58 protein-coding genes, 1 tRNA gene, 1 other RNA gene and 1 riboswitch (2 of these 61 only partly in view) are annotated in these 57,671 nt (G+C 43.7%); of the genes, 12 read left to right on the forward strand and 48 right to left on the reverse strand.

All coding sequences use genetic code 11. The features are described 5' to 3' along the window. The 15 genes from ACFODW_RS02180 to copZ form a co-directional block, all read right to left on the reverse strand. On the reverse strand, positions 1–982 hold the 5' portion of the coding sequence (locus ACFODW_RS02180; RefSeq protein ID WP_390302271.1) for a cysteine desulfurase. 242 nt of this gene lie to the left of the window's left edge; 982 of the gene's 1,224 nt are visible here — the first part of the coding sequence; its start codon is at positions 980–982; the stop codon falls past the left edge of the window. Then, on the reverse strand, positions 982–2,292 hold the full coding sequence (sufD, locus tag ACFODW_RS02185; protein WP_390302277.1) for a Fe-S cluster assembly protein SufD: 1,311 nt from the start codon (positions 2,290–2,292) through the stop codon (positions 982–984). Before sufD ends, ACFODW_RS02180 begins: the two co-directional genes overlap by 1 nt. A 17-nt stretch (positions 2,293–2,309) precedes the next feature. Further along, a complete protein-coding gene (gene sufC, locus ACFODW_RS02190; RefSeq protein ID WP_390302280.1) occupies positions 2,310–3,095 on the reverse strand; it encodes a Fe-S cluster assembly ATPase SufC in 786 nt (261 codons plus the stop codon). A gap of 211 nt (positions 3,096–3,306) precedes the next feature. Then, positions 3,307–3,471, reverse strand: a complete 165-nt coding sequence (locus ACFODW_RS02195; RefSeq protein WP_390302283.1) for a hypothetical protein — start codon at positions 3,469–3,471, stop codon at positions 3,307–3,309. 216 nt (positions 3,472–3,687) lie between these two features. After that, positions 3,688–4,533 (reverse strand): MetQ/NlpA family ABC transporter substrate-binding protein, encoded by an 846-nt coding sequence (locus ACFODW_RS02200; RefSeq protein ID WP_390302286.1) that lies wholly within the window; start codon positions 4,531–4,533, stop codon positions 3,688–3,690. A 59-nt stretch (positions 4,534–4,592) separates the two neighbouring features. Continuing rightward, positions 4,593–5,261, reverse strand: coding sequence for a methionine ABC transporter permease (locus ACFODW_RS02205; protein ID WP_390302290.1), 669 nt, complete (start codon positions 5,259–5,261; stop codon positions 4,593–4,595). Continuing rightward, positions 5,251–6,282 carry a methionine ABC transporter ATP-binding protein gene (locus tag ACFODW_RS02210; protein WP_390302293.1) on the reverse strand — a complete coding sequence of 344 codons (1,032 nt, stop codon included), beginning with the start codon at positions 6,280–6,282 and terminating at the stop codon, positions 5,251–5,253. Before ACFODW_RS02210 ends, ACFODW_RS02205 begins: the two co-directional genes overlap by 11 nt. A 119-nt stretch (positions 6,283–6,401) precedes the next feature. Continuing rightward, a riboswitch (SAM riboswitch) is annotated at positions 6,402–6,513 on the reverse strand. A gap of 69 nt (positions 6,514–6,582) precedes the next feature. Next, the gene (locus ACFODW_RS02215; RefSeq protein ID WP_390302296.1) at positions 6,583–6,897 is read right to left on the reverse strand and encodes a thioredoxin family protein; all 315 of its coding nucleotides are present in this window, start codon (positions 6,895–6,897) and stop codon (positions 6,583–6,585) included. A gap of 10 nt (positions 6,898–6,907) precedes the next feature. Then, positions 6,908–7,264 (reverse strand): toprim domain-containing protein, encoded by a 357-nt coding sequence (locus ACFODW_RS02220; protein ID WP_390302299.1) that lies wholly within the window; start codon positions 7,262–7,264, stop codon positions 6,908–6,910. 112 nt (positions 7,265–7,376) lie between these two features. Beyond that, a complete protein-coding gene (gcvH, locus tag ACFODW_RS02225) occupies positions 7,377–7,760 on the reverse strand; it encodes a glycine cleavage system protein GcvH (RefSeq protein ID WP_390302302.1) in 384 nt (127 codons plus the stop codon). A 67-nt stretch (positions 7,761–7,827) separates the two neighbouring features. Continuing rightward, positions 7,828–8,190 carry an arsenate reductase family protein gene (locus tag ACFODW_RS02230; protein WP_390302304.1) on the reverse strand — a complete coding sequence of 121 codons (363 nt, stop codon included), beginning with the start codon at positions 8,188–8,190 and terminating at the stop codon, positions 7,828–7,830. 106 nt (positions 8,191–8,296) lie between these two features. Then, positions 8,297–10,081 (reverse strand): acyl-CoA dehydrogenase family protein, encoded by a 1,785-nt coding sequence (locus ACFODW_RS02235; RefSeq protein WP_390302307.1) that lies wholly within the window; start codon positions 10,079–10,081, stop codon positions 8,297–8,299. A gap of 32 nt (positions 10,082–10,113) precedes the next feature. Then, on the reverse strand, positions 10,114–11,289 hold the full coding sequence (locus ACFODW_RS02240) for an acetyl-CoA C-acetyltransferase (protein WP_390302310.1): 1,176 nt from the start codon (positions 11,287–11,289) through the stop codon (positions 10,114–10,116). Between the two features lie 19 nt (positions 11,290–11,308). Next, entirely contained in the window at positions 11,309–13,708 is a 2,400-nt protein-coding gene (locus ACFODW_RS02245) for a 3-hydroxyacyl-CoA dehydrogenase/enoyl-CoA hydratase family protein (RefSeq protein ID WP_390302313.1), read from the reverse strand. Positions 13,709–13,880: 172 nt separating this feature from the next. Continuing rightward, entirely contained in the window at positions 13,881–14,087 is a 207-nt protein-coding gene (gene copZ / locus ACFODW_RS02250) for a copper chaperone CopZ (RefSeq protein ID WP_390302316.1), read from the reverse strand. A gap of 383 nt (positions 14,088–14,470) precedes the next feature. Here copZ and ACFODW_RS02255 point away from each other — a divergent pair, with 383 nt between their 5' ends. The 3 genes from ACFODW_RS02255 to ACFODW_RS02265 all read left to right on the forward strand — a co-directional run bounded on the left by ACFODW_RS02255 (position 14,471) and on the right by ACFODW_RS02265 (position 16,591). Continuing rightward, positions 14,471–15,226, forward strand: a complete 756-nt coding sequence (locus tag ACFODW_RS02255) for a metal ABC transporter ATP-binding protein (protein ID WP_390302319.1) — start codon at positions 14,471–14,473, stop codon at positions 15,224–15,226. 16 nt (positions 15,227–15,242) lie between these two features. Then, positions 15,243–16,085, forward strand: coding sequence for a metal ABC transporter permease (locus ACFODW_RS02260; protein WP_390302322.1), 843 nt, complete (start codon positions 15,243–15,245; stop codon positions 16,083–16,085). Positions 16,086–16,174: 89 nt separating this feature from the next. Then, positions 16,175–16,591 carry a Fur family transcriptional regulator gene (locus ACFODW_RS02265; RefSeq protein WP_390302325.1) on the forward strand — a complete coding sequence of 139 codons (417 nt, stop codon included), beginning with the start codon at positions 16,175–16,177 and terminating at the stop codon, positions 16,589–16,591. A 116-nt stretch (positions 16,592–16,707) separates the two neighbouring features. Here the strand turns inward: ACFODW_RS02265 and ACFODW_RS02270 are convergent, their stop codons facing one another. The 5 genes from ACFODW_RS02270 to ACFODW_RS02290 form a co-directional block, all read right to left on the reverse strand. Beyond that, entirely contained in the window at positions 16,708–17,511 is an 804-nt protein-coding gene (locus ACFODW_RS02270) for a VLRF1 family aeRF1-type release factor (protein WP_390302328.1), read from the reverse strand. Between the two features lie 146 nt (positions 17,512–17,657). Next, positions 17,658–19,154 carry a BCCT family transporter gene (locus ACFODW_RS02275; protein ID WP_390302331.1) on the reverse strand — a complete coding sequence of 499 codons (1,497 nt, stop codon included), beginning with the start codon at positions 19,152–19,154 and terminating at the stop codon, positions 17,658–17,660. Between the two features lie 283 nt (positions 19,155–19,437). Next, on the reverse strand, positions 19,438–20,715 hold the full coding sequence (aceA, locus tag ACFODW_RS02280; protein ID WP_390302334.1) for an isocitrate lyase: 1,278 nt from the start codon (positions 20,713–20,715) through the stop codon (positions 19,438–19,440). Then, positions 20,715–22,313, reverse strand: coding sequence for a malate synthase A (aceB, locus tag ACFODW_RS02285; RefSeq protein ID WP_390302337.1), 1,599 nt, complete (start codon positions 22,311–22,313; stop codon positions 20,715–20,717). The genes aceA and aceB overlap by 1 nt, the downstream gene beginning before the upstream one ends. A 73-nt stretch (positions 22,314–22,386) precedes the next feature. Then, a complete protein-coding gene (locus tag ACFODW_RS02290; RefSeq protein WP_390302340.1) occupies positions 22,387–22,494 on the reverse strand; it encodes a YhfH family protein in 108 nt (35 codons plus the stop codon). Between the two features lie 153 nt (positions 22,495–22,647). Here ACFODW_RS02290 and ACFODW_RS02295 point away from each other — a divergent pair, with 153 nt between their 5' ends. Further along, entirely contained in the window at positions 22,648–23,706 is a 1,059-nt protein-coding gene (locus ACFODW_RS02295) for an aromatic acid exporter family protein (RefSeq protein ID WP_390302343.1), read from the forward strand. Positions 23,707–23,755: 49 nt separating this feature from the next. Here ACFODW_RS02295 and ACFODW_RS02300 read toward each other — a convergent pair whose 3' ends face one another. The 3 genes from ACFODW_RS02300 to ACFODW_RS02310 form a co-directional block, all read right to left on the reverse strand. Further along, entirely contained in the window at positions 23,756–24,745 is a 990-nt protein-coding gene (locus tag ACFODW_RS02300) for an LLM class flavin-dependent oxidoreductase (protein WP_390302346.1), read from the reverse strand. A gap of 92 nt (positions 24,746–24,837) precedes the next feature. After that, positions 24,838–25,893, reverse strand: coding sequence for a M42 family metallopeptidase (locus ACFODW_RS02305; protein WP_390302349.1), 1,056 nt, complete (start codon positions 25,891–25,893; stop codon positions 24,838–24,840). 36 nt (positions 25,894–25,929) lie between these two features. Then, entirely contained in the window at positions 25,930–26,508 is a 579-nt protein-coding gene (locus tag ACFODW_RS02310; protein ID WP_390302352.1) for a DUF1836 domain-containing protein, read from the reverse strand. Positions 26,509–26,639: 131 nt separating this feature from the next. Here ACFODW_RS02310 and trhA point away from each other — a divergent pair, with 131 nt between their 5' ends. Next, positions 26,640–27,287: a PAQR family membrane homeostasis protein TrhA gene (gene trhA, locus ACFODW_RS02315; protein ID WP_390302354.1), complete on the forward strand. Its 648-nt coding sequence runs from the start codon at positions 26,640–26,642 to the stop codon at positions 27,285–27,287. A 39-nt stretch (positions 27,288–27,326) separates the two neighbouring features. Here trhA and ACFODW_RS02320 read toward each other — a convergent pair whose 3' ends face one another. The 7 genes from ACFODW_RS02320 to secG all read right to left on the reverse strand — a co-directional run bounded on the left by ACFODW_RS02320 (position 27,327) and on the right by secG (position 34,071). Next, positions 27,327–28,265, reverse strand: a complete 939-nt coding sequence (locus ACFODW_RS02320; protein ID WP_390302356.1) for a ketopantoate reductase family protein — start codon at positions 28,263–28,265, stop codon at positions 27,327–27,329. A gap of 413 nt (positions 28,266–28,678) precedes the next feature. Further along, positions 28,679–29,045: a transfer-messenger RNA gene (ssrA, locus tag ACFODW_RS02325) on the reverse strand. Positions 29,046–29,161: 116 nt separating this feature from the next. Then, on the reverse strand, positions 29,162–29,626 hold the full coding sequence (gene smpB, locus ACFODW_RS02330; RefSeq protein ID WP_390302358.1) for an SsrA-binding protein SmpB: 465 nt from the start codon (positions 29,624–29,626) through the stop codon (positions 29,162–29,164). Positions 29,627–29,704: 78 nt separating this feature from the next. Then, positions 29,705–30,508 carry a zinc transporter ZupT gene (zupT, locus tag ACFODW_RS02335; protein WP_390302361.1) on the reverse strand — a complete coding sequence of 268 codons (804 nt, stop codon included), beginning with the start codon at positions 30,506–30,508 and terminating at the stop codon, positions 29,705–29,707. A gap of 223 nt (positions 30,509–30,731) precedes the next feature. Further along, positions 30,732–32,930, reverse strand: coding sequence for a ribonuclease R (rnr, locus tag ACFODW_RS02340; RefSeq protein ID WP_390302364.1), 2,199 nt, complete (start codon positions 32,928–32,930; stop codon positions 30,732–30,734). A gap of 45 nt (positions 32,931–32,975) precedes the next feature. Then, positions 32,976–33,725 (reverse strand): alpha/beta hydrolase, encoded by a 750-nt coding sequence (locus ACFODW_RS02345; protein ID WP_390302367.1) that lies wholly within the window; start codon positions 33,723–33,725, stop codon positions 32,976–32,978. 115 nt (positions 33,726–33,840) lie between these two features. Further along, the gene (gene secG, locus ACFODW_RS02350; RefSeq protein WP_390302371.1) at positions 33,841–34,071 is read right to left on the reverse strand and encodes a preprotein translocase subunit SecG; all 231 of its coding nucleotides are present in this window, start codon (positions 34,069–34,071) and stop codon (positions 33,841–33,843) included. A gap of 196 nt (positions 34,072–34,267) precedes the next feature. Here secG and ACFODW_RS02355 point away from each other — a divergent pair, with 196 nt between their 5' ends. Then, positions 34,268–35,203 (forward strand): alpha/beta hydrolase, encoded by a 936-nt coding sequence (locus tag ACFODW_RS02355; RefSeq protein ID WP_390302374.1) that lies wholly within the window; start codon positions 34,268–34,270, stop codon positions 35,201–35,203. Between the two features lie 90 nt (positions 35,204–35,293). After that, complete coding sequence (ptsP, locus tag ACFODW_RS02360; RefSeq protein ID WP_390302377.1) at positions 35,294–37,006, forward strand: phosphoenolpyruvate--protein phosphotransferase; 1,713 nt, start codon at positions 35,294–35,296, stop codon at positions 37,004–37,006. Between the two features lie 89 nt (positions 37,007–37,095). Here the strand turns inward: ptsP and ACFODW_RS02365 are convergent, their stop codons facing one another. From ACFODW_RS02365 to rpoN, 10 genes are all read right to left on the reverse strand, one after another. Further along, positions 37,096–37,644, reverse strand: coding sequence for a nitroreductase family protein (locus ACFODW_RS02365; protein ID WP_390302380.1), 549 nt, complete (start codon positions 37,642–37,644; stop codon positions 37,096–37,098). A gap of 51 nt (positions 37,645–37,695) precedes the next feature. Beyond that, positions 37,696–38,664: a nucleoside hydrolase gene (locus tag ACFODW_RS02370; protein ID WP_390302384.1), complete on the reverse strand. Its 969-nt coding sequence runs from the start codon at positions 38,662–38,664 to the stop codon at positions 37,696–37,698. A gap of 235 nt (positions 38,665–38,899) precedes the next feature. Beyond that, positions 38,900–40,186 carry a phosphopyruvate hydratase gene (gene eno / locus ACFODW_RS02375; RefSeq protein ID WP_390302387.1) on the reverse strand — a complete coding sequence of 429 codons (1,287 nt, stop codon included), beginning with the start codon at positions 40,184–40,186 and terminating at the stop codon, positions 38,900–38,902. 14 nt (positions 40,187–40,200) lie between these two features. Next, positions 40,201–41,751 carry a 2,3-bisphosphoglycerate-independent phosphoglycerate mutase gene (gpmI, locus tag ACFODW_RS02380; protein ID WP_390302390.1) on the reverse strand — a complete coding sequence of 517 codons (1,551 nt, stop codon included), beginning with the start codon at positions 41,749–41,751 and terminating at the stop codon, positions 40,201–40,203. Then, positions 41,748–42,506, reverse strand: a complete 759-nt coding sequence (tpiA, locus tag ACFODW_RS02385) for a triose-phosphate isomerase (RefSeq protein WP_390302393.1) — start codon at positions 42,504–42,506, stop codon at positions 41,748–41,750. The genes gpmI and tpiA overlap by 4 nt, the downstream gene beginning before the upstream one ends. A gap of 31 nt (positions 42,507–42,537) precedes the next feature. Next, positions 42,538–43,719 carry a phosphoglycerate kinase gene (locus ACFODW_RS02390; RefSeq protein WP_390302396.1) on the reverse strand — a complete coding sequence of 394 codons (1,182 nt, stop codon included), beginning with the start codon at positions 43,717–43,719 and terminating at the stop codon, positions 42,538–42,540. Positions 43,720–43,849: 130 nt separating this feature from the next. Continuing rightward, complete coding sequence (gene gap / locus ACFODW_RS02395; RefSeq protein WP_390302400.1) at positions 43,850–44,857, reverse strand: type I glyceraldehyde-3-phosphate dehydrogenase; 1,008 nt, start codon at positions 44,855–44,857, stop codon at positions 43,850–43,852. Positions 44,858–44,898: 41 nt separating this feature from the next. Continuing rightward, entirely contained in the window at positions 44,899–45,933 is a 1,035-nt protein-coding gene (locus tag ACFODW_RS02400) for a sugar-binding transcriptional regulator (RefSeq protein ID WP_390302403.1), read from the reverse strand. A 115-nt stretch (positions 45,934–46,048) separates the two neighbouring features. Continuing rightward, entirely contained in the window at positions 46,049–46,300 is a 252-nt protein-coding gene (locus tag ACFODW_RS02405; protein ID WP_390302406.1) for a glutaredoxin family protein, read from the reverse strand. Beyond that, positions 46,297–47,595, reverse strand: a complete 1,299-nt coding sequence (rpoN, locus tag ACFODW_RS02410; RefSeq protein ID WP_390302409.1) for an RNA polymerase factor sigma-54 — start codon at positions 47,593–47,595, stop codon at positions 46,297–46,299. The genes ACFODW_RS02405 and rpoN overlap by 4 nt, the downstream gene beginning before the upstream one ends. 160 nt (positions 47,596–47,755) lie before the next feature. Between rpoN and ACFODW_RS02415 the strand changes: the two genes are divergently transcribed. After that, positions 47,756–48,148 (forward strand): ribonuclease HI family protein, encoded by a 393-nt coding sequence (locus tag ACFODW_RS02415; protein WP_390302412.1) that lies wholly within the window; start codon positions 47,756–47,758, stop codon positions 48,146–48,148. 61 nt (positions 48,149–48,209) lie between these two features. On the opposite strand, the gene ACFODW_RS02420 is transcribed toward ACFODW_RS02415, so the two are convergent. The 3 genes from ACFODW_RS02420 to ACFODW_RS02430 all read right to left on the reverse strand — a co-directional run bounded on the left by ACFODW_RS02420 (position 48,210) and on the right by ACFODW_RS02430 (position 51,273). Next, positions 48,210–49,742, reverse strand: a complete 1,533-nt coding sequence (locus ACFODW_RS02420) for a solute symporter family protein (RefSeq protein WP_390302415.1) — start codon at positions 49,740–49,742, stop codon at positions 48,210–48,212. Further along, complete coding sequence (locus ACFODW_RS02425) at positions 49,739–50,095, reverse strand: DUF485 domain-containing protein (protein WP_390302418.1); 357 nt, start codon at positions 50,093–50,095, stop codon at positions 49,739–49,741. The genes ACFODW_RS02420 and ACFODW_RS02425 overlap by 4 nt, the downstream gene beginning before the upstream one ends. A gap of 251 nt (positions 50,096–50,346) precedes the next feature. Beyond that, positions 50,347–51,273 carry a fumarylacetoacetate hydrolase family protein gene (locus tag ACFODW_RS02430; RefSeq protein WP_390302421.1) on the reverse strand — a complete coding sequence of 309 codons (927 nt, stop codon included), beginning with the start codon at positions 51,271–51,273 and terminating at the stop codon, positions 50,347–50,349. A 145-nt stretch (positions 51,274–51,418) separates the two neighbouring features. On the opposite strand from ACFODW_RS02430, the gene ACFODW_RS02435 reads away from it, so the two are divergent. After that, entirely contained in the window at positions 51,419–51,769 is a 351-nt protein-coding gene (locus ACFODW_RS02435) for a general stress protein (protein WP_390302424.1), read from the forward strand. 461 nt (positions 51,770–52,230) lie between these two features. After that, positions 52,231–52,977, forward strand: coding sequence for a FixH family protein (locus ACFODW_RS02440; protein ID WP_390302427.1), 747 nt, complete (start codon positions 52,231–52,233; stop codon positions 52,975–52,977). Between the two features lie 285 nt (positions 52,978–53,262). On the opposite strand, the gene aroD is transcribed toward ACFODW_RS02440, so the two are convergent. Further along, positions 53,263–54,027, reverse strand: a complete 765-nt coding sequence (gene aroD, locus ACFODW_RS02445) for a type I 3-dehydroquinate dehydratase (RefSeq protein ID WP_390302430.1) — start codon at positions 54,025–54,027, stop codon at positions 53,263–53,265. A gap of 124 nt (positions 54,028–54,151) precedes the next feature. On the opposite strand from aroD, the gene ACFODW_RS02450 reads away from it, so the two are divergent. Continuing rightward, positions 54,152–54,691, forward strand: a complete 540-nt coding sequence (locus ACFODW_RS02450; RefSeq protein ID WP_390302433.1) for a shikimate kinase — start codon at positions 54,152–54,154, stop codon at positions 54,689–54,691. A gap of 59 nt (positions 54,692–54,750) precedes the next feature. Here ACFODW_RS02450 and ACFODW_RS02455 read toward each other — a convergent pair whose 3' ends face one another. Together ACFODW_RS02455 and ACFODW_RS02460 are read right to left on the reverse strand one after the other, a co-directional pair. Continuing rightward, positions 54,751–55,548: an ABC transporter ATP-binding protein gene (locus ACFODW_RS02455; RefSeq protein WP_390302437.1), complete on the reverse strand. Its 798-nt coding sequence runs from the start codon at positions 55,546–55,548 to the stop codon at positions 54,751–54,753. 89 nt (positions 55,549–55,637) lie between these two features. After that, positions 55,638–55,713: transfer RNA gene (locus ACFODW_RS02460), tRNA-Arg, on the reverse strand. 215 nt (positions 55,714–55,928) lie between these two features. On the opposite strand from ACFODW_RS02460, the gene clpP reads away from it, so the two are divergent. Continuing rightward, the gene (gene clpP, locus ACFODW_RS02465; protein WP_390273741.1) at positions 55,929–56,516 is read left to right on the forward strand and encodes an ATP-dependent Clp endopeptidase proteolytic subunit ClpP; all 588 of its coding nucleotides are present in this window, start codon (positions 55,929–55,931) and stop codon (positions 56,514–56,516) included. 84 nt (positions 56,517–56,600) lie between these two features. On the opposite strand, the gene ACFODW_RS02470 is transcribed toward clpP, so the two are convergent. Both ACFODW_RS02470 and whiA read right to left on the reverse strand, forming a co-directional pair. Beyond that, on the reverse strand, positions 56,601–56,852 hold the full coding sequence (locus tag ACFODW_RS02470) for an HPr family phosphocarrier protein (protein WP_390302440.1): 252 nt from the start codon (positions 56,850–56,852) through the stop codon (positions 56,601–56,603). A 156-nt stretch (positions 56,853–57,008) separates the two neighbouring features. Continuing rightward, positions 57,009–57,671, reverse strand: partial view of a DNA-binding protein WhiA gene (gene whiA / locus ACFODW_RS02475; RefSeq protein WP_390302444.1) — the 3' portion only. Its footprint extends 288 nt past the window's final position; 663 of the gene's 951 nt are visible here — the last part of the coding sequence; its start codon lies beyond the right edge, outside the window — the gene reads right to left on this strand; it ends in the stop codon at positions 57,009–57,011.

A 57,671-nucleotide genomic window follows, 5' to 3' on the forward strand; every position in this document is an offset into this window, starting at 1 on the left:
GCCTTTCTGGCCCGTATACCTCCATGCCGTCAATGGTGCGCATTTGCTCCATAGCATAATCGGCAAGTTTCTGTTCATGGTCTGTAATGGCGTCCATACCGACGTCATTTAGAAAATCAATTGCAGCTGCCAAGCCTACAGCACCGGCTATAATCGGAGTACCTCCTTCAAATTTCCAAGGAAGCTCCTTCCAAGTGGAATCATAGAGGTTTACAAAGTCGATCATTTCCCCGCCGAATTCAACAGGCTCCATATCTTCAAGCAGCCGGCGTTTTCCATAAAGCACGCCAATACCGGTTGGCCCGCACATTTTGTGGCCGGAGAAACAATAGAAATCACAGTCAATATCTTGGACATCCACTTCTATATGAGGTGCCCCCTGTGCTCCGTCAACAAGCAGAACCGCTCCATTATCATGTGCAATGGAAGCTATCTCATTAATCGGATTGACTGTACCAAGTACATTGGAGACATGCGTGATCGCCACTACCTTCGTCTTGCTTGTAATTGTGTCTCGTACATCTTCCAATGCAATCGTCCCATCATCTTGTAAGGGAATATATTTTAATGCAGCCCCAGTAGCTTTAGCCGCCTGCTGCCAAGGTATGATATTGCTGTGATGCTCCATCGGGGTGATGACAATCTCATCACCAGCTGTTAAATTGGCCCTTGCATAACTGTAAGCTACCGTATTGATTGCTGTCGTTGTTCCACGGGTAAATATCACTTCCGCGGTACTTTCCGCATTGATAAATTTCCGCACTTTCTCCCGTGCACCCTCATATTTCTCTGTTGCTCTAGTACCCAGTGTATGAACGCCGCGGTGCACATTCGAATTATCCTGCCTATAATACTCATTGACAGCTTCGATTACAGACCTCGGTTTTTGAGAAGTTGCAGAAGAATCAAGATATACTAGCGGGTTTCCATTCACTTCCTGGTCAAGAATCGGGAACTGTTCACGGATCGCCTTAATATCCATCAGTAAACTTTCCTTTCAATAACCTGTGTCAGCTGATTTTTTACAGATTCAACTGGAAGCTGTGTAACTACCGGAGCCAAGAAACCGTGGATAACCAAGCGCTCTGCTTCCTCTTTGGTGATTCCGCGGCTCATCAAGTAATACATCTGGATTGGATCCACACGGCCGACGGATGCGGCATGCCCCGCAGTAACATCGTCCTCATCAATGAGGAGAATAGGATTGGCATCTCCACGCGCCCTTTCACTTAACATCAGTACCCGGGATTCCTGTTCAGAATTACCTCTTGTACCGCCATGTTCAATTTTACCGATAGCATTGAAAATAGTAGAAGCTCTATCCCTCATGACTCCGCGTTGTAAAATATAACCATTGGTATCCTTGCCTTGCTGCACGATGCTGGATGTGAAATTCTGGGTCTGTTTTCCGCGGCCGACAGATACTGCTTTAGCTTCAGAAGAGGAATTGTCACCAACTAGATATGTGATGTTCTCAGAGACCGTGTTTCCATCATTCATCTGTCCTAAAGCCCAGTCGATAACGGCATCGCGGTATGCAACTCCCCTGCGGTTCACATAGGTGGTAGTTCCGGCTGCTAAATTGTCAACTGCCCCAAAAGCCACACGGGCATTATCGTTTGCAATCACTTCGGTCACGATGTTAGCAACCGTTTCCTGTTCGGAATTCTGGGATAAATAATTTTCCACATACGTTACGGAACTGCTCTCTTCCGCAACAACCAGTACATGGTTAAACAGGGAAGTTTGCGGGTCTTCCTGCCAGAATACAGCCTGGATCGGTTCCTCTATCTGAACATTTTTAGGTACATAGAGGAAAATGCCCCCGTTCATTAAGGCTGTATGCAAAGCTGTCAGTTTATGTTGGTCGACAGCTACGGCATCTTTCATATAATATTTCTCCACCAGGTCGCTGTGTTCTTTCATAGCAGTGAATATATCTGTGAAAATTACGCCTTTTTCCTTCAACTCTTCACTGAGGGAGGCATAGGCTATAGAATGGTTACGCTGTACTAGGAGATTCTCAGGCACCTGATCCTCATCAAAGTATACCTGCAGCTCTTCCGGAAGTTCATTGAGGGATGTGACGGCCTCCCCTTCTAGATATCCATGATTAAAATTGGAGAAATTCCATTTGCTGATATTCGTCTTATCAGGTTTGGGCATTTCCAATGAATCAGCCTGGTCAAGAGCTTCAAAGCGCAATTCCTTCATCCATTCCGGCTCATTTCTTTCCTGTGAAAACTGGTTTATATAATCTTTATCAAATGGCAGCTTTGTTTCTACAGTCATATTAACCCTCCTAACAATTACGCGTTCTGCTCAACTGTTTCGTCTTCAATGCCCAGTTCTTCTTTAACCCAGTCATATCCTTCTTCTTCTAGGCGTTTTGCAAGTTCTGGTCCGCCTGATTTAACAACACGTCCCTGCATCATGATATGGACATAATCTGGAGTAATATAGTTTAACAAGCGCTGATAGTGGGTAATAATCAGCGTACCGAAGTTTTCATTGCGCATTTTGTTGATTCCTTTGGAGACTACTTTCAGGGCATCGATATCTAGACCTGAATCAATTTCATCAAGGATCGCAATTTCTGGTTTCAACAGCATCAGCTGAAGAATCTCGTTACGCTTTTTCTCCCCGCCGGAGAACCCTTCATTGAGATAGCGCTGTGCCATATTCTTATCTATTTCCAGGTAGTCCAATGTTGCGTCCATTTCCTTGATGAATTTCATCAATGGGATTTCATCGCCCTCTTCACGGCGCGCATTAATAGAAGAGCGCAGGAAGTCAGAGGTGGTTACCCCGCTGATTTCACTTGGGTACTGCATACCGAGGAAAAGCCCTGCACGTGCACGCTCATCTACTTCCATTTCCAGCACATCTTCACCGTCCAGTGTAACGGACCCTTCGGTAATTTCATACTTCGGATGCCCCATGATCGCTGAAGCCAAAGTGGATTTCCCCGTTCCGTTCGGCCCCATTACTGCATGGAACTCCCCGCCTTTTATCGTAAGGTCTACACCTTTTAATATTTCTTTATCCTCAATAGAAACATGAAGATTCTTGATTTCCAAAACTGATCCAGCCATATTGATACCTCCAAAAACTAATATTATTTCAAATGAATGTAGCATCCATTCTCAATCTATTCTCATTCCAATCTTAAAGCATTTCGAATGTATTATCAACTTTTTAGGATAAGATTGTTCCACGCTCTGTTTCATGCTGTGCCGGTTCTCGAGGCCATTCTAAAAGCCGGCTCCCTTTATGGGATACCGGCTTTTCATTTCCATGGCAATTTTATAGGTTATGAGCAAACTCAGCAGTTATTTGCTTGGATTTTTGATATTCTTTTTCTCTTCTTCTTTCCACTTCCAGCCGTTTGTCCAACTTCCTCTCGTACTCTGCAAAGCAAATGCGATTGGACTGTTCCATGCCTTTTTCCATTTCCGAGGTGTAGTTCAAACTTATTCCGCTGTTAATAGGGAATCATCCTTTCGGTTTATTTAACAATTATTATGTTAACACAAGGACAATTCCCCCTACAAAGCCGCTTTAAACCCCTATAGCCCGCTGGAGTTTTAAATACATTCCATAGTACCGGTTCAGATGAAACAGACAGCCACATTTTAGAAATAGCTATTGAATGCTAGCAAATCCTTGGAACTTGCAGAAAAATTACTATTCTCCATCCACTGGAACAACGGCACCTTCATACTCTTCCAGGATGAAATTCTGAATCTCTTCCGAGCGCAAAACCTCAACTAGCTTATTCAACGATTCATTATCCGCATCTTCCGAACGAACTGCCACCACATTCACATATTCGGAATCTTTCCCTTCAATGAACAGGGCATCTTCCAATGGATTCAAATCCGCGCCAATTGCATAGTTAGTATTAATGACTACCAACGCATTCTCCTCGTTATGATACAGCTCGGGAAGAAACTCGGCAGCATAGTCCGGGGAAAACTCGAGATTCATAGGGTTCTCCTCAATATCTTCCATTGTAGCCTCGGATTTCTCTACCCCTTCCTTCAGTGTTATAAGTCCTGCTGACTCAAACAGGGATAGAATACGTCCATGATCTGGTACGGAGTTGCTCATAATAACTTCTGTTCCGTCTTCGATATCTTCAATACTTTCAATCCCTTTGGAATATACACCCATAGGCTCGATATGGATACCTCCGATGGATTCTAATTCATATCCAGTATCTGAAATAGTTTGCTGCAAGAAAGGAATATGCTGAAAATAGTTTGCATCCAGCTCTCCACTCGCCAAATCATCATTCGGGAGTACATAGTCCTGGTATTCATCCACGTTAAGAATGATTCCTTCTTCTTCAAGCAAAGGCTTTGCCTGCTCTAAAATCTCAGCGTGCGGGGTGCTTGAGGCACCTACAGTAATTTCAACTGTTTGACCTTCTCCTCCGTCAGATGTATTGTTCTCATCTGTTTCTCCTCCGCCACAGGCAGCTAAGAACAGGATGGATAGAATTGATATGAACAATAAAGACTTCTTCATTTTTGTCTCTCCTTTAAGTTTGAAAATTTAAATTGCATATATTCAGTTTACACCAAGGGTTACCGCTTATCCAGTTTTCTGGTAATGAAGTCGCCGATGAATTGGAATAAGAACACAATCAATACAATGACTACCGTACAAAGGAATACGACATCGAAATCCCTACGTTGGAAACCAAAATAATAGGCATAGTTACCGAGACCACCAGCTCCTATAACTCCTGCCATTGCTGTATAGCCAATTAAGGCAATGGCAGTCACTGTGAGTCCGGAAACAAGAGCAGGCATTGATTCAGGAAGCAACACCTTGAAAATGATGGTACTGGTTTTTGCCCCCATGGATTTCGCCGCTTCCACAACCCCTTTATCCACTTCCCTTAAGGCTATCTCTACCAACCGGCCATAAAATGGAGCAGATCCAAGGATCAATGCCGGCAGTGCTGCATTCGGCCCCCGTATGGTGCCGACCAGAAAATCGGTAAAAGGGAACAACAGCAAAATAAGAATGATAAAGGGAATAGCACGGAAAATATTGACAAAGGAGGCAACGGCAAAGTTGGCATATTTATTCTGCCATATGCCGTCCTTCATTGTCAGATACAACATAAGTCCGAGAAGGATGCCGAATATACAAGTCCCTGCAAGTGCAAGTATGGTCATATAAAATGTTTCATAGGTGGCAACCCAGAAATCCTCCATTTGGATATTAGGAAAAAGTTCAGCCATCATCACGTATAACCTCCACTTCCACCGAGGTCTGCTCTAGAACAAAGGAAACAGCTTTTTGAATTTCCTCTTCTTCCCCGTTGATTTGTACATAAAGTGTACCGTATGCCCCACCCTGGGTCTGGGTAATTTTCCCTTGCAGAATATTAATGTCGACGTCAAACCTTTTTGCGAGTTGGCTGATCAATGCCTGATTGGTTGTCTCTCCGACAAAATGGAGGCGGATGATATTTCCTTCTTCAGATCTCTGCAGAAGCTGTGCCATACTGTCTTCCTCCTGTTGATTTCCCATTACTTGCTCTACAAACTTTTTGGTCACTGGCTTTTCGGGCCTGGAAAACAGTTCGAGTACATCTCCTTGTTCTACAACCTTCCCTTTTTCCATGACAGCCACCTGTTTGCAAATTTTACGGATTACATGCATTTCATGGGTAATAAGAATGATAGTTAACCCGAATTTCTTATTGATATCCACCAGTAGATCAAGGATAGCATTCGTCGTTTCTGGATCAAGAGCAGATGTAGCTTCGTCACAAAGCAGAACTTTCGGCTGGTTGGCCAGCGCACGTGCGATTCCTACCCGTTGTTTCTGTCCACCGCTTAATTGAGAAGGATATGCGTTCTCTCTCCCCGTCAGGCCGACCAGACCGATAAGCTCTTCTACCCGTGTCTCACGATCCTTTTTAGGAACTCCCGCAATCTCCAGCGGAAAAGCGATATTGTCTTTGACCGTCCGTGACCAAAGCAAGTTGAAATGCTGGAAGATCATCCCGATATCTTGCCGTGCAACTCGCAACTGTTTACTGTTTAATGTTGTAATTTCTCTGTCGTCAATAACGATCTTCCCCTCCGAAGGTTCCTCCAGCCGGTTCAAGAGTCTGACAAAGGTGCTTTTACCGGCACCACTGTAGCCTATCACACCAAATATATCACCTTCATTTATAGTTAGTGACAAATCATCAACTGCGGTGATATCCTGTTTATCCGTTTTGAAATATTTACTTAGATTCTCAATGGAAATCATGGTAATCCCCCTTTCATTCTGGAACTATTGGTAGTATGTACAATCCATACTTTTATAAAAAAACATAAAAAAGCCTTTCTGTAAGAGAACAGAAAGACGCCAGTTTATGCCTTCTAGTTCTCTTATCTGTCAAAGTTTTACTTTGCAGGAGTTGGCACCTTTCAAATATCAATATATTTGAAGGTTGCCGCGGGTTCACTGGGCCAGTCCCTCCACCGCTCAAGATAAGAGTTGAAATTTTATTTGATTGCAATCCAATACCCAAAATAGTACCATGCATGCAATGCCGTGTCAACCGCTTTATTGCTCTTGAAAGAGTTGCGGTTTATATTTCATTAAATAACTGTATATATTGGGAATGGAATGGAATGTATATACCTTTTCCACATATTCACCTTTTTCTTTGACCAGCAGGCATGGCACACTTTCAATCTGTTTTTCCTGCATGAATTCGGGATGCAGGGAAGCATTCATTTCGAAAAATATATCTTGTTTATGCACCTGTTCAATCTTTTCCAGCATACTACGTGCAAGCTGGCATGTCCCACAAAAAGGGGTATAGATATACACAAGGAAATTTTCCTGTTCTGATATTTCTTTGGTAAATTGCTTCAAACTCCTCACCCTATACTAAAAAAATCGGGTTAACCGCTATATGTTTACTTACTAATGCAGAGGCAAGGATATTTTCTGGTGTGGTGGCCACTTCCCGGTACTCACTGCTTACAAAGATGTGCTCTGCATGTGGCAGTTCCCTGGACAACTGCTTTCTCAGCTTCACGCCGGAAGGATCTTCATCCACTAAAATGATGACCTCCTTGTGGTCCAAATCATATGTTTCCAATAATTCATCAAAGCGCTCCACACCTAATGTCCCATGCGTACAAACAATGGTCACGTCATCCGTAATCAATTTTTGGATCTGCCGTTTATCGGTTAAACCCTCAACAATAATCACCTTGTCGGTCTCATGCGTAATCATCCCATAGCACTCCTTATGAAATCAAGCAAGAAGCTTATTTACTTTAATATATGATAAAAACATGGCTGACTATACACTGTTCAGCGTGTTAGTCAGCCCAAATTTCAGATATTCAGTCCTCTTCGGTAATTTCTGCGTACTGTTCTGGCGATAACAAATCATCAAGTTCTGTAGTACTGGAAGGTTCAATCACAACCATCCATGCTTTTTCATAAGGAGATTCATTTACAAATTCGGGACTGTCCTCAAGTTCCTCATTGACTTCAACGACTTTGCCGCTTATAGGAGCATATAGCTCGGATACCGTTTTGACGGACTCGACACTGCCAAATGGTTCATCCACTTTCAGCACATCTCCCGGTGCCGGCAACTCGACAAATACAATATCCCCCAACTCGTCCTGAGCGAAGTCGGTGATACCAACCCGGACATTATCTCCTTCTTTTTTTACCCATTCATGTTCTTTAGAATACAGCAAGTCCTGTGGTAAGCTCATTCTCATCCCTCCAAATTTTCATTCCAATACCACTATACTAGTTAACTCTTTTTTTCGCTACCATTGTTTACCGCTCCAGCCAGACATCCCTAAATGTATCTTCTTTAAAGCCCACTGTAACCTGCTCGCCATCGGTTACGATCGGGCGTTTGATCAGCATGCCGTCGGAAGCTAGAATTTCAGCCATCTCCTCCGTTCCGGCATCCTTTATTTTGTCCTTTATGTTGAGCTCTCGATACTTCTTTCCGCTTGTATTAAAAAATTTTTTCGCAGGAAGACCGCTCTTATCAATCAGTTCAAGAATCATCTGTTTGGAAGGCGGCTCTTCGACGATATGTACTGGTTCATAGGCAACCTCATTTTCTTCCATCCACTTTTTCGCTTTTTGGCATGTACCGCATTTCGGGTACCAGTAAAAAGTCAACGTCATTATTTTCCCTCCCCTTTCTTTCACTGATATATTATCATGTTTTTGGCCGATCATTCCACCTGCATGAAAGAACCTCCCTGTATGCCAGAGAGGTTCCACTTATACGCTACACGCTATATTTTTCCCCATTTATTATCTCAGCAGCTATCTCCCGTTTTTTGGCAATGACATTGACAGGTGTATGCCTAGTAAGCTTCCTAAGGGAAGAAAGCATTATTCTGAGCGCATCCCCCTGTTCGACTGCAATCAATGTTTCTTTGGCATCCGCTTCTATTCGATTGAAAGCTTCCTGGACATATACTTGAGTATATAGCAGCTTTTGTTTATTTTTCTCTTCACCAGTCTTATTCATTGCCTTTTCAGTACGCAGAATAGCCGATTCCATATTATATACCTCTGCTGTCATATCCGCTATATTCACTAACAGCTCCTGCTCGCCTTCAATCTTTTGCATATACTTCTGAGCAGCTGTTCCTGCGGCAAGAAGTATCATCTTCTTAGCGTTCTTAAGCAGATATTTTTCTTGTTCCAGAGCCCCTTCCCCTGCTTCTTCCGGCATCATCATTACCAACTCTTCCTGTAGTTCTTGTGCTTTTTGGAGCAGCGGCAGCTCCCCTTTCATTGCCTTCTTTAGTAATGTGCCAGGGACTAACAAACGGTTGATTTCATTCGTTCCTTCAAAAATACGATTGATTCGAGAATCACGGTACATCCGTTCTACTTCGTACTCCTGCATAAATCCATAACCGCCATGCATCTGAACAGCTTCATCAACTGCGGAATCGAGCAGTTCTGTAGCCATGTATTTCCCCATCGAGCATTCAATCTGATATTCAGCAATTGCCCGGGCAATTTCCCGGCCATCTTTCAATTGTTCATCAGACAACGATCCCATCCGCTGCTCGAACAGTCCTACTGTACGGTACACCGCACTTTCATTGGCGTATATTTCGGATGCAATCGTAGCCAACTTCTCCTGTGTCAATGAAAAGCTGGATATTGGAGTGTTGAATTGCTTACGCTGGTTGACATATTTAACGGCAACTTCCAATGCTTGTTTAGCTCCGCCCACACCGCCGATTGCAAGCTTATACCGGCCTACATTCAATATATTGAATGCAATCACATGTCCGCGTCCCTTTTCTCCAAGCAGATTCTCCGCCGGCACTTCCGCATCTTCAAGGATCAAGGTCCGAGTGGAGGAACTTTTTATGCCCATTTTCTTTTCTTCCGCCCCGGTGGATACTCCTGGATACCCTCTCTCTACGATGAATGCTGAAAAGTGCTCTCCATCTATCTTTGCGTAAACGATAAAGACATCAGCAAACGCAGAATTGGTTATCCATTGTTTCTCCCCATTCAGGATATAGTGAGTTCCCTGCTCATTAAGCTTGGCAGTCGTTTTAGCTCCCAAGGCATCCGATCCGGAACTAGGCTCTGTTAAAGCATAGGCAGCGATTAATTCACCTGAAGCCAATTTGGGAAGATATTTGTGTTTCTGGTCTTCATTTCCGAAAAATACAATGGGCAGAGAACCGATCCCGACATGGCCACCGTGTGTTATGGAGAATCCCCCGGCTTTAGAGAATTTCTCTGTAATCAATGAAGAACTGATTTTATCAAGTCCCAGCCCACCGTATTCCACCGGAACGTCTGCACCAAGAAGACCAAGGTCCCCTGCCTTTTTTAATAGTTCGACCGAATGCTCAAATTCGTGGTTTTCCAACTTATCAATCTTGGGGACTACTTCTCCTTCTACAAAATCCTCCGTCGTTTTGGCAATCATTTTATGCTCTTCCGTAAAATCTTCCGGTGTGATGATGTCTTCTCCTTTAAAGTCATCCACTAGGAAGGACCCGCCCTTAAAAAGCCTTTCTTTCGTTTCTCCCATTTAAATCTTCCTCTCCTATTAGTCGGTGTTAATTAAATGAGTTCAAAGACACCGGCAGCTCCCATACCGCCGCCAATACACATAGTAACCACTCCGAACTGCTCGTTCCGCCGTCTCATCTCCTGGATCAGGCTAAGCGTCAATTTGGTGCCGGTCATTCCAAGAGGATGGCCAAGAGCGATCGCCCCGCCATTTACATTAACCTTGTCTATGTCTAAATCCAAAGCCTGTATGACCCGAATGGACTGGGAAGCAAACGCCTCATTCAACTCAAACAGCCCCACATCCGCTACGGTCAGCCCAGCAATTTTTAGAGCCTTTGGAATAGCTTCTATAGGACCAACCCCCATAATCTCTGGTTCCACACCAGCTACCGCGAAGGAGCGGAACTTGACTAATGGGGATAACCCTTCCGATTTTGCTTTCTCCCTTTCCATCAGCAAGACTGTACCAGCTCCGTCACTCATCTGCGAGGAGTTCCCGGCAGTTACAGTACCATTTATATGGAATGCCGGCCGAAGGTTTGCCAGAACTTCTTTTGTCGTGCCCGGACGTACCCCTTCATCCATCTCAAACAATCTGGTTCTCTCTTCAATTTTGTTGTTGTTTCCCACCACATTTTCTTTTACTTCAACAGATACAATTTCCTCATCAAGTTTTCCTTCACTGATAGCTTTGGCTGCTAGTTCATGACTTCGCACAGCAAAAGCATCTTGTTCTTCCCGGGATATATCAAAGCGGCTGGCCACTTCTTCAGCCGTATGACCCATGCCCATATAATAACCTGGAGCCTTCTCTACCAAAGTCGGATTCGGCTTAATGACATGCCCTCCCATCGGAATCAAACTCATCGATTCAGCTCCGCCTGCAATAATGGTATCGCTTGCTCCAACCATAATCCGCTCCGCTCCATATGCAATGGACTGGAGGCCTGAAGAACAATAGCGGTTGATGGTAATCCCCGGCACCTCGTTTTTCAGCCCGGCCAAACCTGCAATATTACGAGCCATATTCATACCTTGTTCCGCTTCCGGCATAGCGGTGCCAATGATGACATCATCAATATTTCCGTCATAGCCCCCTGCCCGCCTTAATGTTTCTTTTATCGTCAATGCCGCCAGGTCGTCAGGCCGGCTTCCGGCCAATGACCCCTTGTTAGCTTTACCTATAGGAGTCCTCGCCCCCGCTACGATTACTGCTTCCTTCACATTCCCTACCCCCTTTGATTTAATTCCGTAATGGCTTCCCTTTCACCAGCATGTGCTGCATACGGGCCTGGGTCAGTGGTTCTCCTATCAGGCTGAGAAATGCTTCCCTTTCCAGATCAAGGATCAGCTGTTCATCGACTAGCGACCCCTCCCTGATTCTGCCTCCAGAAAGGACGTACGCCAATTTTTCTGCAATTTTAACATCATGCGAGGAGGCATAACCGCTGTATTCCAGTGATTTGGCACCAAGCAGCATCGCAGCATAACCCGCGTCCCCGACTACCGGCACTTTTTCCGGCGCAGGAGCCCTGTAGCCAGCTTCTGCTAATGATATAGCTCTTCTCTTAGCATCAAACAACAGATGATCCGGATTTGTGCTGATTCTGTCATTATTGTCGAGGAAACCATTTTCCCGTGCTTGAGCTGCTGATTCAGAGACCTTCGCAGTTGCCACTTTCTCGAATACATCATTCGCTGCTTTCGCTAAGTCGAAATCCACTCCGGCCGGCAGATTACGCAATTCTTTCAAATATAGCTCTTTTGTACCCCCGCCACCTGGGATCAGGCCAACACCAACTTCCACAAGCCCCATATAAGTTTCCATGGAAGCCTGAATTGCCGCTGCCGGCAGAGCCACTTCCGCGCCGCCGCCCAAAGCCATATTAAATGGCGCAACTACTACTGGTTTATTTGAATATTTGATATTCATTGTCATTTCCTGAAATTTCCGTATTACCAATTCCAATTCAAAGAAATTATCATCCTGTGCTTCCATCAGCATCATAGCCAGGTTTGCACCGACACAGAAATTCTTCCCCTGATTGCCGATGACTAGGCCGTCATAGTTCTTGTCAACTTCTTCCAATGCTGTATTGACCATTTGGATGATATCAAGTCCGATTGCATTATTCTGAGAATGAAATTCTAGACAGGCAATACCATCCCCGATATCTATAAGACTCGCACCGGTGTTTTTCTGTATTACTCCCTGAGAAGTTTTGAAAGCCTTCAAGTCAACCTCTCTTGGGTTTTCTTCCTGTTGCCGATAGTTTCCTCTATGATAGTAATACAGTCCTCCACCTTCTGTTTTATAGAAGGAACCATCATTCCTTGCAAGCATATCCCGAACTTGATCAGGCACCCGATCTCCTTCCTTTTCCATCCGGGCCGCTGCTTCTTGCACCCCAATGGCATCCCAGGTTTCAAACGGGCCCATTTCCCATCCGAACCCCCATTTCATTGCCCGATCAATCGAAACGATATCGTCAGCAATTTCTCCAACTAGATCGGCTGCATAAATAAGTACTGGTTTCAATATGGACCATACCAAGTCACCAGCCTTATCCCCCTTTGCTTCTACAAGCGCCTTCAATTTCTTTCGGGAGCCTTTTTGCTGCTTTGCTGTTTCTGTTGCTGCTGTCTTCAACTTTCTTCTTTCCTCATACTGCAACGTCTGCGGGTTGAGCTCGTAAATAGCGCTGCCGCCGTTTTCTCTTCTTTTTTGATAGAAACCCTGGCCGCTTTTGGACCCAAGCCATCCATTCTCCAGCATTTCCCTCATGAAATCAGGCACATCGAAAACTTCCTTTTCCTTCCCTTCTACCTGATCGTAAACATTTGCTGCTACATGGATGAAAGTATCCAATCCCACGACATCCAACGTACGGAATGTAGCGCTTTTGGGCCGGCCGATCATCGGACCCGTAACTGAATCTATCTCACCTACACTATATCCCGATTCCAGCATCTCCTTGACGGTGACAAGCAGCCCATAAGTTCCAATCCTGTTAGCAATAAAATTGGGGGTGTCCTTTGCCTCTACTACACCTTTACCCAGTACATTCTCGCCGAAGACCTTCATGAACTGGAGGACTTCCGGATCGGTCTTCGTGGTGGGGATTACCTCCAGCAACTTTAGATAGCGCGGTGGGTTGAAGAAATGGGTTCCCATGAAATGACGTTGAAATTCTGCTGTCCTTCCTTCCGCCATCGCTTCCACGGAAATACCTGAAGTATTGGAACTGACAATTGCTCCTTCCTTCCGATTGTCTTCCACTGCCGCCATTACTTTTTTCTTTATCTCGAGATTTTCTGTCACTACTTCTATAATCCAGTCAGCTTCATGGATCCTATCCAGATCATCCTCCATGTTACCGGTTTCAATTAATTTCAGGGTGTTTTTACTGGTGATTGGTGAAGGTTTTTGTTTAAGGAGGGCTTGCTTGCTTTGTAACGCCAGGCGGTTCCTCACCTCTATGTCTTCCAGGCTCAGCCCTTTCCTCTTTTCTTCTCCATTAAGCTCTTTTGGTACAATGTCAAGCATAACCACCGGTATACCTACGTTCGCTAAATGAGCAGCTATACCAGATCCCATTACACCAGAGCCGATCACTGCAGCTCGGTTGATTGATCGCTTCATCTTTCTTCCCCCAATCATTTTTGAATGAATACTCATTCATTATTTGCCAAAAAATAAATGATAGTTCCCTATCCATCTATTACTACTATAAATTATATTCTGACATTTCGCAATCAAAATTTTCCCTTCTTCTTATAAGAAAACAGAAAACCGGGAGTCGGTTTTCTGTTTATTACATGACTATCTCATATCCTTGATCTTCTACTGCTTTCTGCATATCTTTTACCGTCACTTGGGCTTCATCATATGTTACATCCACCCGATTTGTGCCCAGATTTACTTCTACTCCTATTACACCTTCCAGTTCCTGAAGGGCACCTTCAACCGCTCGTTCACAATGGCTGCATGTCATTCCCCTTACATCTAAAGTTGTTTCCATAGCAGGACACTCCTTTCATAAGGCTTCTTACTCATCTCTTTCCCCTTTTTGGCATCGTAAAACTTTTCTATTCTTCGGTTGAGGTGCAACCGTAATTGTTCCTATTTACAAACCGTAATGATTACGATATTATATTTAGAGTGAATCAATTTGAACCTAAAAGCTATGGAATACACGTTCTCTGGATTCTCGACGTATGAACCGCCGGATTGCGGTCAACGAGAGTTTCCCGCAAAATTGGCGTCATTTAAATACTTGCTTCCAGGATGATATAGCTTCGAAATAACATAATAACAGAATTGTTGAACATGTAAGTGAACCCGAAAGAAAGGCTCAGGACTAGCTGAGCAAATTGAAAGCAATCGACGATCGGAGGGAAAACAATGGCAGAACCAGTAGTTTCTATGCAGAATGTTACGTATGCGTATGAACGAAAAAATGTGTTGGAACATATAGATTTTGAATTGCCTAAGGGCGCCTTCATGGGCTTAGTTGGACCTAATGGAGGAGGGAAGACCACCCTGATTAAACTGATCCTCGGCCTAATTGAGCCGGATCGGGGAGAAGTTGAACTGCTTGGTAAGCCTCTCGGCAAATTTAAGGAATGGGATAAAATCGGCTTCGTATCCCAAAAGGCCAACTCTTTTAACAGAGGGTTTCCTGCTACGGTATACGAGGTAGTATCCATGGGACTTACCGCCAAAGTAGGTTACCTAAAGTTTTTCAAGAAGAAGCATAAAGAAAAAATTCTTCGAGCCATTAATCAAGTAGGAATGCTTGACTATGCACATACCAATATAGGAAATCTTTCCGGCGGACAGCAGCAACGTGTGTTTATTGCCCGGTCTCTGGTGAATGATCCTGAGCTGCTCATCCTCGATGAACCTACTGTCGGTGTTGATGTGGAAAATGTCAGACGTTTTTACGACCTTCTACACCAGCTAAATGAAGAACAAGGTATCACTCTACTCTTAGTAACCCATGATACGGGCACCATGACCGAGCACGCTACAGACATTGTCTGCCTTAACCGGACCTTGCACTTCCATGGTAAACCAGAAGAGTATTCATCACTTACGGAGAGGGATCTGTCAAAATTCTATGGACACCCGGTCCATCTAGTTACACATGAGCACTAATGTGGAGGAATAAACAATGCTTACAGATTTTTTAAACTATGACTTTTTACGAAATACCTTCCTGACCGGGTTGCTGATCGGTATAATCGCCCCCCTGCTGGGAACGTTTATTGTAGTACGGCGGCTCTCACTGATTGCTGACGCCTTATCACATGTTACTTTAGCAGGTATTGCATTTGGCCTGATGCTTGAAAAAAAATTCGCCATCACTACGATAACACCTTTGTATAGTGGAATGATTTTCTCTGTCATCGGTTCTGTATTGATTGAAAAGCTGCGCAGCGTCTACAAGGCTTATCAGGAGATCGCCATACCGATTATAATGTCTGCCGGTGTTGGTCTGAGTGTTATTTTCATTTCCGTTGCCGATGGCTTTAATACCGAACTGTTCAACTACTTATTCGGTTCTGTGTCGGCCGTCAGCCGAAATGATTTTATGACCATCCTTGCTATCTCTGGGTTCATCCTGCTGGTGGTAGCTCTATTTTATAAAGAGCTTTTCACACTTTCTTTTGATGAAGAGCATGCTACGATTTCCGGGCTTCATGCTAAAAGCATCCATTTGCTGTTCATGGTGCTGACAGCACTGGTGATTGCCGCATCCATCCGAATTGTGGGAGTACTGCTGGTATCAGCCTTAATGACATTGCCGGTTGCGGCAAGTATGCGGCTGGCAACAGGGTTCAAACAAATGATTCTGCTGTCTGTCCTATTCGGTGAAATATCTGTTATTATAGGCCTAGTAAGCGGATATTATCTGGATATTCCGCCGGGCGGAACCATTGTAATGGCAGCAATTGCCATATTGCTACTGTCTATTGGAATCAAGCGTACTTCATTTAAACCAAAGAAAAACTAATATAACGCATATATATAAAGGAAACAACTGATCTGACTCAGAATAATTCCTTCCATTTTCTATCATGAAATTAAAGTGAGGGATAAGAAATGAATATAAACGAAGCAATGGAAGTTTTAAAGACGAAAGGATATAAGGCCACTGGCAAGCGTAAAGATATCCTCATCTACTTCGAGGAAGCAGACGGCTACAGGACTGCCAAAGACTTGATTCAGCATTTAGAGGCAGTTCATGAAGCGATCAGCTTCGATACAGTCTACCGCAATCTGCATTTATATAACGAAGTGGGTATTTTGGAGACAACTGAGTTAAATGGAGAGAAGCATTTCCGGATGAACTGCACTCACCGCCACCACCATCATTTTATTTGTAATGTTTGTGGAAAGACAAAGGAGATTGATCTTTGTCCCATGGATGAATTAAGAAATGCATTGGCCGATTACGCCATAGAGGATCATAAATTTGAAATATATGGTCTTTGTCCTGTCTGTAAAACAACAGCTTAATCTTGAAAAAAGGGAAATGCCGGTATGTTTCGGCACTTCCCTTTTTATTGAGCAAAATGGTTTAAACCTCCGCTGGATGGGCATACCATCTCCACTAGGCAATATCTAATCTTTCGTTATCCGAAAATCTCCTTAATTATTTTGGATTCTTCGTGATCCAACATGTTTTTCTGGATTACTTCGTCCACTGGTTTGTTCAGGAGATTCTTCAGCTCCTTGGCTTGATCTGCTTCACCGACTACATATATTTTTTCCCATTCATTCTCTTTCGCCCGCTTATCCAATTTAGGAGCGATTTTTTTATACCAGCGATGCTTGTTTTCCTCGAACCTGTCACGGAAGTTATCTACCTGCAGGTTGGTAGACCCTTTACCAGTGGTGCCCAAGCCATCACGAGGACCCAGCTTCTCGCGCCAGTCCTCTGTATCCAGATCGAGCTCATAGGAGATGGTTCCTTCTATCTCATTCAAATAGGCGTCGATTACTTTTATTTCATTCTGCTGCACCAGGATGATTCCGGCTTTTGGATAGCGTTCCGACAATTTGCTCAACTGGTCTAGTACTGGGGTTTCCTCCCAGTAAAATTCTGTCTCTAAAGGCATTTGAACACGGTCGGCGAACCAGACCTCCTCATCGGCAGTAGCAAAAAGTACAATGCCCTTTTTGAAGTTTTGTTCATTTCCTCTAACGAATTTTTCCACCTTCTGTTTCACCTGCTGGTAATTTTTCAGTTCTTCCTTGTCCCCATCTTCTTCCATATATTGTTCAAAATTTTTCAGTCCGTTTTTAAGGTGGATTTTCCATTCTCCACCCTGCTGGTCAGGGTCGGAAGGATCGGTATTCAAGTACATGGAAAATACCTTGTTTGCTCCTTCTTTTCTTATTTTGCGCAATTTCTCCAGTTCTTTATTTAAATCCATACTCGAATGCACTCCTCTCACAGTAAATAATTACTATTGCTTAGTAATGTTTATCCTCTAATTTCTTTGAATAAACATGATGGAGGAATGCATAGATATTTATCAAGATATAAAAACAGACGGCAGAACTAACTGCCATCTGTCAACTATTTCTTCACTTTATAATCCCTTTTTATTACCTTTATAATGGATACGACCATCAACAGCAAGATGACTGTGAACGGAAGTGCAGAGGTCAATGATGCGGTCTGCAATGCTTCCAACCCTCCAGCAAACAGCAGGACGATGGCAATAGCGGCTATCAGCGTACCCCATACCATCTTTGTAAACAATGATGGATTCAAGCTTCCCTTCGAGGTCATACTTCCCAATATATAGGTTGCTGAATCAGCAGATGTCACCAAAAATGTAAAGATCAGCATAATAGATAGTATGGACATTACATTGGTCAGCGGCAAGGTTGCAAAGGTTTCGAACAGAGCAACAGTCACATCCACGTTAACTGCTTCAGCAATTTGCGTCCCGTTGTTGAGATCACTGTATAGCGCCGTTCCGCCGAACACCGCAATCCATAGGCAGGCAATAGCCGGAGGAACGATAAGAACCCCGAAAACGAACTCACGAATGGTTCTCCCCCGCGACACTCGCGCAACAAAGGCGCCTACAAATGGCGACCAGGCAATGGCCCAGGCCCAATAGAAAATGGTCCAGTCGTACACCCATTCCCCTCCACTGTACGGTGTCAGCCTCAGGCTATATTCAATAAACCCAGTCATGTAGTCACCTAAACCGAGTACGAAGGTATTTAATATAAATACAGTCGGACCGGCGATGAAAACAAAGAGCATCAACAGTAAAGCAACACCCAGATTGATATTGCTCAACCATTTGATTCCTTTATTCAGGCCTGTACTGGATGACAGCATATAGGCTACCAGCATAATAGCTGCAATCACTAATTGAACCCAAATGTTATTAGGAATACCTTCAAAAACAGAGGTCAATCCACCATTCATTTGAATAAATCCTAAGCCAAGCGATGTTGCAACCCCCATGACAGTAGCAATTACTGCCAACGAGTCGATCGTATTGGCTACTCCTTTGTTCTTGCCGACAATTGGCTGAATGGCTACAGATACCAGTCCTTTTTCATCTTTCCTGAACTGCAGATAGGCAATCACCAATCCGACTATTGCAAATACGGACCATTGGCTGATTCCCCAGTGGAAAAAGGAATATGCCATGGCTTCTCTTGCCGCCTCTTCTGTCTGCCCTTCCAAAAAAGGAAAAGGAGGGGTGAAATAATGACTCATCGGTTCAGCAACCCCCCAGAAGACGAGGGAAATCCCGAAGCCGGCTGAGAAAAGCATTCCTATCCATGTAAAAAACGGAAATTCTGGATGGGAATCATGTGGACCAAGTTTCATTTTCCCATACTTGGTAATAGAGATGCCAAAGAGAAAAATAATGATAGCAAATACCGCTAGTAAATAGAACCAGCCAAAATTTACGGTGGTGAAATCAAATAACTGGCTGGCGACTGCTCCAAATTGTTCCGGCATAAAAGTGCCAATTAGAACAAGTAACAGTACAATTATAGAAGATACATAAAATACCGGGTTCTTGTATGCGTTCTTATTCATAATGCTTCCTTTCTATATATGTATTTTTTTATGCTGAGAAAGGGCCAGCGGGTAAACTGCACTCCATACTATACCCGTTTGGCCATTAACTAAACCATATTGATAAAACTTTCACTCTGTATTCGAATATTTTCTAAAGAGAATCGTTTTCAAATTAAGTGAATTTTGAATCCGTAACATATTTTACCACTAAAAAATAGGCCTTGCAAAGTGCAGGGCCTATTTACGGCTAGTCATGGGCGGCGTATCCATTGTAATGCGGTGGACTGTTTGCTAAGCTGTATTATTTAATGAATTGTGCTTCCTCTGTGGATCCTCTCAAAGCACCGGTGGAAGATGTTCCTCCGGAAATAACTTGAGCCACTTCATCAAAATAGCCGGTCCCAACTTCTCTTTGGTGACGTGTTGCTGTATACCCATACTTTTCACTGGAGAATTCCCCTTGCTGCAATTCCGAATATGCAGCCATTCCTTCCTCCTTATATTTCCGTGCGAGTTCGAACATGCTGTGATTCAGTGCATGGAAACCAGCTAGTGTGACAAATTGGAATTTATAGCCCATTCTCCCCAGTTCTTTCTGAAAACCAGCTATTTCTTCATCAGACAATTTCTTTTTCCAATTAAATGATGGAGAACAATTATAGGCCAAAAGCTTGTTTGGATACTTTTCTCTAATGGCCTCCGCAAATTTTTGTGCTTCTTCCAGGTTTGGCTCGGATGTTTCGCACCAAATAAGATCGGCATATGGAGCATACGCCAGCCCACGGGAAATTGCCTGGTCAATCCCCGCCTCAGTTTTAAAGAATCCTTCAGCTGTTCGTTCTCCTGTAATGAAGGCTTCGTCATACGGATCTACATCACTTGTAATCATGTCTGCTGCATTGGCATCGGTCCTGGCTATAATGATGGTAGGCGTTCCCATCACATCAGCAGCAAACCGTGCAGCAATTAGGTTTCTTACTGCAGTTTGAGTCGGGAGCAATACCTTTCCTCCCAAATGGCCACACTTTTTCTCTGATGACAATTGATCTTCAAAATGTACTGCTGCTGCGCCGGCTTCTATCATCCCTTTCATCAGTTCAAATACATTAAGCTGCCCACCGAATCCTGCTTCGGCGTCCGCCACAATCGGTGCATACCAGTCAATTTCCTCATCTCCCTCTGAATAATGTATCTGGTCAGCCCGTTGTAATGCCTGATTGATACGTTTTACCACACTTGGAACACTATTCGCAGGGTACAGGCTCTGGTCCGGATACATATGCCCTGACAGATTGGCATCCGCCGCGACTTGCCAGCCGCTCAAATAAATAGCCTTCAACCCTGCTTTTACTTGTTGCACCGCTTGGTTGCCTGTCAAGGCTCCCAACGCATGAACATAATCATTTTTGTGGATAAGATTCCAAAGTTTGTCGGCTCCTTTGGAAGCCAATGTATACTCGATATCCATGGAACCTCTAAGCCTAATGACTTCCTCTGCTGTATATGGCCGTTCGATGCCCATCCAGCGGCTATTGCTTTCCCATTCTCTGTTCAGATTTTCCGCCCGTTTTGTTGTCATTATTGATTTCCCCCTTCTATTAATCTGCCATATGCCGGCAGTGTAAGAAATTCTTCAAACTCATCCCGCTGTATCAATTGGCTGAACAGCTCCGCCGCTAGTTCAAAGTTCCCTTCATTGAAAGCATCATCTCCCAGCTGGTATCTAAGACTTTCCATTTCTTCTGATTGTATTTGTTCAACCATTTCGTATGTGACTTTTCTTCCATCCTCCATCATCGCCTTTGGATGACGGATCCATTGCCAAACCTGTGCCCGAGAAATTTCAGCAGTGGCAGCATCTTCCATTAGATGGTTGATAGGTGCTGCACCTCTTCCAGAGAGCCATGCAGCAATGTATTGGATTCCTACATTGATATTAGTCCGCAGTCCATTCTCTGTAATGCTGCCTGCTGGGACCTCCAGCAAGTCCTCTCTATTAACTAGGACATCCTCACGCTTCCTATGAATTTGGTTGGCCCCTGTCATGCCAGCATCAAAAATGCCCTTAACAAAACCGACCATTCCCGGATGAGCTACCCATGTTCCATCATGGCCATCTCTCACTTCTCTTTCTTTATCAGCCTGTACTTTATTGAAGGCTTTTCTGTTCTTCTGCTCGTCATTTTTTACTGGAATTTGTGCAGCCATTCCTCCAATAGCTGGTGCATTCCTCTGATGGCAGGTCTTTATCGCCAAAAGGGAATAAGCTCTCATAAATGGGACCTCCATCGTTAGTTCGGATCGATCCGGAAGAAGAATGGCAGGGTCTTTATGGAATTTTTTAAGGTAACTGAAAATATAATCCCATCTTCCACAGTTCAGCCCTGCGGAATGCTCCCTCAATTCATAAAGTATTTCATCCATTTCAAACACGGCTGTTATTGTCTCAATTAATACAGTTGCCTTAATGGTTCCTTGAGGTATTCCCAATTCGTTCTGAGCGAAGACGAACACTTCATTCCATAGCCTAGCTTCCAAATGATTTTCCAGCTTGGGAAGATAGAAATATGGCCCTGATCCCCTGCTTATCAGTTCTTTTGCGTTATGATAAAAGTAAAGGCCGAAATCTATCAGGCTTCCAGAGGCAGGTTCTCCATCAAACTGAAGATGTTGTTCGTCCAAATGCCACCCTCTAGGCCTGACAATCAGCACTGCTGTCCTCTCGTTCAAATGGTATTGCTTTCCATTGGGCGATTGGAAATCAATACTTCTGCGTATAGCATCCCTCAGGTTAATTTGACCGTTCATCACATTCTCCCAGGTTGGCGAGGTGGCATCCTCAAAGTCGGCCATAAAACACTTGGCGCCTGAATTCAATGCATTTATAACCATCTTTCGATCAACAGGGCCGGTAATTTCCACCCTTCTATCTTGCAAGTCCTTGGGGAGCTGTTCAATTTTCCACTCCCCTTCACGAATCCATTTGGTCGCCTTTTGAAAATCGGGTTTTTCTCCTGCATCAAACTTGCTTTGAATCTCCTTTCTCTGTTGTAGTAGCTCTTTGCGGCGCTGATTGAAATGTTGATGCAGTTTCTGTAAGAAATTCATGGCTCCCGGTGTCAGAATCCCTTCGAATTGTTTATTCTCACCTATTGTTTCTGTTGCTTTTACCAACATGGCATAGCCCCCCTATTGTTGTAGTACATATTAAATAAAATAATATTGTTATATAACAATATCTATAAAAAAATTAATCTTCCTTTTTGGACAGGCAGTAATCACAGACAAGTGTATAGCTTTCCGGTTGGATGCCTGTGCCGCATTCTGGACATTGGACCGCTTCTTTTGTAGAATCCATTTCTTTCCCTCCTTTATTGTATAACAGTTTTGTATTTATCCTTTTGTTATAATACAGTTTATCTAACTCATCCGAAAATTACAACCCTTTTTTTAAAATTTTTTTAAAGTGATATGATAGAATAGATGAACTGTTGTAAAGAGGGTGACCAACATGAAGAAATTCCCTTTTATAGGGACTAGGATTGTAAAGACAGGAGTAGCTATTTTCCTTACCGCACTGATTTGTGATCAATTAGGCTGGCCTCCCGTCTTTGCAGTGATTACAGCTATCGTTACCATTGAACCAACCGTGTCGGATTCCATCAAAAAAGGAATTGTCCGGTTTCCTGCTTCTGCCATCGGTTCGGCGTATGCAGTATTATTCATTTCTTTACTCGGCAACTCCCCTTTAACCTATACATTGGCAGCTGTTCTGACCATCGCCACATGTGTACGGTTGAACTTGCATGCCGGACTGCTCGTTGCAACCTTGACGGCAGTAGCCATGGTTGAAGTGATACACAGCAATTACCTTATTTCCTTTTTCATCCGACTGGGGACAACAACCATCGGCTTATTGGTCTCCACCATGGTCAACTTCTTTGTTCTTCCTCCCGATTACAGGGAAGATATAGCTATACATATTCAAAGCATGAGCAGGCGTACTGGAAGAGTTGTAGAAAAAGTATTCGGTGATATTCTTGAAGGCAGAATGGATCAAATTAACGCAGAAAGGAATCTGGCGGAACAAGTTACAAATGAAATACAACAGACGGAGACATTGGTTCGTTTTCAGAAGGATGAAACAAAATTCCACCCGCTTGCGGGAAGTGAGAAATCCGAATTTAATCAGGCACAGACTCAGCTGCTTAAGTTGCGGATGATCCATTACCATATGAATAATATTATCAACACTCCATTGCTTATCCATAAATGGTCGCATGAGGAAAAGAAGATTATACTTCATGCAGTCTATGAATTGGCAAAAGTGCTAAAAAGCGAGACGCAGTTCGACAAAAGCAAGCATGTAAAAGAAATGAATATACTTACAGAACTCTTTTGGGAAGATAACGAAGACCTCACCAAAAACAACAAGCTGCACCCGACAAAGTTTCCACCCGAATTGATTATCTTATATGAACTTTTAACCATTTACGATCTTGTTGCTGAGTTCTATAAAGCTTCTGGGGAGGATAACGGCCGAACCGGGAATAAAAGCAGCACCGATTAAACAAAAGAAGCCACGAGATAGTCCTCTCATGGCTTCTTTTGTCCATCCATTATTGGGTTAAACCGAATTCTTTGGCCAGCAGTTCATATGACCGCAGCCTGGCCTCATAGCTATGGGTGATAGTAATAATCATACATTCTTCTACCCCATATTGTTCCCCTAAATCCTTAAGCTGATCCTTAACAAAGCTAGAATCCCCGATAATAGTGTTGTTCATCATCTCTTGTGCTTTCTTCTTTTCATCATCAGTAAAATGATAATTCTTAGCTTCTTGCAGGGAAGGAACACCATTTCCTGCTTCACCCTTGTCCTGCTTCAGCTTCCAGACTATGTTACTCCAAGCCAATTCTTTTGCATCCGTTGCCGTTTCTGCACAGATGACCGGGACAGCGATCAATGCCCCCTTATTCCCTGATGAAGTTTCTCTATACCCTCGCAAAATTTCGGGACCGTCCTTATCTGTCATAAAATGACCAAAGGCATAGGGCATACCTTTTTCTGCAGCAAGAACTGCGCTTTTCTCACTTGTTCCAAGCAGCCAAGGTACTGGGGGATGTTCTGGAACAGGACGAGGGGTGACCTTGGAATACATATGGTCATCAGGAAAATCACCCGCAAAGAAAGACAACAGTTCATCCAGCTTATCCGGCATCTTTCGTACTTCTTCAAGAAAGTTATCAGACAGTGCCATGGTAACTTCAGCTGAACCTCCCGGGGCCCTCCCTATTCCCAGGTCTATCCTTCCAGGAAATAAAACAGCAAGCATATTATACCGTTCCGCAATATTATAAGGCTTATAGTGAGGAAGAAGAACAGCCCCAGCGCCCAGCCGAATGGAATTAGTAATCCGGCCGATAGTGCTTAGCATAAGGTCAGGGGCAGGGCATGCAAGTCCTGGCAAGTCATGATGCTCAGCAATCCAATAGCGTGTATAGCCAAGGATATCTGCCCTTTCCGCTAATCGTATCGACTCGTTCAATGCTTCCTCGGCACTGCTTCCCGAAGAAATGGGGCTTTGGTCCAGTATGCTTAACTTCATGCGATTTCCTACTTTCTGGTTAAAAAACCGTCTATTCTGTATTTCCTTTTACATTTAAATGTCTACATCCCCTGAGATTTTAGGCCAGCCATTTAATATGAGACCAGCGTTGACTGGATGTAGTGGTACAGCAGTTCTTCAGTATTGGCAAGGGAGGATTCATGGGTTCGCTCAAAGGCATGAGATGCATCGATTCCAGGGCCGATCAAGCCGTGGATGATATCATGTCCAGAACCTATTGCGGCAGAAGCATCTGATCCATAATAAGGATAAATGTCTAACTTATAGCCAATCTGATGATTCTCTGCTATTTCCGTTAGATGTTTCCGCAGCTCATAGTGGTATGGACCGCTGGCATCTTTCACACAAATGGACACAGTATATTCATCTGTTGACTGTCCATCCCCCATAGCCCCCATATCCACTGCCAGATATTCTACTGTTTCCGATGGAATGTTCGAATTTCCCCCATAACCAATTTCTTCGTTATTTGAAATGAGGAAATGTGTCGTATATGGGAGTTGGATATTTTCTTCCTTCAGTCTTTTAATCAGCTTCAGCAAAACAGCTACACTTGCCTTATCATCCAAATGACGGGATTTAATGAATCCATTTTCTGTCAGCTGGACACGAGGATCAAAAGAAACAAAATCACCGACCTCTATTCCAAGTTCACGTACGTCTTCTGCGCTGTCTACGTTCGCATCGATTCTCACTTCCATATTCTCCTGGTTTCTTTTCGCCTCTCCTGCATCCTTATAAACATGTACAGAAGTTTGGTGCATCAAAATGGTACCAGAAAATATATCTCCTTTTGTTGTTTGAATCTCACAATACTCTCCTTCAATCGAGTTGAAGCGGAAGCCGCCGATTAGATCCAAACGCAGTCTTCCATTATTCTTTACTTCTTTTACCATGGCACCAAGTGTGTCTACATGGGCTGTTAACATTCTATGCTCTGTGTTGTTCCTGCCAGGAAGCGTTGCCAGCAGGCCGCCCTTTCTATTGCGCTTTGTTTCTACACCCAAATCATTCAGATAATCTTCTACAAATTTGACCGCTTTCTGCGTGTTCCCTGTCGGGCTTGGAATAGAAACAAGCTCTTTTATCAATGCTTTTGTCTCTTTCATATTCGGATATGTATTCATTCTGTAAGCCACCTTTCAAGTCTTAAAAATTCATTCTCACTCTTCCTTCTGCTCATAAAGGTGATCAACCAGCGTTTCAGCAGCTTTACGATACAAATTGCTCATCTCGGTAAAGGTCTCAATAAGCAGTACTTTCTCCAGATATTCTTCATCCGAATCTTCCATTTGGTTGATCTCAGCTTCTACTTCAGTAATATGGTCTGCAATCAACTCGTTCATTCTGCTTTTATTATAACGGGAAAGCTTTAATACACTTGCATAAAGTGGTTTAATATCGAAACTCTCCTCGGTAATCTTTTCGTTAATCCGGTCCAGTGTATTCTTTACATCACGGATGCTAAGTGCGCCCTTCATTTGGTAAATCATACTGATCAGGATTAAATGCTCTTTTGAGTATTTCTTGTTCTGCACCGGGAAAAAAAGTTTTCCTTTGGCATAATTGTTAATCATTGTTTTCGTCAATACCTTTTCATCTTTCCTCCGTTTGGAAGCTGCAAAATTGTTCTCAAACAATTGAATGACTTGATCCATATACAGATCCAATTCAGGAATATCTTCTAATGTAAGCCTGCCTTCCTTGTGGAGGCTGTTGATTAACTCCTCATGATCATCCATATCTATACCTCTTTTATGTTTTTAAGTCTATTATAAGGGATATAGTATCATTAGTAAAAGTTTGACTAGATGAGGGCACACATATATACTTTTATATAGTATTAAAAACTACGTAGCAAGGTGTTGATTATTTGAAATTGCATATACGTGAACCAGTCAATGCTCTAACCCATCTATTTGGTGCAATTCTGGCTGCTGTTGGACTAGTGTTTCTGATCATTAAAGCCTCCGGAAACTCTGACTCAGCCATTGCAGTTACTTCTGTGGTCATTTTCGGCATTAGCATGATTCTTCTTTACTCGGCCTCGGCAACCTATCATACCGTGGTAGCAAACGATCAGGTTATTCAATTCCTGCGCAAAGTGGATCATTCGATGATCTATGTATTGATAGCCGGAACCTATACACCATTCTGTTTAATTGTCATGGAAGGCCCCGGCGGGTGGATATTATTTTCCATCGTAAGCAGCCTAGCATTGCTTGGTGTTATTTTCAAACTTACCTGGTTTCATTCACCTAGATGGCTGTCTACTTCCCTTTATGTAGCCTTGGGATGGATTGTAGTCTTCTTCAGTTCCTCATTGGCTCCTGTATTAGGGACCGCTGGTATGCTGAACTTGTTCCTGGGAGGAATTTTCTACACCATCGGCGCCTTGATATATTGGCTGAAACCGAACTTCCTTTCATTCAAGCATATGGGGTTCCACGAGATTTTCCATATATTCATCTTATTTGGCAGTCTGTTTCACTTTATCTGCATCTATTGGTTTGTATTATAAAAGCGTGCGGCCTGAGGCCGTACGCTTTTTTGTTCTTAATTAAACCTTTTGTTCCCCGCTAACTTCGGGGATTTGCTCCATAATTCGAATGATTTTATAGAGCTGGTCATTCACAGGGGTAGAAATTTGGTGCTTTTTCCCCAGCTCACATACTTTGCCGGCGAAATATTCTACCTCTGTCTTTCTATCGTCAGCAATATCCTGCAGCATGGATGTCTGCCCGCCAGGAGAAAGGTTATGTAGTATCGGCCGATAGGAATGTACATCTTTTTCCGTTAAAAAAATTCCTTCCTTTTCAGCAACACGGACCACTTCATACATCGCTTCCTCCACCCAGTCATGCGCTTCAGCAATCTGCTGAAATACATGGTAGCGTGCCTTCAACACAGCTGATGTCTGATTGATGCCGACGTTGAACATAAATTTGGCCCAAACTGTGTGTAGGATGTCCTTAGGGATTTCATAGGGGATTCCAGCCCGGTCGAATAAATCTCTGACCGCCTCTTCATCCTCCGAACCGATCCGATCTTTATCGCCAAAACAAATTCTTCCGATATTTTGGTAACGTACCTCATTCCCTTGACGTACTGCTGCTATCTCCACACACATACTATGAAGGATATGTTCATTTTCAGTAATTTTGAAAATCTCATCTTCACTTGATACACCATTCAGCAATGATAATATGATAGTATCCTTGCCTATATGGTTCTTTACATCCTCCAACGCCTGATGAAGTTCTGCGTTTTTCACTGCGAATATAACCAAATCGGCCGGCTGGCATGTTTCTTCGGGAAGCATATAGCGGAAGTTCAATTCCTCATCATTCACCCTAATCCCCTGTTCAGAATACCTCTTGACCCTTTCCTCATTTGCAACCACCTTGAAGGAATTCCCGAGCAATTGATGGAGCTTGCTGCCATAAGCCGCCCCAACTGCCCCCAATCCCACCAATGAAACTCTTTCGATTCTTTTCATAAGAACTGCCTCACTTCCCATAAAATTTCTCATGACCATTTTAACATAAAATTCTAAAAATATTACCTGCTGTCTTCCCTCTGATAGATTAAATGATGGGTGGTGCCGTTGAAATTCAAGGAAGGTTCTGAAGGTGAGCAAAAAGGAGAAAAGGCTCGTATAAGGGATAAGCTCGGTTCGCCGGCTCAGGACTCTGCTCAAGCGTATCAAGGGGGGATCGGTATTGGTATGGAAAGAGAAAGTAGAAGGTCATCCTGTTGTTAGTGAAGAAAAAAGAGCTTATTAGTCGGCCTGATGAAGGACTCTGAGACGGTCTTATTGTAGATGTGTTTATTCCTGTCTATAAGTCAGCCATAATCAAAGATATATGATTGATGATGCCTATAACATAAAAAAACCACCAATTTATGTATTGGTGGAGACGGTGGGAATCGAACCCACGTCCAGAGGTATCGGCACCCAGGCCTCTACACGCATAGTTGGTATATTGTCATTCACTATCCCCTCAGCCTACCAACAGGCTTTCGGGGAAGCTAGTCTGATTGATTTCAACCGTCATCCTCAGACGGCGGATGATGGTATAGCCCGCTTCATATAAGACCCTTCAATCTGCCACACGGGCGATGGCAGGAAGGATCGCTTTAGTCAGTGCTTAGGCAGCTGCTAAAGCAGGTGTGTTGTTTTCTTTGCCAGTTATATTTAGGCGATAACGTTTTACGAGCCGTAACCTCGACGTGCAACCTGGGCTCGATCTACCCCTGTCGAATCCGTAACGTCCCCATGTAAAAAATGAGAAGCGCTCGGGCAATATATCGAGCATTCTTGTATTTCCTTCAATTACATTAGTAATTATATCATATATTGGAACAAAATCAAGGGGGACCCCGCCCCGGACATCAGCGTACTTGCTCTTTTATAGCCCGGTCGGCATCCCGCTTCATTTGCTTCCGTTTGAGGTCTTCACGCTTATCATATTTTTTCTTCCCTTTTCCAAGACCGAGCAATACTTTTGCATACCCGTTCTTGATGTAGATTTTTAAGGGAACAAGCGCATATCCCTGCTGTTGGATCAGCCCTACCAACTTATCGATTTGTTTGCGGTGCAGAAGCAGTTTCCTGGTCCGTGTCGGGTCATGATTAAATCTGTTTCCCTGCTCATATTCAGCGATATGGAGGTTGATCAGCTGTACTTCCCCCTTGACTATACGAGCGTGGGAATCCTTAATATTGACTCTTCCAGCCCGGATGGACTTGATTTCTGTTCCTTGAAGAACGATCCCTGCTTCATAGGTGTCTTCTATAAAATAATCATGGTTTGCTTTTTTGTTTTGTGCAATTGTTTTTCCTTGACCCTTTGGCATACTGGTTCCTCCTACTACTTACCTGGGACTCCATTTTATCAGACATTGCTGTTTTAGCCAATCAAATCGGGCCACTCTTCATAAAAGAAGCAGACTTACCGCCATAATAGCCATTCCAATGATCACTCCATAAATAGATACATGTGTTTCATCATATCTTTTCGCCGCCGGCAGCAGTTCATCCAGAGAAATGAATATCATAATGCCGGCTACCATAGCGAAGATGATACCGAACATCAACTCTGTAAGGAAGGGCATAAGGAGGAAAAAGGCTACCAGCGCTCCAGCCGGTTCGGCAATACCAGATAAGAATGATAATTTAAACGCTTTTTTCTTATCGTGGGTTGCATAATAAACCGGAACAGACACAGCAATACCCTCAGGAATATTGTGTATAGCTACCGCAATCGCAATGGCCAGACCGATCGATGGATCCTGCAGTGTAGAAACAAATGTAGCTATCCCTTCAGGGAAATTATGAATCCCGATTGCCAATGCGGTGAATGTGCCCATCTTCATGAGCTCGGGATCCTTGATAGCAGCTCCCGGCTGCTTCATATCTTCAATTTTCTTTACTTCATGGGGGTTGGAGTACATGGGAATGAATCTGTCAATTAAAGCAATCAAAATCATACCCGCGAAAAATGATCCTACGGTCAGCCAACTCCCCATCTGCTCACCTAAATCTGCAATAAGCGACTCCTGGGCTTTAAAAAAGATATCGACCATGGAAACATAAATCATGACCCCCGCAGAAAGACCCAGGGCAAAAGATAAGAATTTCGTGTTGGTCGTCTTGGTAAAGAATGCCAAAATGCTTCCGATTCCAGTCGCAAGCCCGGCAAAGAGCGTGAACAAGAATGCCAGTAATACGTTATCCAATGATGTTTCCCTCTTTTCCCTCTAACATTTCCCCACTGCGGGAGGAAGAGTAAATGTTTCGACTTATCCAACATGTAGTTTACTCTCCCTTTTATTCCCTGTCAACAAGAATATTTCCTTCGTGCAACTTTTTAGTGGAGATTCCCAATATATATATATTCAACAGCCCATAAAAAGTGAAAGAAAAGGATGAACCATTAAAAGGTCCATCCCCAGCTTGTTTCTACTTTCTTCTCCGCTGTTTCTGCTTACGACTTTTGGAAGGAGTCGCTTTTATCTTCTTTTTCTTCTTTTTCGGTTCAGGTACATTGACTAATTCGAAATCGACAGCACGCTCATCCAGGTTGACATTGACTACCTTGATTTCCACCTCATCACCCACACGGTACATGTTGGCAGTCCTCTCACCGATTAGTGCATGGCTTTTTTCATCAAAATGGTAATAATCATCTGTTAGATAGCTGACATGGATCAGCCCTTCCACTGTATTTTCAAGCTCGACGAAAAGCCCAAAACTGGTGACAGAACTGATGATGCCCATAAATTCCTCTCCAATTTTGTCCTGCATATATTCTGCTTTCTTCAAATCATCTGTCTCTCTTTCCGCATCGACAGCGGCACGTTCCCGTTCGGACGTATGGCGGGCGATATCAGGCATCTTTTCCTTCCATGCCTGGATGGTTTTCTTCTGCAAGTTTTTCTCAATCAGATAGGTCCGTATTAATCGATGTACAACCAGGTCCGGATATCTGCGGATAGGTGACGTGAAATGGGTATAGAACTCTGTTGCCAATCCAAAGTGGCCGACACTCCTTGGATCATATTTAGCTTGCTGCATGGATCGGAGCATCAATTTATTTACAATCATTTCTTCCGGCCTGCCCTGAACTTCATCAATGACTTTTTGGAGCGCCTGAGGATGAACCTCGTTTGCCGTGCCTTTTACGGTGATTCCCAGTCCGGCTAGGAATTCAAAAAACCTCTCCAACTTTCCCTGATCAGGGTCTTCGTGGATTCGATGTATAAAAGGAACGTCCATCCAATGAAAATGCTCCGCAATTGTTTCGTTCGCTGCCAGCATAAATTCTTCAATCAGCCGCTCACCTACTGATCTTTCACGCAGAACTACATCTTCCGCCTTCCCTTTTTCATCAACCAGCACTTGGGCTTCTTTGAAATCGAAATCTATAGCTCCTCGGCCCATCCGCTTACTGTTCAGGATCTTGGCCAGTTTCTCCATTTGCTCAAACATTGGTACCAGTGACTCATACTTCTTACGTACTTCCTCATCCTTATCCACCAGAATCTTATTTACATCAGAATAGGTCATGCGTTCAGTCGTTTTAATGACACTTTGGAATATTTCGTGGTTGACCACTTCTCCTGAAGTAGTGATTTCCATTTCACACCCCAGTGTCAATCGATCCACCTGTGGATTCAATGAACAAATTCCGTTAGACAATCGATGCGGTATCATTGGGATCACACGGTCAACCAAGTAAACACTGGTTCCCCGTTCAAATGCTTCTTTATCTATTGGTGAATCCTGTTCAACATAGTAGCTGACATCCGCAATATACACACCAAGTTTATAGTTGCCATTATCGAGCTTCTTAACGGTTACTGCGTCATCAAGATCTTTAGCGTCTGCTCCATCTATAGTGACAATGGTTTCATCGCGGAGATCTTTTCTATTTTTGATTTCGTCCTCTGATATGGTCTCCGGTGTATTCGCTGCCTGTTCGAGTACTTCGTCCGGAAAATCCACCGTAATTCCATGCTTATGGATGATGGAAATGATATCAATTCCCGGGTCGTTTTTATGACCGAGTATATGAATGATTTCCCCTTCTGCACTTTTGCGCCCTTCCGGATATTTGGTAATGTGTGCAATAACCTTATGGCCGCTCACTGCGCCATTCGTACTGTTCTTCGGAATGAAAATATCATTGGGGATCCGCTTGTCATCAGCAATTACAAAACCGAAAGAGCGGTTATCCTCATAAGTCCCGACAACTTGGAGAACAGCACGCTCAAGGATACGGATCACAACACCTTCTGGACGGTTCCCATCTTCCTCTGTTTTTTCGAGACGTACAAGCACACGATCATTATTCATAGCTGATGCAAGATCAGAACTATGAATATATACATCTCTTTGATCTTCATCATCCGGAATCAAAAATGCGAATCCCTTCGCATGCATTTGGATTCTTCCTCGGATAAGGTTCATCTTTTCAGGAAGGCCGAAACGATTTTTTCTAGTCCGGACCAGTTCTCCTTCTTCTTCCAGCTCATTCAAAGCCTTGACGAGTTCCTTAAACTCTACAGCATCCTCCAACTGGAGGGATTTCTCGATTTCATCCACCGCTAATGGCTTTGTCCCTGATTCTTTAAAATAATTTAGTATTTTCTCTTTCATATAAATCACCCTCTTCCTTCTCATCTTTTCCTTATTCTGTGTAATTTAATCATTTTTCCAATCTAGGGATTCCAGAAATTCATAGATATCTTCATACAGTTTCTCTTTTTCTTTCCCCATCGTAATTACATGGCCGGATTCTTCATACCATTTGATTTCCTTTTTATCTGATTCCACATTTTCATAGATGTAGTCTGCACTCTCCGTATTAATCATTTCATCCTTTCGTGCCTGAACGACTAGTGCTGGAGCATATATGGTATCTATTTCTCCACGTACCCCATTAATAAAGTTCTCCACTTGGTCGAACACCTCACCAGAACGTTCCATCAAGGATTCTACTTCTTGTTGGATGGTTGCCTGGTCCTTGCCTTCCAACTGTTTGTATTCTTTTGAGAATAATTTAAAGCCCTTAGTCAACTGTGTTTCATTATCGAAAAACATCGGCGAACACATCGGGATGACCGCTTTTACCTTTTCGGAATAAGCAAGCTTCAGGCCAAGTACTCCGCCAAGCGAAAGCCCTGCGACCGCTATCTCATCATAACCGAGTTCCCTGAGATGATAATAAGCGTTTTTCACATCCTCCCACCATTGGTCTGCATTTGTTTCTATCAGTTCCTCCGGCGGCGCCCCATGCCCCCTGTAAATTGGCGCATGGCTTGTATATCCTTTCTTCTCAAGGAAGCGCCCAAGCATCCGGACGTCGGCTGTATGCCCGGTAAATCCGTGAAGCAGCAGCACAGCCCTCGATCCTGCTTCAAATGTAAAAGGTTTTGGTTGAACTACTTTCATCTCTACTACATCTCCTTATACTGTCCTATTATCTACTTTACCCTTTAATGAATACAGTATCACATTGAAAGAACAAAAAACCCTTACCACGTCTGTGATAAGGGTCTGTTTTCCATTATATAACGTATCCGCTCAGAAAAGCTAACAGGAAGAATATGACACCCGTTACAATTGTTCCCCGATGCAAGACATAATCGATCCCGCGTGCTTTCTGCTTTCCAAATAACTGCTCGGCTCCCCCAGAAATTGCTCCGGACAGACCGGCACTCTTACCAGACTGCAAGAGAATCAGGATAACCATAATAATTGCATCTGCGACCAATAATATGTTTATAGTAGCTGCCATTTTGCGTACAATCCCCCTTGAACTAGAAAAGCATATGCGCACATCTGCATCCCCACTCAAGGGACTGGCGCAAATTATGCCGGACAGGCTATACTTTACTACATACTTTAGCATATCCAGCATGATACAGGCAAGGTTTATTTATTCAAACAAATGGACGTCCTTCAAAATACCATCTATGATAGAAAGTAGGATAATGAAGAAACAGGTGATCATCTTGGAAACAGAATACTGGCAGTTGATGAGTGATAAAACAGAAGTGTACACCAAAAAATGGCACCAACCGGGAACTGAGCCTAAAGCAATTGTCCAACTGGCCCACGGGATGGTCGAACATATCAACCGATACAATGAATTTGCAGAATACCTCCTGGATCAAGGAATTTTCGTTTATGGCAACGACCATCGCGGGCATGGCAAAACAGCTGTGAAACAAGGGAAATTCGGCTATTTTGCAGAAAAGGACGGTTTTGCCAGAGTTACCAGGGACCTTATAGAAATTACAGAAAGAATCAGACAAGATCACCCTGCTGTCCCAATATTTCTACTGGGGCACAGCATGGGCTCTTTTATGGTACGAAGATATATTCAGTCCGAGAGCAAGGAATTGAGCGGGGCCATCATGATGGGGACGGGTTACTATTCCAACATCCTCTCCCGTTTCGGCAGGGGCATCTCCTCCATCCTCCCGCGGGACCAAGAGTCAGCATTCATGCATGAACTCGTCTTCGGATTCAATAATCGCAGAATTGCGCAGAAGGTTACCAGCTTTGATTGGCTGAGTTCCGACCCGGAAGAAGTGCAGGCATTTCTTGACGATCCGTATACCGACTTCATCCCCACGGGAAGTTTCTTTCATGATTTGATGACAGGGATCTCCGAAATCCACAACCGCCAAAAACTTAATGCCGTTAGGAGCGACCTTCCGCTGTTGTTCATCAGTGGTGCTCAGGACCCGGTCGGAGCCTATGAAAAGGGTATCTGGAAAACAGCCCGCCTCTACCTCAAAGCAGGTGTCCAGGACATAACCGCCATGCTCTTCCCCGAGGGCAGACATGAGATACTGCATGAGGTGAATAAAGAAGAAGTATTCGAACAAATCTATGCATGGATACACCATCGGATAAAGTGAGCAGACCGCGGTGCCTATGCTTGAATTAATAGGGACCAAAAGGTAAAATACTGGTTGGAAACATGTTAAAGAAGGGCTGGTAGAATTATAATGACCAACATACAAGGAATAGCAGCATCACAGGGAATTGCGATTGCTAAGGCCTATCAGTTGACTACACCTGATCTGAGCTTTGAAAAGAAAAAGACGGATAACCCTCAACATGAGGCGGAACGTTTAGATAATGCTTTGAACATATCCAAACAGGAATTGGAAAAGATTAAAGCACATACACTGAAAGAGCTTGGAGAAGAGCATGCTGAAATTTTCTCAGCACACCTCCTGGTGTTGAGTGATCCAGAGCTGATCAATCCAATCAAGGACAAAATAACTTCTGAAAAGGTGATTGCAGAAACTGCTTTAGAAGAAACAGCTAACATGTTTATCGATATGTTTAAAAATATGGATAACGAATATATGCGGGAACGGGCGGCAGATATCCAGGACGTTACCAAACGCGTGATGTCCCATCTTCTGGGAGCAAGCTTCCCTGATCCTGCACTGATCGATGAAGAGGTGGTGGTTATTGCCAATGACCTGACTCCCTCAGATACTGCTCAGCTCAACCGCCAATTTGTCAAAGGTTTTGCAACCGATATCGGCGGAAGAACTTCCCATTCAGCAATTATGGCCAGATCTCTTGAAATTCCTGCAGTAGTTGGAACGAAAGAAGCGACCGAGACCATCAACTCAGATGACATGATTATCATCGATGGAAATGAAGGTAAGGTGCTTGTAAATCCTTCTGAAAGTGAGTTGGCTGAATACCGCAGAAAACAGGAAGAATTTGAACAGCAGAAGGAAGAGTGGGCAAAGTTGAAGGATGAACCCACTTTCTCCCAAGATGGCGAGCAAGTTGAACTTGCTGCCAACATCGGAACTCCAGATGATGTGGGAGGAGTTCTGAACAATGGCGGCGAAGGAATCGGTCTCTACCGTACGGAATTCCTTTACATGGGCAAGAGTGAGCTCCCTACTGAAGAGGAGCAATTCGAAGCTTATAAGTCCGTCCTCGAACAAATGGGTGATAAGCCTGTCGTCGTTCGTACGCTGGACATAGGGGGAGACAAGGAACTGGACTATATGGACCTGCCTAAAGAGCTCAACCCATTCCTTGGATTCCGAGCGATCCGTTTCTGCTTGGAAAATGAAGATGTTTTCCGTCCGCAGTTGCGTGCGCTACTGCGGGCAAGTGTACACGGCACTCTGAAAATCATGTTCCCTATGATTGCAACATTGGAAGAGTTCCGCCAGGCTAAAGCAATTTTGCTTGATGAAAAAGAAAAGCTGGCCAGCGAAGGAATTAAAACTTCCGATAATATCGAGGTAGGAATTATGGTAGAGATTCCATCTACTGCGGTAATTGCCAAGCAGTTTGCTAAAGAAGTCGATTTCTTCAGCATCGGCACCAATGACCTTATCCAGTATACAATGGCTGCGGACCGGATGAATGAGCAGGTTTCCTATCTATACCAGCCATACCATCCTGCCATCCTGAATCTTGTGAACAATGTAATTGAAGCTGCTCACAGTGAAGGAAAGTGGGCTGGCATGTGCGGAGAAATGGCCGGCGATTCCATAGCTATTCCAATTCTTTTAGGGCTCGGCTTGGATGAATTCAGCATGAGCGCCACTTCTATACTGCAGGCACGAAGCCAAATAAGCGGCCTGTCGAAGGAAAAAATGGCATCCTATAAAGACAAACTGCTTTCCATGGGAACAGCAGAAGAAGTCGTTGAATTCGTTAAAGAAAAGACTAATTAATAATGGAGGCGGCCGGTGTATCAGCACCGGCCGCCTTTTTTGCTCTGCTTCAGCAGCTGATAAATCGAAGCTTCTTCTGAATTGGTGTTCTACCCTNTATCACGAGGAATTTTGGCAGGATAGCCGATCTGCATGACTGCTGCTATTTTATCCTCTTCGGCATCCAGCCCTATACTTTCAAGAAATGCCGGATCATGCATAAAAGGAGTTATTGTCCATAGCATGCCAATTCCATATTCCCATGCCGCAAGTTGGGAATTCTGTATAAATGCACAGACTGCCGAATACTCCTCCTCATTCCTGATAGGGTCTTCTTCCTTCTTATAGTAGATGACGGCATGATGCGGTATATCCAGGAGGAAAGATTTCATGGAATCTTCCAGTTTTGCTGTCTTAGGATGGTTGTCATCTGGAATCATCGCAAGCCTCCGATAACTTGCAATAATCCGCTCCACAAGTCTCTTTTTTCCGTTTTGCTGATATATCCTAACATTCCACGGTTCCTTCATATAATGAGAGGGTGCATACGAACCATAAGTAAAAATATCTTCCAAGATAGAAGGATCTATTTCTTTGTCCTGAAAGTTATGTATTGACCTTCTTTGTTTAATTGCCTGCAGCAATTCGACAACAACCACCCCTTCCTATGATGATACTATTACCATAGCACAGTTCCCAGCCATAGCAAATCAACCAAATTGTTGTCGGACCATTACAGACATGAAATCGGTGTAGAAGCGGTGATAATCTAGATCGAATGCTATCCGATGCTGTTTCACCTCTGTATCTGTTTCTTCCTCCAGGCTTCCAAATGGGCGGATATCTGCTATACTATGGCCCCTTTCCGTCCCTTCCCTTGCTTGCACCACATGGACCGGCAACCGCCGGAAAAACAGCATGCTTGTATGAATTACTGCCATCAGGGTAAGCACATCATGTAATGGGACTCCCTGGATCAAGGGATTTCTCTCTTTATAGAAATTGTAATAATAGTCCAGTAACGGCTTTACTATATGGATCGGCCCCATTTCATGTACATTTTTAATCATCCCGGGGGTTGCTATGGCCCTTTCTGTAACATTGAGCGGGATGATGCTTAGATTCTCGGCCGATGATAATACAATTTGTGCAGCAACTGGATCACCATGGAAATTTGCCTCCGCAACTGCTGTGACATTTCCCGGCACCCAGAATGCCCCTCCCATAATATAATAGCTTTTCACTGTCTGCATCAGCTGCGGGTAAGTAATAAATAAAGCGGCAAGCGAGGTCAGCCTTCCAATACTGACTACGGTCAAATCATGTTGATATGCCCGGATGATATCAGTAATAGCAAAAAAATTCTCCTCCTCGATATCTGCCCCATCAGGAGAAGGAATAATCGGGCCAAGTCCGTATTCCCCATGGATTTCCGGCACAAAATCAAATGGATCCCCAGTCATCGGTTTTTCTGCTCCTGCCACTATTGGGACGTGCGCTGTTTCTTCCCCGAACAACTCCTGCAAGTAATGGACAGTAGCAAGAGCGTTCTCCCTTGGCACGTTCCCATAATCGGCTACCACTCCTACTATATCTATCGCATCATTTAGATACGCATAGATCAGCGCCATACTGTCATCAATCCCGACATCGCAGAATAGCAAGACTTTCTTTCCCACCACTTCACCTCCAACAGTTATCAATCATTACCTAATACCCCTCTACCCAGTCTATTCTAATTCCAACTGAGCCATGATGGACTGTCTTTATTTTCCAAAAGAGGAAAGGGCAAAGGTGTAGACTGGCAGCTTAGCAAGTCCGGCTGTGTCCGTGTATCGGTTTGAAGCACGCTATAATTTTCTTGCCAAAAAAACAAAGAGACAGGAGCCCTGTCTCTTTGTATGGATTTCATTTTTATTTTTTTAGGTTATAGAATGAATCTAATCCACCATATTCACCCATGCCAGCTAATTCATCTTCAATACGGAGCAGCTGGTTGTATTTCGCAACACGGTCTGTACGGGATGGTGCACCAGTCTTAATTTGACCTGCATTGGTAGCTACAGCTATATCAGCGATAGTCGCATCTTCTGTCTCACCAGAACGGTGGGAAATAACGGCAGTATATCCTGCCCGTTTAGCCATTTCGATTGCTTCAAACGTTTCGGTCAATGTACCGATCTGATTCACTTTAACAAGGATGGAATTGCCTACGCCTTGTTCAATTCCTTGAGAAAGCTTGACTGTATTGGTAACGAATAAATCATCGCCAACAAGCTGTACACGGTCTCCAAGACGTTTTGTAAGCACTTTGAAACCGTCCCAGTCGTTCTCGTCCAGGCCGTCCTCGATAGAAATGATTGGGTATTTGTTGATCATATCTTCATACCAATCAACCATTTCCTCAGAAGTGCGGACAACACCTTCACCTTTCAAGTTATACTTGCCATCCTCATAAATTTCAGATGCTGCCACGTCCATAGCAAGTTTTACTTCCTCGCCTGGCTTATAGCCGGCTGCTTCAATAGCTTCTACGATTGTTTGCAGTGCCTCTTCGTTGGAACTGAGATTTGGAGCAAATCCGCCTTCATCACCCACGCCTGTATTATAACCTTTGTTTTTCAGTACTTTCTTCAGTGAATGGAAAATTTCTGCTCCCGTACGCAAAGCTTCCTTGAAAGTCGGAGCAGCAACAGGCATGATCATGAATTCTTGGATATCCACGTTGTTATCCGCATGCTCTCCACCATTTAGGATATTCATCATTGGTGTTGGGAGTGTCTTGGCATTAAACCCGCCAAGGTAGTTGTATAACGGTACTTCCAAATAGCTTGCAGCAGCATGTGCAGCTGCCATGGATACACCCAGAATGGCATTGGCTCCCAATTTCCCTTTATTTTCTGTCCCATCGAGTTCGATCATAAGGCCATCAATAATATTTTGGCGGGTAACATCCATCCCAAGCAGTTCTGGTGCAATAATTTCGTTTACATTGTTCACTGCTTTGCTTACCCCTTTACCGAGGTAGCGATCCTCGTCGCCATCACGCAGTTCTACTGCTTCATATTCACCGGTTGAAGCACCACTTGGCACCAATGCAGAACCGAATGCGCCTGACTCTGTGAAAATTTCTACTTCTACGGTAGGATTGCCGCGTGAATCCAATACCTCTCGAGCATAAACATCTGTAATATATGGCATGAAAATCTCTCCTTTTAATTGTTTTTCGTATTTTTAATCAATGATTCTCCGGTCATTTCTTTCGGCTTGTCTACATTAAGCAGATCCAGCAGGGTGGGAGCAATGTCAGCCAAAATGCCACCATCGCGCAGTTCTGCATCTTCTTTGGTTACAATGATCGGAACTGGATTTGTGGTATGGGCAGTCATTGGCTTACCTTCTTCAGTCAGAACCTCATCCGAGTTCCCATGGTCAGCTGTAATAATTGCATTTCCGCCAAGCTCTAAAATTTTATCGACTACTTTTCCAAGGCATTCATCTACCGTCTCAATCGCATCGATGGTTGGCTGCAGCATACCTGAGTGTCCAACCATATCCGGATTGGCAAAGTTCAAGATGATTGCATTCTGATTCCCAGTCTCAAGTTCCTCAAGCAGAGCATCTGTTACTTCATATGCGCTCATTTCCGGCTTTAAATCATAGGTAGCAACCTTTGGTGAATCAATGAGGATTCTTTTTTCTCCAGGGAATTCTGCTTCACGGCCGCCACTCATGAAGAAGGTTACATGCGGATATTTTTCCGTCTCTGCAATCCGCAGCTGATTGAGGTTGTTCTGGGAAAGCACTTCGCCAACCGTATTATCAAGGTTCACCGGTTCATAGGCAACATAGCCGTCGACCGATTCACTGAAGTTTGTCAGCATAACAAAATCCAGACCTTTTGGCGCTCCCTCACCTCGGTCAAAGTCGCGGAAATCTTTATTGGCAAATGTCCTGGATATCTGGATGGCTCTGTCCGGACGGAAGTTATAGAAGATGATAGAGTCTTCATCTTCTACTTTACCGACAGGTTCTCCATCTTCATCTACAATGACGGAAGGAATGACAAATTCGTCATAGATTTCATTCGCATAAGAATCATCAACTACTTCAAAGGCATTCCAATAGGTTGGCCCCATACCATATACCATGGCATCATAGGCTTTTTTCACACGCTCCCAGCGCTTATCCCTGTCCATGGAATAATAACGGCCTGAAACTGTAGCAATCTTACCGATTCCCAGCTCTTTCATCTTTTCTTCCGTTTGTTCCAGGTATTTTTTCGCTGACTTTTGACCAACATCCCTGCCATCCAAAAATGCGTGGACGTACACTTCCTGCATATTCTCCCGCTTGGCAAGGTCCAACAGGGCAAACATATGCCTGATATGGCTGTGGACACCACCGTCCGACAGCAGGCCGAATATATGGAGCGCTTTTCCTTTTTCTTTGGCTTTGCGGATGGATTTCAAGAATGCTTTTACTTCAAAGAAATCTCCATCCTCAATGGAGATGTTCACCCTGGACAGACTCTGATAGACTATCCGGCCAGCCCCGATATTAAGGTGGCCAACTTCCGAATTACCCATCTGTCCGTCAGGCAGTCCGACTGCTTCTCCACTTGCAGTCAGCTGGTTATGGGCAAATTGATTCCAATAACGGTCGAAGTTGGGAGTGTGCGCTTGTTTTACTGCATTCCCTTCTTCCTCGTCCCTGATGGCATAGCCATCGAGAATGATTAATGCACCTAGTTTGTTCTGACTCATTTCGTACCTGCCTCCACTAGCTGAAGATAGGACTCTGCTTCCACACTGGCCCCCCCGACTAGAGCACCGTCAATGTCTGATTGGGAAAGCAATTCATCAATATTGCCAGGCTTCACGCTTCCACCGTATTGAATAACAACTTGGTCGGCAACTTCCTGTGAAGTTATATTCCCCACTACATTACGGATGTGGGAACAAACTTCATTGGCATCTTCACTGGAAGCCGTCTTGCCAGTTCCAATGGCCCAGATTGGTTCATAAGCAATAATTGTTTGGGCCACTTGTTGATCAGAGAGGCCCTCCAATGCTTTATTCACTTGTTTTTCCACATGGTTTTTGGTTTCGTCTGCCTCACGCTGCTCTAAAGTTTCTCCTACACATACAATCGGCGTGAGCTGGTGCGTGAATGCTGCATGAACTTTTTTGTTGACTGTCTCATCTGTTTCACCAAAGTGTTCCCTACGCTCGGAATGTCCAAGTACAACATGAGAAACACCCAGATCTTTCAGCATTACGGGGCTTACTTCCCCAGTAAAGGCTCCTTTATCTTCAAAATGCATATTTTGTGCGCCAATTTTAATCTCTGTTCCCTTTGTTTTTTCCACCAAAGATGGCAGAAATGGAAATGGCGCACATACAACGGCTTCTGATTTATCACTTTGAGGAGCCTTTTCTGCTGCCTGTTCGATAAAATCATTAGCTTCTGACAGAGTTTTATTCATCTTCCAGTTACCTGCTATAACACGTTTGCGCATACGATCACCTCTCCTGGATATTCGATTTCTTCTACTTGTCGTTAAGTGCGGCTACACCCGGCAAGGTCTTCCCTTCCATGAACTCTAAGGAAGCGCCGCCTCCGGTGGATACATGATCCATCTGTTCAGCATATCCGAATTTCTCGACAGCTGCAGCAGAATCCCCTCCGCCTATTACAGTATAACCTTCTGTACGGGATAAGGCTTCTGCAACGGATTTCGTTCCTTCAGCAAATGTCTCCAATTCGAATACTCCCATAGGTCCGTTCCAAATAATCAGCTTTGAATCAGCTACAACCTGAGCATACTTTTCCCTAGTTTTTGGACCAATATCCAAAGCTTCCCAATCACTTGGAATGGAATCAATACTTATTTCTTTAGTATTTGCACTGTCTGAAAAATCATCGGCAACTACTACATCCTCTGGCAGCAGGAAGTTGACCCCATTTTTTTCAGCTTTTTGCATAAACTCATTCGCAAGGTCAATTTTGTCTTCTTCAAGAAGAGACTTTCCTATTTCATAACCTTTTGCTTTAAGGAAGGTATAGCCCAAGCCTCCGCCGATGATCAAGTTATCTACCTTATCAAGAAGATTATCGATCACACTAATTTTATCTTTTACTTTTGCACCACCAATAATGGCCGTAAAAGGACGTTCAGGATTTTCCAGCGCTTTGCCCAATACATCAATCTCTTTTTCCATCAGAAATCCTGCTGCTGCCGGAAGTTTTTCTGCCACCCCTGCAGTAGAAGCATGGGCGCGATGTGCTGCGCCAAAGGCATCATTCACATAAAGGTCGGCCATATCGGCAAAAGCCTGGGCCAGTTCCTCATCATTGTTCTCTTCCCCGGCTTCAAAGCGGACATTCTCCAATAGCAGGATTTCCCCTTCATTTAGATTGGAGAGTGCTTCATTTACTTCTTTGCCAAATACGGAATCTGTTTTGACTACTTCCTTGCCTGTCAAATCACTTAAACGTTCGGCGACAGGATCAAGCCGGAGTTCATCCACCGCCTGGCCTTTCGGGCGGCCAAGATGGCTTGCCAGTATCACAATGGCACCGTTGTCGGCCAGATGTTTAATTGTTGGCAGTGCAGCTTTAATACGTGTGTCATCGGTTACTTTCCCGTCTTTCATAGGAACATTGAAATCCACACGGCAAAAAACTCTCTTTCCTTTTACGTCCACATCATGAAGCGTCTTTTTATTCATCGATACACCCTCCTATAGTTGGCTATGTACTATCTTTGATACACAATAGCTGTTCCCTGATATGGAAACTAAATAACTAGTGCATTCAAAGAAAACGGAGGAGGAACACTGCCCTCCTCCGCGTTTTTTCTTACAATCCTTTTTCTTTCATGAAGACAGCGAGATCTACACAACGGGATGAGTAGCCCATTTCGTTGTCATACCAAGAAACAACTTTGACCATGTTATCTTCCAGAATCATTGTTGATAGGCCATCAACGATAGAAGAATGAGTGTTTCCTACAATGTCAGTGGATACCAGTGGATCCTCACTGTACTGCATGATTCCTTTAAGAGGGCCTTCAGCAGCCTCTTTCATGGCATTGTTTACATCTTCAGCAGTAACATTCTTGTCCAGTTCTGCTACCAGATCTGTCAGGGAACCATCTGGAGTTGGAACACGGACAGCCATACCGTTCAGCTTGCCATTCAATTCTGGAAGCACTTTACCTACTGCTTTAGCTGCACCAGTGGTAGTCGGAATAATATTTTGCGCTGCTGCACGTGCACGACGATAGTCCTTATGTGGCAGGTCGAGGATCTGCTGATCATTTGTATAGGAATGGATCGTTGTCATCAGACCGCGCTTGATGCCGAATGTATCATGAAGAACTTTTGCAAATGGTGCAAGACAGTTGGTAGTGCAGGATGCATTTGAAATGATGTCATGCTGAGCTGGGTCATACTGGTCATCATTAACACCCATTACCATGGTCAAATCTTCATCCTGAGCAGGTGCAGAGATGATTACTTTCTTAGCACCGGCTTCAATATGCTTCTTGGCATCTTCCCCTTTTGTAAAGCGTCCAGTGGACTCGATGACGATCTCTACTCCGAGGTCTCCCCATCCCAGGTTAGCTGGATCGCGCTCGGAAAGCACCTGGAATTCTTTTCCGCCAACAGCGATATTAGAGCCGTTAACAGTTACTTCCTCTTCCAATTTACCATGAACTGAATCATATTTCAGCAGATGTGCAAGCATATTTGCATCTGTTAGGTCATTTACTGCTACTACTTCTACTTCATCATTCTTCAATGCTTGACGGAATACATTACGTCCAATTCTCCCAAAACCATTAATACCAATTTTTACTGCCATGTTTATTCCTCCTAGATGTTTCTAAATTTTATATTTTATAATCAAAGGGAACTATAGTTACCCTTTAATATCTGTTCAGCCGCTGCCCGGTCTGTAATGAGCAGGTCGCTTTTTCCCTGCTGAAAATAGGATGCTATCGCTTGCCCTTTGGATTTTCCACCCGCTATCGTGATGACCTGCTTGATCCCCAGGAGATCTTCCAGCTGAAGTCCGACTGTCCTTACTTTATGGACAATATCTCCTCTTTCATCAAAGTAATATCCGAATGCTTCACTTACTGCGTTCGCTTCCTTCAATTTATCCAGGATCGATAACTCGGTTTTCCTCCGCCGGGCCATGGAAAGTGCATCACCCACTCCATGCAGCACAATATCGGCATTTTTGATAATCTGCACCATTTCATGGATGGATGGTTCATTGATCAACGTCTGATAGGTCCTCTCACTAATCGGGTCGGGTACGTAAAGCATCCGGTAATCACCCATTGCTCTTTTGGCCATTTCGGCAGCAATTCTGCTTGCCTGATTTTCGACCTTTTCACCTACACCGCCCCTGGCAGGTACAAACAGCAAATCATCCTGCTCGTTAAGAGGAGTCATGACATCCGCTACCGCTGCCACCGTGGATCCTCCGGTTACGGCAATGGTAACTCCCGATTTGACTATCTCTTTCAAATAGGACACACATGCTTTTCCCATTTCCTGTTTAATCCATGGATCTTCATCACTGTTTCCTGGGACAATAATAACATTCTCTACTTGTAAGGTTTCCTTTATTCGTTTTTCTAAAACTTCGAGGCCTGAGATTTCGCCCATGAAGGAAACCAGCTGTTCAAGAATTAACTTTCCCTCTTCTGTTATATACATTCCTTTAGAAGTTACTTCCAACAGCCCCTGTTTGTGCAGGAAGTCCACCTCACTCCGGACATAGCGCTCGGTCAGGTTTATATTCTCCACAATAGCCCTTCTTCCGATAGGCTGAAAGTGCTCAACAATATGAAGAATAGCATACCTTTGCTGCATTATTTTCAACAGATCAGGGACCAGTTTTTTTTGTGCATCTGTTAAAGCTTTCATGAAAGAACTCCTTTTTAAGCGGGGCAAAAATGACCCGGATGAACATATTCTGTCCCACCCGCAATTTCATGATACCATAAATTTAAGATTATACAATCAATTTGCCGAGGAAATCTTATTCCCCAGCTTCATTCTCCTCTTTTAGTAATCTTTCCAGACTTTCATAACTGATCTCTTCACCATTCAATTCTCTGCTTCCCACCTCGATCACAGGGATTTCGAGCTGATACCTCTCCAGCCATTCATCATTACTGTAAATATCACGTTCCTCCATTTCCAATGGATGTTCTCCGTGGAATAATGACAGCAATGCCTTTGCGTCCTCGCATAATGGACAATGTTCTTTTGTATATATAATTACCTTCATCCGTTCTCTTTCCTTTCTTTACGTTTTACAGAAGAAGGAATCTTCAACTGCTTTCTATATTTCATAACCGTCCGGCGGGCAACTGAAATGTTGAATTCATCCTCCAGTTTCCTCCGTATCGACTCATCTGACAGGGGCTTAGCTTTATCCTCGTGCTGTACGAATTCCTGTATCATCTTTTTCACAGCAAACGAGGAGGTCTGCTTGCCGTTGGACTGCCTAATCCCAGACTGGAGAAAAAACTTTATAGGAAAAACTCCTTGGTTGGTCTGCACATATTTATTATTGATAGCCCGGCTTACCGTAGAAATATGAACACCAACTTCTTCAGCTATCTCACGGAGAGTAAGCGGTCTCAGCATGAAAGCCCCATGTTCAAAATACATGTACTGCTTCTCTACGATGACGTGGATAATTTGTTCCAGGGTATTGGTCCGATAGGAAATAGCCTGCTTCAGCCAATCAATCTGTTTATATTTTTCTCTTAAGTATGAAGCAGCCTCTTTATCAAGCTCTGCTCCTTCCATATAACCATTATTTACTTTTATATCAGGTGAATTCCATTTAAAAAATGAAATTTTCCATGTACCTGCCTCTTTATATATAGAAGCTTCGGGTATGATATAGTCCGGCTGTCTGGTTTCAAGGAGATGGCCTGGCTTTGGGTGGCAGGATTTTATCTGTTCAATGATGCCTGCAGCCTCTTCTATAGAGACCGAATAATGTTCTGCGATATCCTTGCTGTTCTCTTCAGCCACCCACACTAGATGTTCTGCCAACAGTTCCTCCACGAATGGCTGGTAACTTTCCTTTTGCCTGAGTTGCAGCACAATACATTCTCCCAATGTTCTGGCGCCAATACCAGGTGGATCTAGCTGTTGGATTTTTCCAAGTGCCTCTTCAGCTGTTTCCCGGGGGATCTCCAGTTTCTCTGACCAAATATCCACATCTATATCCAGGTAACCGTCTTCATTCAGTGAGTCAATTCCAAATTCAATGACAGGGATTAATTCCTTCCTGACATTCAACGTATACAGCTGATTCCTTAATTGATCATACATCGTCTCTTCTGCCTGGTTAATCTCTCCGATAGAAAAGTCGTCTGTATTTCCTGCTTTATATCGGGAGATATCATAATCAAAGTTAACTTCTTCAATCAGTGGATTTTCTTTTGAAACCTCTTTAATGTAATCAATAAGCTCTACACTGGAAAATTGAAGTATCTGTAATGATTGGAGCAGGGACTGGTTCATCTTCCATTCCAGCCGCTGCTCTTGTATGAGTCTTGGCTCCATGCTATTCCCTCCTCGCCCGCCTTCTTCTCTCCATAGTGCCATATTAGACCCTATGCTGTCACCAGGAAGGCCCAGAGCAACGCTTTTAGAGGTGGATGGATGCCATCATCTTCCTTTATAATAAGAAAAGAACTGAAACGGATTAATGGAGGCAAGTGTGATGATTGAAGTTTATACAGACGGGGCATCCAGCGGAGATCCCGGCAAGAGCGGTGCAGGCATCTATATTAAAAAGGATGGGAACGAATTGGAATATGCTTTCCCACTGGGAGTTGTTTCGAACCATGAGGCAGAATTCTTGGCAGTGCTAAAAGCACTTGAGGTCTGTCAAAAGGAATTCCCTGGTGAGATACTTTCCTTCCGTTCTGACTCAAAGCTTGTGGTAGACGCCGTGGAACGAAATTATATAAAAAATGAAAAATACGCCCCTCTACTTCAGAGGATCAATGAGGCATCCGATACCTTTCCATACTTCTTTATGAAGTGGATTCCGGAGAAACAGAATAAACATGCAGACTATCTTGCAAAAAAAGGAATCCAGCTGAATGATTGATTTCTAAAATCAAAAGGGAGCCCACATTTACTATTTGGGCTCCCTTTTTTCATATATAAATCTACTTTCCCCGGTACCCGGTATTGGCTCTTACCTTTACTTCCATATATCGTTCCATATCATATTCCTTTGATAAGATGGTGCCGAGAAGGCCCCCAAGAAATCCGACCGGGACGGAGATGATTGCTGGATTAGTCAACGGGAAGATTGGGTCGCCCTGAAAGATAGCTGCACCAGCTTCCGGAGATATTACATTTGGACTGATAGATACAAGAATAACAGCAGTAAGAAGGCCGGACAGCATGGCACTTATTGCCCCGCTTGTATTAAATCTCTTCCAGTAGATCGTATACAAAATAACAGGAAGGTTCGCACTAGCCGCCACACAAAATGCCAAAGAAACAAGAAAGGCAACATTGAGATTCTGGGCAAATAGCGCCAGTAAAATGGATGATACGGCAACTGCAAGTGACGCATAACGTGCTGCCACCATTTGCTGTTGATCCGTTGCTTTCCCTTTTTTGATGATTTGTCCATAGATATCATGGGCAAACGCCGATGCCCCCGATAAAACAAGGCCTGCTACAACTGCGAGAATAGTAGCGAAGGCGACGGCTGCAACAAATGACATCAGCAAGTCTCCACCCAACGCCTCTGCCAATAATGGAGCAGCCATATTGCCAGCTGGATTTGCCTGTAGTATCCGGCTCTCTCCAACAAATGCCGCCGCTCCAAACCCAAGAAATATGGTGAGGATATAAAAGATGCCGACTACCCAGGTCGCAGTTACGACCGAAGTTCTTGCTGTTTTAGCATCTTTCACCGTAAAGAAGCGCATTAGAATATGTGGAAGGCCGGCGGTTCCCAGCACCAGTGCCACCATCAAAGAAATCGTATCGAGCGGTACAGTGTATTGCAATCCTGGATTCAAATAAGACTCTCCATGACTTGTTGCCGTTTTCGCTTCCCTGAACATTTCCATGATATTAAAATTGAATTGCAGCAGAACGAGAAAAGCAATGACAACGGTACCAAGCATAAGGAGTACTGCCTTAGTAATCTGTACCCAGCTGGTGGCCGTCATTCCTCCGAATAAAACATATATTGTCATCATAACTCCGACCAGCAAAACCGCCATCCAGTAGTCGATGCCGAACAACAATTGAATGAGCGCTCCAGCTCCCACCAGCTGTGCAATCATATAGAAAATAACAATAGTAATGGTGCTTAGGGCAGCAACTGCCCTTACCTTCCGGGCATCAAAACGAGCATTAATCATATCGGCAAGTGTGTACTTGCCTAGATTTCTAAGCGGCTCTGCCACCAGGAACAAAACCACTAAATAGGCCACTAAGTATCCAATACTGTAGAAAAACCCATCGAACCCAAACAAGGCGATAGCCCCGGCGATTCCGAGAAATGATGCTGCCGATAAGTAATCACCTGCAATAGCCAGGCCATTCTGCCAGCCGGTCAACCCTCCCCCGGCAGTATAGAAATCACCTGTAGTTTTTGTACGCTTGGCCGCATAGTAGGTGATCAGCAGTGTCGCTCCCACAATCAACAGAAACAGCGTAATAACAGTTGCATTCATCTTTCTCTCCCCCCTTTGTCCAATTCTTCCTCAATAATTTCTTCAGCCTGTCGGTCAAAGGAAGCAGATTTTCTTACATAAAGGGTACAAAGCACCCATGTCATAATAAATTGAGAAAAGGCATAAAACCAAGCCAGACTTATATCCCCGACCACAGGGCGATTCAAAACGTTGGTATAGGAAGTCAAAATAGGCAGGGAGAAATAGAATAGCAGGAAGAAAGTGGAGAGTGGTACAATAAATTTCTTCCTGTCGCGAGTTAATTCTTTGAATTTCCTGCTCTTAGCAACCCTAACAAATTTATCTTGCTTTTCCCCTTTCTTCAACGCAATGTAATCGTTTTCAATACTCATTTTTTTCCATTCCTCCTTCTTAAACTTCTGCCGGCAAAGAAGCAAAACTATTAGGATGCCCTAATCGTAGCTCACAACTGGATGAATTTCAATTGGTAATTTTCTAAAATATTAAAATAATATAAAAGTCATAGAACTTCTCTCTTCCCACATATATACCAGGTATATTAGAATAGGTTAAATTACCCAGACACTCTCCCATTCCTATCTACAAAAAGACCGTTCCCCTATGGAAACGGCCACTATTAATACTATACTTTTCTCACTTTATTTTCCATGCTTCCAATCCGCTCAATTTCCAATCGGACTATATCTCCATCCTCGAGAAACTGCGGAGGATCCATGGCAACTCCTACTCCATCCGGTGTTCCGGACAGGATAATATCTCCCGGCTTCAAGGTTATGAGACCCGATATGAATTCAATCAGGTAAGGAACATCATAAATCAGATGGCTGGTATTTGATTCTTGCCTTAGTTCCCCGTTTATATATGAACGGATGGACAGATTGGATGGGTCTTCTATCTCACCGGCAGAAACCACCCATGGTCCGACCGGGGTGCTCCGATCTAATGTTTTGCCCTGGAGCCATTGCGGGGTACGCTTCTGCAAATCCCTGGCAGAAATATCATTGCCGATAGTATACCCGGCAATGTAGCCGAGGGCATCCTCTTTTTTGACATTAGATGCTTCTCTTCCGATAACTATCCCAAGTTCCACTTCATAGTCCAGTTTTTTTGTCGCCGAGGGTTTTTCTATATCTTCATTTGGCCCGATGAGGGCGTTACTAAACTTTGCAAATAGTACAGGAAAATCAGATACCTCCCCTTTCATTTCTGCAGCATGGGCAGCATAATTCTTGCCAATGCAAATAATCTTAGAAGGCTCCGGCACCGGTGTACCCAATTCGACCACTTCTTTGGAAACAGCCTGTCCACCTTGCTGCTTAATAAATTGTTCTGTTTCCTTAGCCACTTTCAACGTCTGCTCCCCCAAACGGTAGAAACTGCCTGGGTCGGAAGGAACCATGCGGTCTATCCATTCAGCATGTTCACCAGTCTTCTTCGTCTTTGCTAGGGAACTATAGTGCTCCTGCAGGTCGTATACATTCTCTTCAATCATCAACCCCATACGAAAGTTTCCCGGGATCTCCTTTGGTCTATAACTGATCAGTCTCATACTTTCATCCCCCCATATGTATCTTACAAGAAAATTCTATCAAATTGCCGTAGTAAAAGACAGCCGGACCTATGACACTACTGTTTGAACTGATTTTTAAAAGGGTAGAAAGATAGTGATAACGCCAAATCAAGGAGGTATGAGTATGGCCAGACATGTAGAGGGCTCCTACCGGAAACAAGAAGAAGCAGTCGAAGCAGTTAACAAGCTGAAACTGGAAGGATACAAACCCAGTCAAATCACCGTTGTCACTAACAACAAAAAAACGGACGAACTAAAGCATGATTCTTCCGTTCAAGTGGAAGAAGGCAAAAAGGAAAAGAAGAAAGATGAAAGCTTTATGGACAAAGTCGATCGTCTATTTGCTGATGAAACGACCAATCCATTTAACCAGCTTAGAGATTTGGGAGTAGATGAAGAGGAAGCCAAGCTATACCAGGGAGATATGAAATCAAGATATTATCTAGTACTCGTAGAGAGGAAGCAGCCGGAATAGCTGCCTCGCGGACGGCAGCTATTCCCGCAACCGTCCCCCTGCGTCATTTATAACAAAGGCAGGAATAGAAATGGGCCTTTTTCATCCAACTGTTTTGCAAAACCTCCACATCACAAGCAGGCACTCGAAACACCATAGCCTTCTCCGCCCTGCATATAATTATCCACGACATTCCGAAACCGACTAGAAGAAAATGCAGAAGAACGAAAGATAATATGACAGTACCCAAAACATATGGACAAAATACAAATGGAAGCCCTCAAATACTTCTCTAAACCTTGCCAATACCCAATATGGAAGCAATCTGTTTTACATGGCCTGTCAAGGCGGTGTTTTGGAATAAAAAAAACTGCCTATCCCCCCTCAAAAACTGTTGCTATTTATTCAAAAATCATTCAACATCCCAAAAATCCATAATGTTATACTGGTTTTGTATGAACGAAGTTGAATGGAGGACGAATATGAAAAATAGAATGTCACTGGCTATGATCATAATTATTTCTGTTATTTCTCTAATAGGATGCAGTACAGGTGAAGAAGATACAGAACAGGCGGTAGATGAACTTCCTGAACTGAAAGTAGATTTCAACGTGCCGGAAGAAGCTGAGGTGGATGAAAGCGTGGTGCTCACTGCCGAAGTAACATACGGAGGAGAGGCCGTAGAAGGCGCCGATGTCATCTTTGAATACTGGAAGGGGGAAAATGAGGAAAATAGTAAAGAGGTAGAACCCACCTACCAAGGTGAGGGGATATACAAAGCAGAAGTCACTTTTAATGAGGATGCCAATTATAATTTATATTCCCATGTGACGGCTGAAGGCCTGCATACTATGCCGCTCGAGTCTATCCAAGTTGGGGAAGGTTCCCCGATAGAAACCGAAGACTCAGGAGATGATTCAGAAAGCCCGGATGGTATCTCCATCCATTTCGTGGAGCCTGAGCAGCCCGCTCCCGGAGAAGATGTCAAACTCACAACACAGCTGAATATGGGTGATACGGCCTTAGAAGCGGCAGATGTTCGATATGAGATCTGGAAAAAGGGAGAGAAGGACTCCCCGCATGAATGGCTGGATGCAGAAGAGATAACCGCCGGAGAATATGAGGCTCACTATGCATTCCCCGAAGCAGGCACGTACATGATCAACATTCATATAGAAGACGGGGAAAGTCTGCATGAACATCAAGAATTTGAGTTAACCATAGAATAATAGCCCCAAAAAAATATGAGGTTGGGACAAAACTAAATTGCTTTACTCAAAAGATGAACAATGAACTGAATTAGCGGAGGAAATATACGCAGACTCCTACGGGAGGAAAGGCCTAGCTGAGACCCCGAAGTGCGATAGCACTCGGAGGCTCAGCAGCTGCCCGTGGAAAGCGAAGTATATTTCCGCAGCGGCTATTCCATTTCACAAGATTTCTAGCTAGTTCGGCTTTTTTCTTTTGAGTAAACAATTTTGTCCCAGCCTCACTTTTTAATATTACTTGGCCTTTTAAATCTGATATTTATGTATAGTCGATAATACGAGTTTCAAGTCTTCCGCAGCTATTTGGCCAGGAGCTGAAGCCTCTTTTCCCGAGCCGAATGTCGCAGCGGAACCAAATACTTCTCCTGCAAGCCTGCTGATTAATCCCAATTTGCCCATCGCCATGGTGATGATTGGCCTGTCTGCATATATTCTGCTCATTTTACTTGTTGCCTGCAACAACGTAAACAAATCTTCCATATCACGGGGCATAACAGCTATTTTAGGAATATCCGCTCCCATTTCCTGCATTCCTTGAAGCCGCGATAGGATTTCTCCCATTTCCGGCGTTTTGTCGAAATCATGATTGGACAGGATGACACGGATGTCATTCTCCCTTGCCTGTTGGATGATCGTTTCTACCTTTAGCTTATCAGCAAAGTATTCTACATCAATCACATCCACCATGCCGGTATCAATTATCTTAGACAGCAGCCGGAAGTAAGTGTCTTCCGACAACTCCCTATTTCCTCCTTCTTTATCCGTACGGAAGGTGAACAATAATGGGATTTCCCCTAAATCTTTACGCAACTGGGCAGCGGTTCCGCTGATTTCATCCAGACAATCTACTCGTTCATGAACATCTGCCCGCCATTCTACCATGTCCGGTTCCGATTCTTTAACCACAGCCACTTCTTCAGCCAGCTGCTTATCTGTCCTTCCCATCAGCGGAATAATGACTTTAGGTGTTCCTTCCCCGATAAGTACATCCCTGACTTTCACGACCTTCATATGATGACCTCCACTATAATTCAAATTATTTATCATTATACTCCAACTCTATCATTTTTCCTCTGGGCAAACACATCCATTTATCTTATACTGATGCTAATTACATATTTGCGGGGGGATTAGAATGAAAGAAGGCCAAATTACACAAAAAAGCGTTGTACTTATTGGTTTTATGGGAGCAGGAAAAACGACAATCGGAGAGGAACTGGCAAATCAGACCGGCAGATCTTTTATCGATACGGATCAAGAAATTGAAAAATATTTTGGCATGCCGGCCACAGAAATTTTCCAATCTCGAGGAGAAGAGGCTTTCCGTCAAAAAGAAAAAGAAGTCATCATAAATTATGCTGAACAGCAGGGGTATATCATTTCCGTAGGGGGTGGCGCGTTTTTACAGGAGGAAATTAAAGAAACTTGCCTAAGTAATAGTGTAGTTGCTTTCTTAGATATATCATGGCCTTCCTGGAAAGAAAGGTTAAGTCTGCTGATTGATACCCGCCCTGTTCTGCAGGGGAAAACAATGGATGAGATCCAGCAATTATTTGAGGAACGCCAAAAAATATATCGCTCCTCTCACCATATTGAAGTGAAGACGGATGATTTTAGCCCGGAACAAACAGCAGAGAATATCATCAAGCAGCTACAAATAGAGACAATCCGATAAATAGAGGCAGGAGGTGGGGGGATATATGAAAAACAAACGTTCTTCCCATCCCCCTGCAATTATGACCTCTTAAGCTTTTCTTTTAACAGCATCCAGGGCCTGCCCTGATACCATTCCACTTTAATATCCTTATTAAGGAAGCGGGAAAGATTTTGACTGGTCAAGACACTTTCTGTCTGTCCTTCCTCAAACACCTTTCCATCCTTCAGCAATAATGTGTGAGAGAAAATAGGAAGGATCTCCTCGGCGTGGTGGGTGACGTAAATGATGGTGGGAGAGGCCTCCTGTTCTGCCAACCGGCTCACCGACTCAAGCAATTCTTCTCTAGCCAGGAAATCAAGTCCATTCGTAGGCTCATCCAATATTAATAGACGGGGATTCCCCATTAAGCCTCTCGCAATCAGAATTTTTTGCCTTTCCCCTTGGGAACATGACTGATAGGAACTGTCAGCCACCCCTGAACAACCCAGTTGCTCCATCAATTGATATGCCTTCTGATAATCATGCTCATTAGGCCGCTCATACAGCCCGATAGATGCAAACTTGCCACTCACTACTATATCCACTGCCTGTTCCACACCTCTGATACGCTCTTGCAGGGAGGAACTGACCCAGCCGATGGACTTGCGCATTTCTCTTATATCCGTCTTTCCAAATAGGTTTCCCATCACCTGGACAGTCCCGATGCTAGGCCATATGTAACCGTTGATCATATTTAGCAGCGTGGTCTTTCCAGAACCATTCAAACCCATCACAGCCCAATGTTCTCCTTTTTGCACCTTCCAATCTATTTCTGACAAAATAGTTTGTCCCTGCCATATCCAGGAAACATTCTTTAATTCGATCTCCAATGCCATGGCACTTTCCTCCCTGACCATATATCTTTAAATATAGAAAAAGACAAGAAATACAGCTTGTCTGCACTTCTTGCCTTATCTATTGATGACGCGCCCGGAGGGATTCGAACCCCCGACTGACTTGGTACCGGAAACCAACGCTCTATCCAACTGAGCTACGGGCGCATAGGAATGTAAATCTTTTTGGCACATAGAATATTATAACCCCCTTCTACGAATTTGACAACCCCTTTTTATAAATCATACAGGTTTAATTACCTGTGGATTGGGAATGATGGGTAAAAGATTTATCTTTGTCAATGAATGTTATCGTTTGACCTTTATTGACCATTTAGTTATGATAAAGACAGAACGTTATTGAATAAGGGAGGATTTTACTTATGAACTTAATACCGACAGTAATTGAACAGACCAACCGTGGGGAACGCGCCTATGACATTTACTCTCGCCTGCTGAAAGACCGCATTGTCATGCTTGGAAGCGGAATAGATGATAATGTAGCCAATACCATCGTTGCCCAATTACTATTCCTGGAAGCGGAAGATCCGGAGAAAGACATCTCACTGTACATCAACTCACCAGGCGGATCCATCACTGCCGGCATGGCCATCTTCGACACGATGCAGTTCATTAAGCCGGATGTATCCACCATTTGTACAGGCATGGCGGCATCCATGGGTGCTTTTCTGCTCGCTGCAGGGGAAAAAGGCAAGCGCTATGCCCTGCCTAATAGTGAAGTGATGATTCACCAGCCTTTAGGTGGGACTCAGGGACAGGCTACAGACATAGAAATCCATGCCCGCCGCATCATCGAAATGAAACGTAAAATGAACGAGATTCTTTCAGAGCGTACCGGTCAGCCGCTTGAGGTCATTGAACGTGATACAGAGCGTGACAATTTCATGAGTGCTCAAAAATCTGTAGAGTATGGTTTGATAGATAAAATTCTGGAACGCAATGAGAAGTAGTAAAATATCCCTTTCACAAATGTGAAAGGGATATTTTTTTATATGTGGTCGTATATGGTTCGGTTCTTTAGCGAATGAACCAGATCAATTTGAGACAAAGGAGATTAAATGCTCAAGTGCATCGGCTTCATCTGCACCTTCTGCAATTATTTTAATCTCTTCTCCGCTTGTTACAGCCAGACTCATTAACCCCATAATACTTTTGGCATTAACTTTTTTTCCGCCTTTTTCCAGAAATAAATTTGCTGAATACCGGTTTGCTTCTTGTACAAACTGTGCTGCAGGCCGTGCCTGGAGCCCTGTATCCAATTCCACTTTGACGGATTTCTCAACCAAATTCCTCATCCTCTCTACTCGTAAGCGCTGCCAGACCATATTGTAGTTAATCGACAGCTCCTGCCCAAAGCTGGAACTGCCGATTTCTATGGCATGTAAAATTATTATGATATTTTAATTTACCTGTATTATATCATGAACCTCTTGCAAAATGAATCATTTCGTTGCCGGTGCTTTTCCCTGCCTGATTTTCTCTGCAAACTCATCGATCTTCTTCAATCGGTGATTGACGCCGGATTTTGAAATTTTGCCAGTCGATACCAGTTCACCAAGTTCTTTCAGTGTAACATCCTCATGTTCCACCCTCAATTTGGCTATTTCCTGCAATTTCTCCGGCAGTTGATCAAGGCCTACTGTTTGTTCGATCAGTTTGATATTTTCAATTTGGCGGAATGCTGCTCCTATAGTTTTGTTGAGGTTGGCTGTCTCGCAATTGACTAGGCGGTTGACAGAGTTTCTCATATCCCGCACAATCCGGACATCCTCAAATTTAAATAACGCATTGTGGGCCCCGATAACACTTAGGAATGCTGTAATCTTTTCCGCTTCTTTCAAATAAACGATATAGCCGTTTTTGCGCTCCAGCTTTCTTCCATTCAGACCAAATTCATTCAGCAGTTCACATAAAGCATCATTATGTTCTTGGTGGAAGTTGAAAATTTCCAGATGATAAGAGGAAGTTTCCGGGTTATTGATGGAACCGCCTGCCAAAAAGGCCCCCCGCAGGTATGACTTTCTGCAGCATGGTTTTTCCAGGAACTTATTGGATATCGTTCGTACCAGCCTGTACGGCTCCTCAAAGATACCCAGATCTGTCAG

This window comes from Virgibacillus sediminis (assembly GCF_042643265.1).
GTDB lineage: Bacteria > Bacillota > Bacilli > Bacillales > Amphibacillaceae > Virgibacillus_O > Virgibacillus_O sediminis.

Bases quoted from the DNA above. Each gene is read 5' to 3' on its own strand.
- sufD (WP_390302277.1), bottom strand. From the start codon at position 2,292: ATGACTGTAGAAACAAAGCTGCCATTTGATAAAGATTATATAAACCAG.
- sufC (WP_390302280.1), bottom strand. From the start codon at position 3,095: ATGGCTGGATCAGTTTTGGAAATCAAGAATCTTCATGTTTCTATTGAG.
- ACFODW_RS02200 (WP_390302286.1), bottom strand. From the start codon at position 4,533: ATGAAGAAGTCTTTATTGTTCATATCAATTCTATCCATCCTGTTCTTA.
- ACFODW_RS02205 (WP_390302290.1), bottom strand. From the start codon at position 5,261: ATGATGGCTGAACTTTTTCCTAATATCCAAATGGAGGATTTCTGGGTT.
- ACFODW_RS02210 (WP_390302293.1), bottom strand. From the start codon at position 6,282: ATGATTTCCATTGAGAATCTAAGTAAATATTTCAAAACGGATAAACAG.
- ACFODW_RS02220 (WP_390302299.1), bottom strand. From the start codon at position 7,264: ATGATTACGCATGAGACCGACAAGGTGATTATTGTTGAGGGTTTAACC.
- gcvH (WP_390302302.1), bottom strand. From the start codon at position 7,760: ATGAGCTTACCACAGGACTTGCTGTATTCTAAAGAACATGAATGGGTA.
- ACFODW_RS02230 (WP_390302304.1), bottom strand. From the start codon at position 8,190: ATGACGTTGACTTTTTACTGGTACCCGAAATGCGGTACATGCCAAAAA.
- ACFODW_RS02235 (WP_390302307.1), bottom strand. From the start codon at position 10,081: ATGGGAGAAACGAAAGAAAGGCTTTTTAAGGGCGGGTCCTTCCTAGTG.
- ACFODW_RS02245 (WP_390302313.1), bottom strand. From the start codon at position 13,708: ATGAAGCGATCAATCAACCGAGCTGCAGTGATCGGCTCTGGTGTAATG.
- copZ (WP_390302316.1), bottom strand. From the start codon at position 14,087: ATGGAAACAACTTTAGATGTAAGGGGAATGACATGCAGCCATTGTGAA.
- ACFODW_RS02255 (WP_390302319.1), top strand. From the start codon at position 14,471: ATGGCAGAACCAGTAGTTTCTATGCAGAATGTTACGTATGCGTATGAA.
- ACFODW_RS02260 (WP_390302322.1), top strand. From the start codon at position 15,243: ATGCTTACAGATTTTTTAAACTATGACTTTTTACGAAATACCTTCCTG.
- ACFODW_RS02265 (WP_390302325.1), top strand. From the start codon at position 16,175: ATGAATATAAACGAAGCAATGGAAGTTTTAAAGACGAAAGGATATAAG.
- ACFODW_RS02270 (WP_390302328.1), bottom strand. From the start codon at position 17,511: ATGGATTTAAATAAAGAACTGGAGAAATTGCGCAAAATAAGAAAAGAA.
- ACFODW_RS02275 (WP_390302331.1), bottom strand. From the start codon at position 19,154: ATGAATAAGAACGCATACAAGAACCCGGTATTTTATGTATCTTCTATA.
- aceA (WP_390302334.1), bottom strand. From the start codon at position 20,715: ATGACAACAAAACGGGCGGAAAATCTGAACAGAGAATGGGAAAGCAAT.
- aceB (WP_390302337.1), bottom strand. From the start codon at position 22,313: ATGTTGGTAAAAGCAACAGAAACAATAGGTGAGAATAAACAATTCGAA.
- ACFODW_RS02290 (WP_390302340.1), bottom strand. From the start codon at position 22,494: ATGGATTCTACAAAAGAAGCGGTCCAATGTCCAGAATGCGGCACAGGC.
- ACFODW_RS02295 (WP_390302343.1), top strand. From the start codon at position 22,648: ATGAAGAAATTCCCTTTTATAGGGACTAGGATTGTAAAGACAGGAGTA.
- ACFODW_RS02300 (WP_390302346.1), bottom strand. From the start codon at position 24,745: ATGAAGTTAAGCATACTGGACCAAAGCCCCATTTCTTCGGGAAGCAGT.
- ACFODW_RS02305 (WP_390302349.1), bottom strand. From the start codon at position 25,893: ATGAATACATATCCGAATATGAAAGAGACAAAAGCATTGATAAAAGAG.
- ACFODW_RS02310 (WP_390302352.1), bottom strand. From the start codon at position 26,508: ATGGATGATCATGAGGAGTTAATCAACAGCCTCCACAAGGAAGGCAGG.
- ACFODW_RS02320 (WP_390302356.1), bottom strand. From the start codon at position 28,265: ATGAAAAGAATCGAAAGAGTTTCATTGGTGGGATTGGGGGCAGTTGGG.
- smpB (WP_390302358.1), bottom strand. From the start codon at position 29,626: ATGCCAAAGGGTCAAGGAAAAACAATTGCACAAAACAAAAAAGCAAAC.
- rnr (WP_390302364.1), bottom strand. From the start codon at position 32,930: ATGAAAGAGAAAATACTAAATTATTTTAAAGAATCAGGGACAAAGCCA.
- ACFODW_RS02345 (WP_390302367.1), bottom strand. From the start codon at position 33,725: ATGAAAGTAGTTCAACCAAAACCTTTTACATTTGAAGCAGGATCGAGG.
- secG (WP_390302371.1), bottom strand. From the start codon at position 34,071: ATGGCAGCTACTATAAACATATTATTGGTCGCAGATGCAATTATTATG.
- ACFODW_RS02355 (WP_390302374.1), top strand. From the start codon at position 34,268: ATGAAGAAACAGGTGATCATCTTGGAAACAGAATACTGGCAGTTGATG.
- ptsP (WP_390302377.1), top strand. From the start codon at position 35,294: ATGACCAACATACAAGGAATAGCAGCATCACAGGGAATTGCGATTGCT.
- eno (WP_390302387.1), bottom strand. From the start codon at position 40,186: ATGCCATATATTACAGATGTTTATGCTCGAGAGGTATTGGATTCACGC.
- gpmI (WP_390302390.1), bottom strand. From the start codon at position 41,751: ATGAGTCAGAACAAACTAGGTGCATTAATCATTCTCGATGGCTATGCC.
- tpiA (WP_390302393.1), bottom strand. From the start codon at position 42,506: ATGCGCAAACGTGTTATAGCAGGTAACTGGAAGATGAATAAAACTCTG.
- ACFODW_RS02390 (WP_390302396.1), bottom strand. From the start codon at position 43,719: ATGAATAAAAAGACGCTTCATGATGTGGACGTAAAAGGAAAGAGAGTT.
- gap (WP_390302400.1), bottom strand. From the start codon at position 44,857: ATGGCAGTAAAAATTGGTATTAATGGTTTTGGGAGAATTGGACGTAAT.
- ACFODW_RS02400 (WP_390302403.1), bottom strand. From the start codon at position 45,933: ATGAAAGCTTTAACAGATGCACAAAAAAAACTGGTCCCTGATCTGTTG.
- ACFODW_RS02405 (WP_390302406.1), bottom strand. From the start codon at position 46,300: ATGAAGGTAATTATATATACAAAAGAACATTGTCCATTATGCGAGGAC.
- rpoN (WP_390302409.1), bottom strand. From the start codon at position 47,595: ATGGAGCCAAGACTCATACAAGAGCAGCGGCTGGAATGGAAGATGAAC.
- ACFODW_RS02415 (WP_390302412.1), top strand. From the start codon at position 47,756: ATGATTGAAGTTTATACAGACGGGGCATCCAGCGGAGATCCCGGCAAG.
- ACFODW_RS02420 (WP_390302415.1), bottom strand. From the start codon at position 49,742: ATGAATGCAACTGTTATTACGCTGTTTCTGTTGATTGTGGGAGCGACA.
- ACFODW_RS02425 (WP_390302418.1), bottom strand. From the start codon at position 50,095: ATGAGTATTGAAAACGATTACATTGCGTTGAAGAAAGGGGAAAAGCAA.
- ACFODW_RS02430 (WP_390302421.1), bottom strand. From the start codon at position 51,273: ATGAGACTGATCAGTTATAGACCAAAGGAGATCCCGGGAAACTTTCGT.
- ACFODW_RS02435 (WP_390302424.1), top strand. From the start codon at position 51,419: ATGGCCAGACATGTAGAGGGCTCCTACCGGAAACAAGAAGAAGCAGTC.
- ACFODW_RS02440 (WP_390302427.1), top strand. From the start codon at position 52,231: ATGAAAAATAGAATGTCACTGGCTATGATCATAATTATTTCTGTTATT.
- aroD (WP_390302430.1), bottom strand. From the start codon at position 54,027: ATGAAGGTCGTGAAAGTCAGGGATGTACTTATCGGGGAAGGAACACCT.
- ACFODW_RS02450 (WP_390302433.1), top strand. From the start codon at position 54,152: ATGAAAGAAGGCCAAATTACACAAAAAAGCGTTGTACTTATTGGTTTT.
- ACFODW_RS02455 (WP_390302437.1), bottom strand. From the start codon at position 55,548: ATGGCATTGGAGATCGAATTAAAGAATGTTTCCTGGATATGGCAGGGA.
- clpP (WP_390273741.1), top strand. From the start codon at position 55,929: ATGAACTTAATACCGACAGTAATTGAACAGACCAACCGTGGGGAACGC.